At 67.7% G+C, this 57,671-nt stretch carries 46 protein-coding genes (1 of these 46 running past the window's edge); 20 read left to right on the forward strand and 26 right to left on the reverse strand.

Going from position 1 to position 57,671, the window contains the following annotated elements; translation table 11 throughout:
• Positions 1–996: 996 nt before the first annotated feature.
• Complete coding sequence (locus tag V2S85_RS10680) at positions 997–2,868, reverse strand: hypothetical protein (protein ID WP_330702845.1); 1,872 nt, start codon at positions 2,866–2,868, stop codon at positions 997–999.
• 286 nt (positions 2,869–3,154) lie between these two features.
• Between V2S85_RS10680 and V2S85_RS10685 the strand changes: the two genes are divergently transcribed.
• Complete coding sequence (locus V2S85_RS10685) at positions 3,155–5,413, forward strand: TonB-dependent receptor (protein WP_330702846.1); 2,259 nt, start codon at positions 3,155–3,157, stop codon at positions 5,411–5,413.
• A 140-nt stretch (positions 5,414–5,553) separates the two neighbouring features.
• Here the strand turns inward: V2S85_RS10685 and V2S85_RS10690 are convergent, their stop codons facing one another.
• Together V2S85_RS10690 and V2S85_RS10695 are read right to left on the reverse strand one after the other, a co-directional pair.
• Positions 5,554–5,922, reverse strand: a complete 369-nt coding sequence (locus V2S85_RS10690) for a glutathione S-transferase N-terminal domain-containing protein (RefSeq protein ID WP_330702847.1) — start codon at positions 5,920–5,922, stop codon at positions 5,554–5,556.
• Positions 5,923–5,939: 17 nt separating this feature from the next.
• Positions 5,940–7,058, reverse strand: a complete 1,119-nt coding sequence (locus tag V2S85_RS10695; RefSeq protein ID WP_330702848.1) for a lactonase family protein — start codon at positions 7,056–7,058, stop codon at positions 5,940–5,942.
• 157 nt (positions 7,059–7,215) lie between these two features.
• On the opposite strand from V2S85_RS10695, the gene V2S85_RS10700 reads away from it, so the two are divergent.
• Positions 7,216–8,511 carry an MFS transporter gene (locus V2S85_RS10700; RefSeq protein ID WP_330702849.1) on the forward strand — a complete coding sequence of 432 codons (1,296 nt, stop codon included), beginning with the start codon at positions 7,216–7,218 and terminating at the stop codon, positions 8,509–8,511.
• Positions 8,512–8,518: 7 nt separating this feature from the next.
• On the opposite strand, the gene V2S85_RS10705 is transcribed toward V2S85_RS10700, so the two are convergent.
• Both V2S85_RS10705 and V2S85_RS10710 read right to left on the reverse strand, forming a co-directional pair.
• Positions 8,519–9,076, reverse strand: a complete 558-nt coding sequence (locus V2S85_RS10705; protein ID WP_330702850.1) for a heme-binding protein — start codon at positions 9,074–9,076, stop codon at positions 8,519–8,521.
• Complete coding sequence (locus V2S85_RS10710; protein WP_330702851.1) at positions 9,076–11,922, reverse strand: TonB-dependent receptor domain-containing protein; 2,847 nt, start codon at positions 11,920–11,922, stop codon at positions 9,076–9,078. The genes V2S85_RS10705 and V2S85_RS10710 overlap by 1 nt, the downstream gene beginning before the upstream one ends.
• A 394-nt stretch (positions 11,923–12,316) precedes the next feature.
• Here V2S85_RS10710 and V2S85_RS10715 point away from each other — a divergent pair, with 394 nt between their 5' ends.
• A complete protein-coding gene (locus V2S85_RS10715) occupies positions 12,317–12,739 on the forward strand; it encodes a cupin domain-containing protein (protein ID WP_330702852.1) in 423 nt (140 codons plus the stop codon).
• A 115-nt stretch (positions 12,740–12,854) separates the two neighbouring features.
• Here V2S85_RS10715 and V2S85_RS10720 read toward each other — a convergent pair whose 3' ends face one another.
• The gene (locus V2S85_RS10720; RefSeq protein ID WP_330702972.1) at positions 12,855–13,736 is read right to left on the reverse strand and encodes a LysR family transcriptional regulator; all 882 of its coding nucleotides are present in this window, start codon (positions 13,734–13,736) and stop codon (positions 12,855–12,857) included.
• A 271-nt stretch (positions 13,737–14,007) separates the two neighbouring features.
• Between V2S85_RS10720 and V2S85_RS10725 the strand changes: the two genes are divergently transcribed.
• The 8 genes from V2S85_RS10725 to V2S85_RS10760 all read left to right on the forward strand — a co-directional run bounded on the left by V2S85_RS10725 (position 14,008) and on the right by V2S85_RS10760 (position 22,005).
• Positions 14,008–15,375, forward strand: a complete 1,368-nt coding sequence (locus tag V2S85_RS10725) for an aminomethyl transferase family protein (protein WP_330702853.1) — start codon at positions 14,008–14,010, stop codon at positions 15,373–15,375.
• A gap of 193 nt (positions 15,376–15,568) precedes the next feature.
• Complete coding sequence (locus tag V2S85_RS10730) at positions 15,569–16,447, forward strand: methylenetetrahydrofolate reductase (protein WP_330702973.1); 879 nt, start codon at positions 15,569–15,571, stop codon at positions 16,445–16,447.
• Between the two features lie 118 nt (positions 16,448–16,565).
• The gene (gene purU / locus V2S85_RS10735; RefSeq protein ID WP_330702854.1) at positions 16,566–17,423 is read left to right on the forward strand and encodes a formyltetrahydrofolate deformylase; all 858 of its coding nucleotides are present in this window, start codon (positions 16,566–16,568) and stop codon (positions 17,421–17,423) included.
• Positions 17,407–18,309 (forward strand): bifunctional methylenetetrahydrofolate dehydrogenase/methenyltetrahydrofolate cyclohydrolase FolD, encoded by a 903-nt coding sequence (locus V2S85_RS10740; RefSeq protein ID WP_330702855.1) that lies wholly within the window; start codon positions 17,407–17,409, stop codon positions 18,307–18,309. Before purU ends, V2S85_RS10740 begins: the two co-directional genes overlap by 17 nt.
• Entirely contained in the window at positions 18,306–18,701 is a 396-nt protein-coding gene (locus V2S85_RS10745; protein WP_330702856.1) for a dihydroneopterin aldolase, read from the forward strand. The genes V2S85_RS10740 and V2S85_RS10745 overlap by 4 nt, the downstream gene beginning before the upstream one ends.
• On the forward strand, positions 18,698–19,930 hold the full coding sequence (gene pabB / locus V2S85_RS10750; RefSeq protein WP_330702857.1) for an aminodeoxychorismate synthase component I: 1,233 nt from the start codon (positions 18,698–18,700) through the stop codon (positions 19,928–19,930). The genes V2S85_RS10745 and pabB overlap by 4 nt, the downstream gene beginning before the upstream one ends.
• Positions 19,931–20,093: 163 nt before the next feature.
• Positions 20,094–21,191: an iron ABC transporter permease gene (locus tag V2S85_RS10755; protein ID WP_330702858.1), complete on the forward strand. Its 1,098-nt coding sequence runs from the start codon at positions 20,094–20,096 to the stop codon at positions 21,189–21,191.
• A 10-nt stretch (positions 21,192–21,201) separates the two neighbouring features.
• Positions 21,202–22,005, forward strand: coding sequence for an ABC transporter ATP-binding protein (locus V2S85_RS10760; protein WP_330702859.1), 804 nt, complete (start codon positions 21,202–21,204; stop codon positions 22,003–22,005).
• Positions 22,006–22,063: 58 nt separating this feature from the next.
• On the opposite strand, the gene V2S85_RS10765 is transcribed toward V2S85_RS10760, so the two are convergent.
• Positions 22,064–23,518, reverse strand: a complete 1,455-nt coding sequence (locus V2S85_RS10765; protein ID WP_330702860.1) for a YncE family protein — start codon at positions 23,516–23,518, stop codon at positions 22,064–22,066.
• 71 nt (positions 23,519–23,589) lie between these two features.
• Positions 23,590–24,771 (reverse strand): ABC transporter substrate-binding protein, encoded by a 1,182-nt coding sequence (locus V2S85_RS10770; RefSeq protein WP_330702861.1) that lies wholly within the window; start codon positions 24,769–24,771, stop codon positions 23,590–23,592.
• 140 nt (positions 24,772–24,911) lie between these two features.
• Here V2S85_RS10770 and V2S85_RS10775 point away from each other — a divergent pair, with 140 nt between their 5' ends.
• Positions 24,912–25,715 (forward strand): alpha/beta hydrolase, encoded by an 804-nt coding sequence (locus V2S85_RS10775; protein WP_330702862.1) that lies wholly within the window; start codon positions 24,912–24,914, stop codon positions 25,713–25,715.
• Here V2S85_RS10775 and V2S85_RS10780 read toward each other — a convergent pair.
• From V2S85_RS10780 to ligK, 6 genes are all read right to left on the reverse strand, one after another.
• Entirely contained in the window at positions 25,712–26,629 is a 918-nt protein-coding gene (locus tag V2S85_RS10780) for a LysR family transcriptional regulator (RefSeq protein ID WP_330702863.1), read from the reverse strand. The genes V2S85_RS10775 and V2S85_RS10780 overlap by 4 nt on opposite strands.
• A gap of 129 nt (positions 26,630–26,758) precedes the next feature.
• Entirely contained in the window at positions 26,759–27,715 is a 957-nt protein-coding gene (gene pip, locus V2S85_RS10785) for a prolyl aminopeptidase (RefSeq protein ID WP_330702864.1), read from the reverse strand.
• 44 nt (positions 27,716–27,759) lie between these two features.
• Positions 27,760–28,179, reverse strand: coding sequence for a thioesterase family protein (locus V2S85_RS10790; RefSeq protein ID WP_330702865.1), 420 nt, complete (start codon positions 28,177–28,179; stop codon positions 27,760–27,762).
• An 81-nt stretch (positions 28,180–28,260) separates the two neighbouring features.
• Entirely contained in the window at positions 28,261–29,136 is an 876-nt protein-coding gene (locus tag V2S85_RS10795; RefSeq protein ID WP_419198189.1) for an amidohydrolase family protein, read from the reverse strand.
• Complete coding sequence (locus V2S85_RS10800) at positions 29,129–30,190, reverse strand: 4-oxalomesaconate tautomerase (protein ID WP_330702867.1); 1,062 nt, start codon at positions 30,188–30,190, stop codon at positions 29,129–29,131. Before V2S85_RS10800 ends, V2S85_RS10795 begins: the two co-directional genes overlap by 8 nt.
• Complete coding sequence (ligK, locus tag V2S85_RS10805; protein WP_330702868.1) at positions 30,183–30,857, reverse strand: 4-carboxy-4-hydroxy-2-oxoadipate aldolase/oxaloacetate decarboxylase; 675 nt, start codon at positions 30,855–30,857, stop codon at positions 30,183–30,185. Before ligK ends, V2S85_RS10800 begins: the two co-directional genes overlap by 8 nt.
• A 98-nt stretch (positions 30,858–30,955) precedes the next feature.
• On the opposite strand from ligK, the gene V2S85_RS10810 reads away from it, so the two are divergent.
• The 6 genes from V2S85_RS10810 to V2S85_RS10835 all read left to right on the forward strand — a co-directional run bounded on the left by V2S85_RS10810 (position 30,956) and on the right by V2S85_RS10835 (position 36,436).
• Complete coding sequence (locus V2S85_RS10810; protein ID WP_330702869.1) at positions 30,956–32,119, forward strand: LysR substrate-binding domain-containing protein; 1,164 nt, start codon at positions 30,956–30,958, stop codon at positions 32,117–32,119.
• A 67-nt stretch (positions 32,120–32,186) separates the two neighbouring features.
• Positions 32,187–33,062 (forward strand): NAD(P)-dependent oxidoreductase, encoded by an 876-nt coding sequence (locus V2S85_RS10815; RefSeq protein ID WP_330702870.1) that lies wholly within the window; start codon positions 32,187–32,189, stop codon positions 33,060–33,062.
• A 3-nt stretch (positions 33,063–33,065) separates the two neighbouring features.
• On the forward strand, positions 33,066–34,091 hold the full coding sequence (locus V2S85_RS10820; RefSeq protein WP_330702871.1) for an amidohydrolase family protein: 1,026 nt from the start codon (positions 33,066–33,068) through the stop codon (positions 34,089–34,091).
• Positions 34,088–34,498, forward strand: coding sequence for a protocatechuate 4,5-dioxygenase subunit alpha (ligA, locus tag V2S85_RS10825; RefSeq protein WP_330702872.1), 411 nt, complete (start codon positions 34,088–34,090; stop codon positions 34,496–34,498). The genes V2S85_RS10820 and ligA overlap by 4 nt, the downstream gene beginning before the upstream one ends.
• A gap of 1 nt (position 34,499) precedes the next feature.
• On the forward strand, positions 34,500–35,405 hold the full coding sequence (locus tag V2S85_RS10830; RefSeq protein ID WP_330702873.1) for a class III extradiol dioxygenase subunit beta: 906 nt from the start codon (positions 34,500–34,502) through the stop codon (positions 35,403–35,405).
• A 74-nt stretch (positions 35,406–35,479) separates the two neighbouring features.
• Positions 35,480–36,436, forward strand: coding sequence for a Gfo/Idh/MocA family oxidoreductase (locus V2S85_RS10835; protein WP_330702874.1), 957 nt, complete (start codon positions 35,480–35,482; stop codon positions 36,434–36,436).
• Between the two features lie 49 nt (positions 36,437–36,485).
• Here V2S85_RS10835 and V2S85_RS10840 read toward each other — a convergent pair whose 3' ends face one another.
• The 5 genes from V2S85_RS10840 to V2S85_RS10860 form a co-directional block, all read right to left on the reverse strand.
• Complete coding sequence (locus V2S85_RS10840; protein WP_330702875.1) at positions 36,486–37,604, reverse strand: pectinesterase family protein; 1,119 nt, start codon at positions 37,602–37,604, stop codon at positions 36,486–36,488.
• Positions 37,601–38,584, reverse strand: coding sequence for an alpha/beta hydrolase (locus V2S85_RS10845; protein WP_330702876.1), 984 nt, complete (start codon positions 38,582–38,584; stop codon positions 37,601–37,603). The genes V2S85_RS10840 and V2S85_RS10845 overlap by 4 nt, the downstream gene beginning before the upstream one ends.
• A 70-nt stretch (positions 38,585–38,654) precedes the next feature.
• Positions 38,655–41,687, reverse strand: a complete 3,033-nt coding sequence (locus V2S85_RS10850) for a TonB-dependent receptor (protein ID WP_330702877.1) — start codon at positions 41,685–41,687, stop codon at positions 38,655–38,657.
• Positions 41,688–41,798: 111 nt separating this feature from the next.
• The gene (locus tag V2S85_RS10855) at positions 41,799–42,758 is read right to left on the reverse strand and encodes a FecR family protein (protein WP_330702878.1); all 960 of its coding nucleotides are present in this window, start codon (positions 42,756–42,758) and stop codon (positions 41,799–41,801) included.
• Positions 42,752–43,411 (reverse strand): sigma-70 family RNA polymerase sigma factor, encoded by a 660-nt coding sequence (locus V2S85_RS10860; RefSeq protein ID WP_330702879.1) that lies wholly within the window; start codon positions 43,409–43,411, stop codon positions 42,752–42,754. Before V2S85_RS10860 ends, V2S85_RS10855 begins: the two co-directional genes overlap by 7 nt.
• A gap of 218 nt (positions 43,412–43,629) precedes the next feature.
• On the opposite strand from V2S85_RS10860, the gene V2S85_RS10865 reads away from it, so the two are divergent.
• Positions 43,630–47,484 carry a LamG-like jellyroll fold domain-containing protein gene (locus V2S85_RS10865; protein ID WP_330702880.1) on the forward strand — a complete coding sequence of 1,285 codons (3,855 nt, stop codon included), beginning with the start codon at positions 43,630–43,632 and terminating at the stop codon, positions 47,482–47,484.
• Complete coding sequence (locus V2S85_RS10870) at positions 47,481–48,155, forward strand: LamG domain-containing protein (protein WP_330702881.1); 675 nt, start codon at positions 47,481–47,483, stop codon at positions 48,153–48,155. Before V2S85_RS10865 ends, V2S85_RS10870 begins: the two co-directional genes overlap by 4 nt.
• A 103-nt stretch (positions 48,156–48,258) precedes the next feature.
• On the opposite strand, the gene cobA is transcribed toward V2S85_RS10870, so the two are convergent.
• From cobA to V2S85_RS10905, 7 genes are all read right to left on the reverse strand, one after another.
• A complete protein-coding gene (cobA, locus tag V2S85_RS10875) occupies positions 48,259–49,056 on the reverse strand; it encodes a uroporphyrinogen-III C-methyltransferase (protein WP_330702882.1) in 798 nt (265 codons plus the stop codon).
• The gene (locus V2S85_RS10880; protein ID WP_330702883.1) at positions 49,043–51,652 is read right to left on the reverse strand and encodes a molybdopterin-dependent oxidoreductase; all 2,610 of its coding nucleotides are present in this window, start codon (positions 51,650–51,652) and stop codon (positions 49,043–49,045) included. Before V2S85_RS10880 ends, cobA begins: the two co-directional genes overlap by 14 nt.
• Positions 51,652–52,002, reverse strand: a complete 351-nt coding sequence (nirD, locus tag V2S85_RS10885) for a nitrite reductase small subunit NirD (protein ID WP_330702884.1) — start codon at positions 52,000–52,002, stop codon at positions 51,652–51,654. Before nirD ends, V2S85_RS10880 begins: the two co-directional genes overlap by 1 nt.
• Positions 52,003–52,007: 5 nt before the next feature.
• The gene (nirB, locus tag V2S85_RS10890) at positions 52,008–54,533 is read right to left on the reverse strand and encodes a nitrite reductase large subunit NirB (protein ID WP_330702885.1); all 2,526 of its coding nucleotides are present in this window, start codon (positions 54,531–54,533) and stop codon (positions 52,008–52,010) included.
• 228 nt (positions 54,534–54,761) lie between these two features.
• Positions 54,762–55,982, reverse strand: coding sequence for a hypothetical protein (locus V2S85_RS10895; RefSeq protein ID WP_330702886.1), 1,221 nt, complete (start codon positions 55,980–55,982; stop codon positions 54,762–54,764).
• A 73-nt stretch (positions 55,983–56,055) separates the two neighbouring features.
• A complete protein-coding gene (locus V2S85_RS10900; protein WP_330702887.1) occupies positions 56,056–57,312 on the reverse strand; it encodes a nitrate/nitrite transporter in 1,257 nt (418 codons plus the stop codon).
• A 254-nt stretch (positions 57,313–57,566) separates the two neighbouring features.
• Positions 57,567–57,671: the end of an ABC transporter substrate-binding protein gene (locus tag V2S85_RS10905; protein WP_330702888.1), read on the reverse strand. 1,104 nt of this gene lie beyond the right edge of the window; 105 of the gene's 1,209 nt are visible here — the last part of the coding sequence; the start codon falls outside the window, past its right edge; the stop codon is at positions 57,567–57,569.

Raw genomic sequence — 57,671 nt, forward strand, 5'->3', positions numbered from 1 at the left:
AGCGCGCAGGCCATCCCGCCCATGCCGCCGCCCACGATCAGAACATTGCGATTTTCCTGCATTCTCGCCCACATCCAACTGTCTGGCCGCACTGCCGGCCGGTTGGATCGAGGAGTATCAAGCGGGTCGTTTTCGGGCAGTCCCGGGGATCGTATATCAGCCTTGCCCCGGCTTGCGGCGAAGGCCCTTTCGCCAGCGTGGCTGCTCCGAACTACGCCTTCGCGAGCACCAACCGTCAGCAGATGGGTTCCCGCCTTCGCGGGAATGACTAAAAGGGATGGATTGCGGACCTGTCCCCAGGGCGCTTCGTCATCCTGAACTTGTTTCAGGATCCATCAGGCAGTTGGTGCCGGAGGTCATGTCGCAAACTGCCATCTCGGTTTGCGGATCAAGAATCTGAGCTATCGGCTTGATGGACCCTGAAACAAGTTCAGGGTGACGGCGGATTTGGGTGGTTAGTTGCCGTTGGCGGTCCAGATCGCCATTCCGTAAGTGCGGCCCTATTATCGTATTAGTCCCCTGTCTCGCATCCACTTTGAGACCGAACTGACACCAGCGACAATTCCGAATACCCCTGTCCAAGCCGTGATCTTAACAAATACGGTCTCGTCGCTCACATGATCGAACAGTAAGGGGCCGATAATCAGCAAACCGATAGATACGCTTAGAAGAACCACTCCTATCAGGGCCCTTGCTTTCGTCGATATCTGCACATTCCAAGCCCAACGCAACAAGCGCATCCCAAAAGCCTCCGACGTGCTGCCGCATGAGCATTAGGCCGCGCGGACTATCCTGTCGATGTCCCCCTTGGGGCACAAGCCGCCCTTGCCTGCTTGCCGCGTTTTAACCCACCCCGCTCAGGCTGAGCTTGTCGAAGCCCGCCCGCCACCTCGGATCATCCGCTTATCGCGCCCCGCCGCCGGGGGCTTCGACAAGCTCAGCCTGAGCGGGGTTGAAAGGACAGTTCCTAAAACCCGGACACTGCCCCTCCCCGGATCAGAGCAGCGCCTTGTCGATATAGAGCGGCATCGAATCCTCCCACTTGCTGTCGGTCAGCAGGCGCTTGTTGCCGCCATCGGCGTCCATCACGTAGATCTGCCCATATTGCTGGAAGGTGTTGTCGTACAGCGCCGCCTCGTCGCGGAAGCCGTGCTCGGAGCCCGACCACATGATCCGCCCGTCCGGCGCCCACACCGCATGGCCGTCGCTCTGCTTGCCCGTGGTCAGTTCCCGGTAATCGGAACCATCCGGCCGGATCGTGGCGATCTGGAAGGTGGTGCCGTCGACCTTGCGGGTGAAGACGATGCGCTGGCCGTCGGGAGACCAGCCGGGCAGGTTGTCCATCTCCTCGGTCAGCACGCGCACTTCCTTCGTCTCGAGGTTCAGGATGCGCAGGCCGCGTTCGCCGCTCTGGCCCCAGACGCGGAAGACCAGTTCCCTGCCGTCGGCCGAGAAGCTGGGGAAGCCCGAATGGACGGTGCCGTCGGTCAGCGTCTCCAGCCCGGTGCCGTCCTTGCGCACGCGCACGACCACCGCCTTGGCGTAACTGCGCTCGGCGAACCAGGTGCCGACGCCGAAGGCGAGCCACTCGCCATCGGGCGACCAGCAGGGCTGGAACGCGCCGGCGAGGCCCTTCTTCACCATCTCCGGGTTGAGGCCCGATTTGGTATTGTCGAACACCACGCGCCGCTCGGACCCGTTCGGGCGGCAGGTGACGATCGAGGACATGCCGGTCTGCTTCTCGGTGAAGGCCATCATGCCCTGCCGCGAAAGGATCGGGAACACGTCCATGAAGCGGTAGTCGTAGTCCGCGTCCCAGCTGTAGAGCGGTTTGTCGAGCTTGCGCACCGGGCGGAAGGCCTGCACCTCGTAGATCACGGACTTGCCGTCCGCCGTCCAGAACGGCGCGCGAAGGCCCTGCCGCTTGAAGCCGGGACGGCCGGAGGTATAGCCGACGCCTTCGTCCGGGCCGCCCTTGATAACGTAGCCGATCTCCTCCGCGCTGATCCAGTGCGGGGAAACCTTGAGCCCGGCCGACGCGGTATGCTCGATCCGCGCGCCGGTCTCGACGTCGACCGAGACGATCTGCGAATCCACGCGGCCGATCCATTCGGGGCGGCGCGCGCCCCAGGTGGACTCGGTGGTGAGTTCGTAGAAGGCGATGCGCTTGCCGTCGGGCGACCACGTCGGCGAGCCCTGGCACCAGTTCTTGCGTGAGCAGACCTTGGCGAAGCCGGTGCCGTCGGGGCGAATTTTGTAGATCGCCAGTTCCTGCGTATGCTCCCAGCCGTGGCCTTCGTCGTGGCCGCGCCAGCTGGTGTTCTGGTCCGAGGAGAACGCGATCCACTGCCCGTCGGGCGACCATGCCGGGCGGAAGTAGGTGTCGGGACTGTCGGCCGCGCCCTTGACCTCGCCGATGCCGGTCAGCTGCTTCATCTTGCCGCTGGCGAGGTTCATCACCCAGATGTTGGCCTTGTAGCCGTTGCGGGTGGAAACGAAGGCGAGCCACTTGCCGTCGGGCGAAAGCGCGGCGGCATCGTCCACGTTCGGCCCACCGGCCACCGCCTTGACGCCGGTGCCGTCGCCCTTCGCGCTGAACAGGCTGGAATTGCCGTCGCCCAGCCGTTCGGAGGTGAACACCATGCGCGCGCCGTCCGCCGAGAGCGCGACGTTGTAGTCATAGGCGCTTTCGGCCAGCACCTTGCGCTCGCCGCTGCCGTCGATCGCGGCGACGTGCAGTTCCGATACCGAAGGGGCGATGCGGTTCATCATCATCACGCCCTTTTTGGTCGGCACCGGCTTGGCGATGCCGACCTGGCTCAGCAGCACGGATGCCGGCACCACCGCGAGAAAATCCCTGCGTTTCACGTTGTTCTCTCCCTGCAAGTTCGAAAGGCCGAACGGCCCGTTTTCCCGTGCTGAAACCGTGATACGAGAGTGCCTCCCGGTTTGCACCAGCGGTCGTCACGGAAGTTATCGGCCCCATTCGAGTGCCTATATCCGCCCCGCCGCCGTCCCGGACTACATCGATGCCATGCCGCCGCCGGCAACCGCGATCGAGGGATACGACGCGAGCGACGCCCAAAGGGCAGGCAGGCAGGCGGTAGCCAAAGCATTCACCGGCTCGCAAAAGGCCGGAACTGGGAGGACGATCGTGAAGCACACTTCGATATTCGCACCCGTGCGCCATGCACTGCTGGCAGGCGGCGCCATCGCGGCGCTGGTGCCGCAGCTTGCCGCGGCGCAGGACAGCGCCGGCAGCGGCGTCGAGGAGATCATCGTCACCGCGCAGAAGCGCACCGAATCCGCGCAGGACGTGCCGATCGCCATCACCGCGCTCGGCACCGACCAGCTCGCCAGCGCGGGCGTCACCAGCACGCTCGACCTCAAGGCGGCGGTGCCCGCGCTCAACATCACCACCGGCACCGGCGGCATCGGCCTGCCGCGCATCCGCGGCATCGGCGCCACCGGACAGGGCCCGGGGATCGAGAACCCGGTCGCGGTCTATGTCGACGGGGTCTACTACGGCGCCTCGTTCGGCATCCTGCAGAACTTCTTCGATACCGACCAGGTCGCCGTGCTCAAGGGGCCGCAGGGCACCCTGTTCGGCCGCAACGCCACCGGCGGCCTGATCCAGATGTCGACGCTGGGGCCGGACTTCGACTGGAACGGCAAGGCGGAGATCGGCTACGGCAACTACGATACCGTCCATTCCGCCGCCTACGTCTCGGGCGGGCTGACCGACACCGTCGCGATCAGCCTTTCGGGCCAGTACGACAACCAGCAGGACGGCTTCGGCAAGAACCTGTTCACCGGCAACGACATCCAGACCAGCAAGTCGTGGGCAGGCCGCGCCAAGCTGCTGTGGAAGCCGAGCGAGCTTACCAAGGTCACCCTCTCAGGCGATTTCAACGGCCGCGACGCCGCCGCGCCCGCCTTCCGCAACTTCAGCACCAATGCGCTGGGGCAGGACGTGGTGCAGCAGATCATCGCCGCCGGGGGCAACCCGGAGCGCGACATCATGGCCGACGTCGACCCGGTCATGCACACCCGCGCCTGGGGCACCAGCCTGACCGTGGAGCAGGATCTCGGCGGCGTCTCGCTCAAGAGCATCACCGCCTACCGCCACTCCACCTTCGACTACAACTTCGACCCCGACGGCACCACCGCGCGCCGGATCGTGGTGGACAACCACCTCTACGACAAGCAGTTCACGCAGGAAGTGAACCTCGTCTCTGAGGCGGGCGGGCCGTTCAAGTGGGTGCTCGGCGGGTTCTACATGCACGGCAACGCGGGCAACGACGGCTCGCGCACCACCGGCTTGTTCACGTACGGCAACAACGGCTACGTGGACGACTACAATTCGATCAAGCTCGACAGCTTCGCGGGCTTCGCCGAGGGCACCTACGCGCTGGGCGACAGCACCCATGTGATCGCCGGCATACGCTACACCAGCGACAAGCGCAGCCTTTCGGCCTACGACGTATCCTTCAACGGCAATGTCCCGCCCAGCGGGTTGCTGACCGTCAGCGACACCATCAACGAGGGCAAGACGTTCAAGAAGGTGACGTGGCGCCTGTCGATCGACCACCGCTTCTCGCCGGAACTGCTCGCCTATGCCAGCTACAACCGGGGCTTCCGCTCGGGCACCTTCATCACCCAGTCGGACCCGATCGTGCTGCTGCAGCCGGAACTGGTGGACGCCTACGAAGTGGGCATCAAGTCCGACCTGTTCGGCCGCAAGGTGCGCTTCAACCTCGCCGGCTACTACTACGACGAGAAGAACATCCAGGTCATGCAGGTGATCTCGGGCGCGCAGACCGTCTACAACGCCGACGGCGCGCATATCTACGGCATCGACGCCGACCTCACCTGGCGCGTGACCAGCGACCTGCGCCTGTTCGGCGGCCTCAACTGGACGCATGCGCGCTATACCGACTTCGACACCGCGATCATCTCGACGCCCTACCCGCTGCCGGCGGGCTTCACGATCCCGACCGGGCAGACCTGCCTCGGCACCAACGGCAGCCCTTATACGCAGCTCGGCGGCAACTGCCTGCTGATCGGCGACGCATCGGGCAACAAGCTGCAGAACACGCCGACGTTCACCGCCTCGGTCGGCGGTTCGTACGACCTGCATACCGGGATCGGCAAGTTCACCCTCGCGGGCAACTACTACTACAACTCCGGCTTCGTGGGATCGCCGGACGAGCGGGTGAAGCAGAAGGCCTACAACACCCTCGACGGCTCGCTGACCTGGCGGTCCAGCAACGAGAACCTGTTCGTGCGGTTCTGGGGCAAGAACATCACCAACGAGTTCTACCGCACCCAGATCGGCGCCACCAACAGCGGCGACAACGGCACTTACGCCGCGCCGCGCACTTATGGCGTGACCGCAGGGTTCGATTTCTGAACCTCATTCCTCCCCGAGCTTGCTCGGGGAGGGGAACCGTCCGCGAAGCGGGTGGTGGAGGGGGGCGAGCCTCTCAATTCCCCCCTCCGTCACCGCCTTCGGCGGCGCCACCTCCCCGAGACAAGCTCGGGGAGGACTTGTCACGCGCTGCGCTTCAACGCGGCAAGCTCGCGCCGCACTTCCATGTACTTCGGCAGGACGCCGTGCGCGTAGGCAACGAACGTCGGCAGGCCCTGCGGATCGATCCCGGCTTCCTGTGCATAATGCGCGATGATGGCGTCAGAGTCCTTCATGTACGCCCCCGGCGCATGCTGCACGGTCGGGAAGGTCACCTTGTCGAAGTGCGAGGCCAGTTCCGCGCGGATCGCGGCTTCGTTCGCATCGCCTTCGGAGAAGATCCGCTGCTCGAACCCGTCCAGCAGGCCCGCTTCCAGCAGGAATAGGCGCAGCTTCAGACAATGCGGGCACGTCGCCTTGAGATAGAGGACGGGGCGAAAATCCTTAGTCATCGGGGGCTATGTCCTGTTCAGGGGCCGACGAACGCGACCGAAGTAGGCTTTGCGATGTCGAGATGCGCGGGCCTGAGGTCAAGACGCCCGCTCTTCGGATCGACCGCGAAGACCGCCAGGTTGCCCGATCCCTGATTGGCCACCACCAGCCACTTGCCGCTACCGTCCAGCGCGAAGCCCCATGGCACCTGCCCGCCGCAGTCCACGCCCTGCACCATCGTCAGCACGCCTCCCGCGCCGATCGCATAGACCTGAATGCGGTTCCCCGCGCGGTTTCCGGCGTAGAGGAACCGTCCATCGCGCGCGACCGCCAGTTCCGACCCGCTCGGCGCGCCTGCGAAATCCGGCCCATCGAGCGCGAGATGCGACAACTCGGTCAGCCGCCCGTGCGCCGCATCCCACGCGAAGCTGAAGATCGTGCCCGCCATCTCGGTCATCAGGAAGGCATGGCGCCCGTCCGGCGCGAAGACGATATGGCGCGGGCCGGACCCCGGCGGGAGCGCCGCGAAGGTCGCCGCGCCGCCGGCCACGGCATGAATATAGACCCGGTCCGTCCCCAGGTCGGGCGACAGCACCCAGCGGCCCGAGGGATCGACGGTCACGCCGTGCGCATGCGGCCCCTTCTGCCGCCGGTGCGGCCCGGAACCTTCGTGCGCCGCCACCCAGCCGGGCGACAGCGAACCGTCCGCCGCGACCGGGATCGCGGCGACCTGCCCGCTTCCGTAATTGGCGACGAAGACCTGCCGGCCCGCAGCGCCGAGCGCCAGATGCGTCGGCCCGCCGCCACCCGACGCCGCACGCCCCTCGGCGGTCAGCGCGCCGCTTGCGGGATCATATCCGAAGGCGAGCACCGCGCCTTGCGAGGCGCCGTCGTTGCCCACCTCGCTGACCGCGAACAGCCGCCGGTGGGCGGGGTCCGCCAGCACCCATGTCGGCCGCTCCACCGTCGCCGCCGTGCCGAGCGAGGTCAGCGCCCCGGTCCTGCGGTCGAGCCTGACGGCGACGATGCCCTGCCCCGCGCCGGCCCCTTGCGTCCCGACAAAGGCCAGGGCTCCGGCCGTAGCGCCCGGCACGGTCTGGCATCCCGTCACCATCAGCGCCGAAGCGCCCAGCAGCAGCCGCGCAAGGTTCTTCATCATATCTCTCCCAGGTTCGCCCCGAAATGCCCGACAATCACCCGGCCCGCACCCCGCCGCGATGGAATAGTTATAGCCTTCCCATCGGCTTGAATGACCGCCATGGGGCATTGTCCCATAGGGACACCGTTTCGGCAGCATCGAAAAGGAACGCCCCATGCCCATCCTCTCCGGCGCCGGCCCCTTCGCCTACCGCGACTTCCGGCTGTTCTGGATCGCCCGGATGGGCTCGATGCTCTCGCAGAGCAGCCTGGTCATCGCGCTGGGCTGGCTGGTCTACGACCGCGCGCGCGAGACGATGGACGTGCAGGCCGCCTCGTTCCAGCTCGGGATGATCGGGCTGGTCCAGTTCGTGCCGATGTTCGTGCTGACCCCGCTGACCGGCTGGATGGCCGACCGCTACGACCGGCGGCACATGTCGGGCTGGTCCTGCCTGCTGCAGCTGGCGGGCGCCCTGCTGCTGGCGTGGATGGTCCACGAAGGGCGCGGCAGCCTGCTCGTCTACTTCCTCGTCGCCGCGCTGACCGGGGTGACGCGCGCGGTGTTCCGCCCGGCGATCAACGCGCTGGCCCCGAACACCGTCCCGCGCGCGGTGCTGCCGCAGGCGGTCGCCTCGAACGCGGTGGCGGGACGGATCGGCGCGATCCTGGGGCCGGTGGTGGGCGGCTATGCCTATGCCATCGCGCCGTGGATGGCCTTCGGGCTGAGCGCGGCGCTGCTGGCGGTGTCTTCCGCCGCGCTGTTCGCGATCAGCGCGATCGAGCGCCAGATGCTCGACCGCAAGCGCCATCCGCTGCGCCAGATGGCCGACGGGCTGAGCTACGTGCTGCAGCACAAGCTGGTGCTCGGCGCCATCAGCCTGGACCTCGTCGCAGTGCTGCTGGGCGGCGCGACCGCGCTGCTGCCGGTCTATGCCCGCGACGTGCTCCACGTCGGTCCGGCCGGGCTCGGCAACTTGCGCGCGGCCCCGGCGGTGGGCGCGCTGGGTACCGGGCTGTGGCTGTCGTGGCGGCCGCTCGGCGGGCGCGTGGGCGTCAAGATGCTGGCCGCCGTCGTCATCTTCGGTGCGGCGACGATCGGCTTCGGCCTGTCGCGCTCGCTGGCGATCTCGCTGCCCTGCCTGGCGGTGCTGGGCGCCGCCGACATGGTTTCGGTCTACGTCCGCCAGTCGCTGGTGCAGATCGCCACGCCCGATGCCATGCGCGGCCGCGTCGGGGCGATCTCCTCGCTGTTCGTCTCCGCCTCGAACGAACTGGGCGAGGCCGAGAGCGGGTTCGTCGCCGCGCTCGTCGGCCCGGTCGCGGCGGTCGTGCTGGGCGGCGTCGGCAGCATCGCCGCGGCCGTGCTCTGGGCGCGCTGGTTCCCTTCGCTGCGCAACGCCGACAGCTTCGAGCACGTCGCCGGGGAACCCGCGGCTGCGGCCCCCGGCGAGCGCGGCACCCGCCTGCCCTGAAGCCCGGCTACTTTCCGGGCGCCTCCAGGTCCGCGACGGCGACGCGCGCGCAAGTCTCGTCGAGGGTGAGATCGCCCGTCAGCCCTCCGCCGGAGACCGCGACGATGCCGATCATCGCCGCGCCCCGGCGGACCGGCAGGCCGCCGCCGCGCAGCAGGCCGATGCCCGGATCGGCGGCAGCCTGCGCGACCAGAGCGGGATCGCTCTGCGCGCGGCTGGCGACGAGGCCGGACGCCTCATGAAAGCGCGCGACGATGTTCGCCTTGGTCTGCGCGATCAGTTGCGAGCGGACCCCGGCCCCCTCGCCCGAAAGCAGCACGACCGGCTTGCCCACCACATCGGCGACGAGCACGCTGACCTTGCTGCCCCGCGCCGCGCAGGCCGCCACCGCCTTGCGGGCGGCGGCGATGGCGGCATCGAGCGGCGGCCCTTCGGCACGCGGCAGGTTCTTGGGCATCTGCGCGATCGTCGTCGCAAGCGAGGGCACGCCGTCGTCGGCTAGCGCCTGGCCGGCCGGCAACAGCGAGAGTGGAAGCATCAGGCCCAGCATCGTTTTTCCGCGCATCAGAATTTCGCCCTTACGCCAGCGGTGAAGAACCTGCCCAGTGGACTATCGCTGACCGGATAGCCATCCCGAAAGCCCGCGCGCGTACCGTTTCCGGTAAATCCGCCGGTCGGCGGCTTAGCGTCGAACAGGTTCTGGACGTTCAGGTAGAACTCGGCGTTATACGTGCTTTCCGGCTTGAAGGTGACCGTGACGTTGGTGGTCGCGAAGGCCTTGAGGTGATCGTCCACCCAGATCTCGGAATCGTAGCCGGACAGCGTCATCGCATTGCGCCACCGTTCCAGGATATCGATCGAGACGTGATCGCTCGGCTCGAAGTGGACGATACCGGTCAGGCGCACCGTCGGCGCCGCCGCCGCGCCCAGCGGACCGAAGGCGGCCCCGGCCTGGTCCCGTGTCTCCACGCCCGGCTGCTTGTAGTAGATGTGCGGCTGGTAGGCGCCGAGCAGGCGCAGGCTGAACGGTCGGTCGAGCAGGCTGCTGCGGAAGTTCGCCTCCACGTCGACGCCCTCGGTGGACACCTCCGAAAGGTTGATGGACCGGCTGACCCAGGACGTGACCGAATTGGTGCTGGATGGATCGGTATAGCCGTTCGGTCTGACCTGCAGATCACAGTACGCCGACGTGCCGCCGCTGGCATAGCACAAGTCCTGGATCTGCGGGTCGTTGCCCTGCAGCTGGGTGATCGCGTTGGTGACCTTGATCTTGTAGTAATCGACCGCGATGCTGAAGGCGGGTGCCGGATTCCAGACGAGGCCCACCGTCAATGTATTGCCGACTTCCGCCTTCAGGTCCGGATTCGACTGGTTGTAGACCGAAACCTGCGGCGCCGTGCCGGTGAGACGGTCGGTGCTCCTGACCACGCTCACGTAAGTCGGCGCGAACAGGTCGTTGAGTGTAGGCGCCCGGATATCGCGCGATCGGGTGCCGCGAAAGCGCAGGGCGTCGTTGACGTGCCAGTCGAAGCCGACCTTCCACGTCCAGTATCGCCCGCTGGTCTGGTAGCTGGTGTAGCGCGCCGCGCCGCTGAGGTCGAAGCTCTGCGCGAAGGGCAGGTCCGCCAGCAGCGGCACGCTGGCTTCGACCGCGCCTTCCCACACGGTGTTGCTGATCCGGGGCGATGCGGCGAAAGTGTTCTGCCACAGCAGCGTCGTCGCCGTGCAGTTGTAGGTGATGCCGGCGCAGTCGGCATAGTCTTCCGGCCCCGCGTCGCTGCTGGAGCGGAAGCTGAGCTTGCGCCACTCGCCCGAGAGCGCGACGTTCACCGGACCGGCCCAGGTATCGAACAGCCGCCCGCTGATGCTCGCGGTCGCATCGTCGAGCACCGTCTTGGCACGGTAGTGCGTATCCTGCTGGACATAGGCCAGCGATTCCGCGCTGGCGGCGCCCTCGCCGAACGGGTTCAGCGGCGCACACGCGCTGCCGGGATCGGTCAATGCAACGCGGCAGACCACGTTGCCCGCACCATCGCTCACCGCATCCAGCGCCTCGGCAAGATGCTGGCGGTTGACGTTGTTGAGCTGGGTGTTCTTCAGGATCGACTGGCCGTGGACATAGTCCGCCGTCCAGCGGAAATCGCCCAGCTTCCCGTTCAGTCCGGCCGACATGTTGACCTGCTCGGTCCTGGTCGTCGCGCCGAGGCGCGGGCCGCCCTGCATGATCTCGCTCAGCTTGAACGTCGATTCCCCGGCGCCGGCCAACTGGTCGCGGTACTGCTGCGACAAGTAGGGATTGTCCGAGCGGATCGTGAAGTTCTGCATCGTCAGGTTGTCGCCATAGGCGGTATTGGTCTTGAAGTTGCCGCCGACCTGGACGTAGGCATGGACATCGTCGCTGACGTCGTAGTCGAAGCGGCCGAAGAACTGGTTGAATTCCAGCGGCGCCATCAGCGTGGAATCGTAGTAGGCGCCGTCACCCCCGACTTCGACCCCCGACGTGCCCGTCGCGGTGCCGTGCTGGAAATCGCGCAGGCTGCCGTCGGCGTTGAAGGTCTGCCCCGCGAGCACGCCGCTGGTGATGAGGCCGCCCGCCGAATAGCCGGACTGGCGCAGATCCTTCTGGTTGACGTAAGGATTGGCCTCGGTGCCCGAACCGGTGACGCCCGCCTGGCGCATCCAGGAACGGTCGGAACGGCGGTCGATGCCGCTTTCCTTCTGGTATTCGTAGCTGATCTCGAAATGGCCGCGGCCGCCGAACAGGTCGGTGCCCCAGGCCGCGCCGAGGCGGTACTTGGCCGCATCGCCCCGCTGCGAGATGCCCGTCTCGCCCTCGACCTTGAGCCCCTGGAGGTCGTGGTCGATGATATAGTTGACGACGCCCGCCACCGCGTCCGACCCGTAGACCGCCGAGGCGCCGCCGGTGACGACGTCGACGCGCTTGACCATCATCTGCGGGATCGAATCGACGTCGACGATACCGCTGTTGAGCGTCGGCGGAATGCGCTTGCCGTCCATCAGCACCAGCGTCTTCTCGGGCCCGATGTTGCGCAAGTTGAGCTGGTTGGCCGAGCCGTTGCCGCCGCCGACGCTGCCGGTGGAGGACGGGTTGCTCCCCGAACCGCGCGAACCGGAAAAGACCGGAAGTATCTGCAGCGAATCCGCGAGCGTCCCGGGCTGCACCTTCTGCGCCTGCTCGGTCGAGACGACGGTGACCGGGGTGGGGCTGTTGTTGCCGTTGCTGATGACGCGCGAGCCGGTGACGATGATGTCCTGCGCCGAGGCCTCGGCCGCCTGCGGAGGCGCGGGGCGGGTGGCGGGAGCGGCATCCTGCGCGGTGTTCTGCGCATGAGCGGTGCCGGTCCATAGCAGCGCGGCGATACTGGCGTGCGAAAGCAATGTCGATTTCACGATGTCGTGTTCCTCTCCTGATGGCTTCACATTCGACGGAAGCCTTCCTGGCAATCAGGTCGGGCGGTACGCCGCGCAGTCGCGCTCGGAACGTCGCCCTCCACCATTGCACTAACTCGCCGGACGATCCGGGGGGATATCAATGCCGCCCCTGACGCGATCAATTTCGCGAATATAGAATATAAAATTTATATATAACGCCAGAAATTAATCCAAACCCCACCCATTTATCACGAGTAAGTGAGGATATATTCAGAATCATTCTCATGATAACACCGATTTATAAAAGCAGTATTATTCCGAGTGATTTAAATGTTTTGATATTCCGATTTCACACCGAGAAAATTTTTCATATTTCATTCGCCAAGTTGCGCAAAATTCTTAGAATAATATCATGATTCACGACCATCTCGATCTGAAGCAGATCATCGAAACCCTCGCCATGGAGCGTCATCCCACGGCGGGCTGGTACGCCCCGCATTACAGCGACAGCGAGATCTGGGGCCGGCCGAAGTTCTCCTCGATCTACTACCTGCTGGCGGGCGACGAGCCGATGCCGTCGCACAAGACCGACGGGATCGAGGTCTGGCACTTCCACATGGGCGCGCCGGCGCAGTTCACCGTGACCAACGGCAGCCACATGCAGATGACCAGCACGCTGGGCACCGACCTCGCGCTCGGCCAGCGGCCGCAGATCGCGGTGCCCGCCTATCTGTGGCAGTCGTGCCGCAGCCTCGGCGCGTGGACGCTGCTGGGCTGTACCGCCGCGCCCGGCTTCTCGCCACGCGCCAGCACGGTGATCGACGCCGAGGACTGAGCGACCGTTCGGAAGTGCGCGAAACAGCGCCGTCCGCGGCGGCACCGGCGCGCTCCCCCACCCGACCGGTGCCGCCGAATGGGCGAATGCCCATCCCGGAACGCTCTCCGAACGGTCAAAGGCCATGGCGGCCGAACCAGTCATGGACGAAATCGAGCATCAGGCGGACTTTCACCGGGATGCCCCCGCCCGGCGCCACCGCGACGTAAAGCGTCTGGCCCATCGGCGTCCAGTCGCCCAGCGCGGTCACCAGCCGTCCCTCGGCAAGATCCTCGCGCACCAGCGGTTCGGGTACGAGGGCCAGCCCCAACCCCTCCAGCGCCGCGTCCCTGAGCGCGAAGAAGGTGTTCGCCGAAAGCGTCGCCACCGGCTGGAACCGCTCCTCGCGGCCCTCCTTCTCGAACTGCCAGGTATGGTAGTTGTACTGGACCAGGGTGGCATGGGCCGGAAGGTCGGAGGGATGCGCCAGCGCCGGCGCGCCCTCGAGATAGGCCGGCGAGGCGCACAGGCTATAGGATATCTCCGCGATCCGCCGCGCGACGATGCGGCTGTCGGGGATCTGGCGCGTGTGCAGCGCGATCTCGCAGCCTTGCTCCAGGAAGCCGTAGGCGGTCTGCGCCATGCCGCCCAGGATCAGGCGAGGACGGATTTCCGGATGCGCCTTGGCGAAGGCGACGAGCAGGCTGGTCGCGGCGCCCTGCATCCACTTGGGTGCCAGCACGGTCAGTTCGCCGCGCGCCTCGGCGGCCTGCGCGGAGACCTGCCGGTCCATCTCGCCCACGCGGGTGAGCACTTCGTCGCAGAAGTGGAAGTAGCGTTGCCCCGCGTCGGTCAGCGACAACGAGCGCGTCGTGCGGTTCAGCAGCCGCACGCCCAGTTCGGCCTCGAGCGACTGGATATTGCGGCTGACGATCGTGCGCGAGATGCCGAGCCGCTGCGCGGCCGCGCCAAGGCCGCCCCGCTTCACAGACTCCACGAACGATTCCATCGCCTTCATGCGATCCAACAGGCCTCTCCCGCCTTTGCTTCATCGCCAAGACTAGGGCCCGCCGCCGCCGAGGGCAAACGCTGAGGCGCCTCGATTTGCGTACCTTTCGCAAGGTTAGAGTGCGCAAAATGCGCCTTATCCCTCGCCGCCGGATTGGTACATGAAGCGCAGGACGACGCCGCATGCGGCTCTTGGCCCGACCTCGAAGTCCCCGCCATCCGTCCATCACCATCACGAGAGAGCGGACAAGCTGTCCCGCTACCAAGGAAAGGATCTGCCCATGAATGCACCCCTGGCCGAAAGCCTGGAAATGGCCATCCGCCGCGCCGGCAGCGCGGTTGACCTGCTGCGCGACAGCCAGCGCCGTGCCTTTTCGCACGGCACCGTCTCGGGCCAGTTCACCAACTGGCAGAGCGAGGTCAATTCCTGGCTCACCTCGGTCGGCTTCATGGACCAGTCGCACCACATGGTGGACCACTATGTGAAGGGGCCCGATGCCTTCAAGCTGCTGCGCCACCTGGCGGTGAACAGCTTCGAGAACTTCCGCCCCGGCATGGCCAAGCAGTTCGTCGCGACGACGCCCGAGGGGTACTACCTCGGCGACTGCGTGCTGTTCTACCTGGAGGAGAACCTGTTCAACCTCGTCGGCCGCCCGACCGCGCTCGACTGGGTGCAGTACCATGTCGAGACCGGCGACTGGAACGTCACCACCGAGCGCGACCCCCAGTCGATGGATCGCGGCGGCCGGCCGCCGGTGGTCTATCGCTACGAAGTGCAGGGTCCGCTGGCCGGGGCGCTGATGGAGAAGGTCACCGGCAAGCCGCTGCCCGAGATCCGGTTCTTCGGCATGACCGACTTCCAGATCGCCGGCCACCGCGTCGCTGCGTTGCGGCACGGCATGGCGGGCGCCATCGGCTTCGAGATATTCGGCCCCTGGTCGCAAGGCGAGGCGGTGCGCGATGCGATCCTGGCGGCGGGCGAGGAATTCGGGCTCGTGAAGGTCGGCTCGATCGCCTACTCCACCGCCAATCTCGAATCCGGCTGGGTGCCCGGCCCGATGCCCGCGATCTTCAGCGCCGAGAGCCTGAAGGCCTACCGCGAGTGGCTGCCCGCCAAGGCCGCCGGCAGCCTTGCCGGCAGCTTCAACTCCGCGAACATCGAGGACTACTACGTCACGCCGTTTGACCTGGGCTATGACCGCATCGTCAAGTTCGACCACGACTTCGTCGGTTCCGACGCGCTGCAGGAACGCATCAAGAGCAACCGCCGCAAGAAGGTGACGCTGGTTTGGGATGCCGACGACATGGCCCGCGTGGTCTCCTCGGCATGGCGCGACGGCCCGAAGTACAAGCACTTCAACATGCCCAAGGCGCGCTATGGCCTCTACCAGATGGACGAAGTGCTGATCGGCGGACAGCGCGCCGGCATCTCGCTCGACTGCGGCTACCTCGCCAATGAACGCAAGATCGTCTCGCTGGCGGTGATCGACGAGGCGTTCGCCGCGACCGGAACCGAAGTCTCCGTGCTGTGGGGCGAGAACCCGGTGTCGAAGAAGCCGCAAGTGGAACCGCACGAACAGACGGCGATCAAGGCCACCGTGGCGCCCGCGCCTTACGGCGCGCACGCCCGCACCACCTACCGCAAGTAGGCCCTGCCCGAACCCAAGGTCCGGCCCGGCCGAGCTGTCCTCCCAGGGCCTCGGCCACCGACCCGCCGTTCCTCCCGGAAGCCGTGCTTTTTCCGGGAGCGGACGATGGTGCCTGACGCCGCCGCGTGCAGTCGACGTATCCCTGCCGGCGCACGCGGCGGTGTCCTTCCAGAAGGCGAACCGACCGATGACCATGCCCCAGATGCTGCCGACGCTGCCGACGCCGCCGACATGGCAGCACGCCCCCGCGGCCCTTACCGAAGGCTTCTCGCTGGAGATGACCGCAAGGGACATCGACGCGCTGCGCGCCGCCGCCGCACACATCCCGGCCGGAACCAGCATCGCGATCACCTTCCTCCCCGGCGAGGACGCCGAAGACCGCATCGCCGCCGCCCGCGCCGTGCGCGAGCTGGGGTTCGAGCCGATGCCGCATTTCTCCGCAAGGCGCCTGGCGTCCGTCGCGGAATTCGAAGGCACCCTCGCGCGGATGGTGAACGAGGCGGATGTGCGCCGCTGCTTCGTCGTCGCCGGAGACGCGGCCGAGGCGGGGCCGTTCGCCGATACCTCGGCACTGATCGCCACGGGCGCGTTCGAGCGGAACGGCACCGAGATCATCGGTCTTGCCGGCCATCCCGAAGGCCACCCGCACATGAGCGAGCAGCAGTGCTGGGACGTCCTTGCCGACAAATGCGCGATGGTCGCCGCGCGCGGGATGCGGCCGCTGATCGTCACCCAGTTCGGCTTCGATGCCCGGCCGTTCGTGACCTGGATCACCGACCTGCGCCGCCGGGGCATCGATGCGCCGGTACGCATCGGCGTGCCGGGCCCCGCCGGCATCCGCACCCTGATGCGCTTTGCGGCGCGCTGCGGGGTCGGCGCCTCGGCCTCGGTCATGGCCAAGTACGGGATTTCGCTCGGCCGGCTGATGGGCAGCGCCGGTCCCGACCGGCTGGTGGAGGAACTCGCCGCGATGCTGGGGCCGGAGCTGGGCGATGTCCGGCTGCATTTCTACCCCTTCGGCGGCCTGGGCAAGACCGTCGAATGGATCGCCGGCTTCAACCGGCAAGCCTGAGAGCCCGTCCGGGAAATGCCCGCCGGGGCATTTTCATTGCGGCACCGGCCGCGCAATTCGCCTGCGGCGAATTTCCAGACGACTTCTGAAAACAACGGAACGAGAGAGTGTGCCTGACGTGACCGAGACCTGCACCCTGACCCTCCAGTGCGACGATCGCCCCGGCCTCGTCGCCGCCGTCGCCGGCTGCCTTGCCGCGCATGGCGGCAACATCGTCGATGCCGCGCAGTTCAACGACCGCGACGACCACCGCTTCTTCATGCGCGTCGAGTTCGACATGCCGGACGAGCGCAAGTTGCTGGAACTGTGCGACGCCTTCGGGACCGTGGCGCGTCCGGCGGCGATGCAGTGGAAGATCCGCCGCAATGCCCGCCCGCCCAAGGTGCTGCTGCTGGTGAGCAAGTTCGACCACTGCCTCGGCGACCTGCTCTACCGCAGCCGGATCGGTGAACTCGACATGGAGATCGTCGGCATCGCGGGCAATCACCCGCAGGACGCGCTGTCGATCTCGGTGCCGCCGCAAGTGCCTTATCACCACTTCCCCATCACCCGCGACACCAAGCCGCAGCAGGAAGCGCAGATCAAGCAGCTGGTGACCGAGAGCGGCGCGGAACTGGTGGTGCTCGCCCGCTACATGCAGATCCTCTCGGACGATCTGGCCGCCTTCCTTTCGGGGCGGTGCATCAACATCCACCACTCGTTCCTGCCCGGCTTCAAGGGCGCCAAGCCCTATCACCAGGCCCATGCCCGCGGGGTGAAGATGATCGGGGCCACCGCGCACTACGTCACCACCGACCTCGACGAGGGACCGATCATCCACCAGGATGTCGAGCCCGTCAGCCACGCCGATTCCCCCGACGAGATGGTCCGCAAGGGGCGTGACATCGAACGGCGCGTCCTGTCCGAGGCGGTGCGCCTGCACCTGCAGGACCGCGTCCTGCTCAATGGCGAGAAAACCGTTGTCTTCCGCAGTTGAGGCGCCTGCCGCCGTCCTGATCCCCGGCAAGCGGATCGCCGCGCGGCTGAGCGCGCAAGTGGCCGCCGAGGCGCAGGCGTTCCTGCACGCGCACGGCCACCCCCCGGCCCTCGCCGTCGTCCTCGCCGGCGACGATCCGGCCAGCGGGATATACGTGCGCCGCAAGGTCGCCGAGTGCGGCAAGGCCGGCATCCGCTCGATCGGGCATCGCCTGCCCGCCACCGTCGCCGAGGCCGACCTGCTCGCGCTGATCGACGACCTCAACCGCGACCCGGCGATCCACGGCATCCTCGTGCAACTGCCGCTCCCCCCGCACATCGATGCCTCGCGGGTGCTGGACGCGATCGATCCCCGCAAGGACGTGGACGGCTTTCATCCCGTCAACGTCGGGCGCCTCTCGACCGGCACCGACGGACTCGTTCCCTGCACGCCGCTGGGCTGCATGATGCTGCTCGACACCGTGATTGACGACTTCAGGGGCAGGCATGCGGTCGTCATCGGCAAGTCGAACATCGTCGGCAAGCCGATCGCGATGCTGCTGCTGGAACGCGAATGCACCGTGACCGTCACGCACATCGCCACGCAGGGCCTGCGCGAGATCGTGCGCGGGGCCGATATCGTCGTCGCCGCCGCCGGAGCGCCGCTGCTGGTGCGCGGCGACTGGATCAGGCCGGGCGCGGTCGTCATCGACGTGGGCATCACCCGCGTGGTCGATCCCGGAAGCGGGGACCGCACCCGCATCGTCGGCGACTGCGCGAGCGCGGAAATGGCGCATGCCGCCGCCGTCACCCCGGTGCCCGGCGGGGTCGGCCCGATGACCATCGCCTGCCTGCTCGCCAATACCCTGCGCGCGGCCAGGGCGCAAACCAGGAGAACCGCATCATGAACGGCATCGCCGAAATACTCCGACCGCCCGGATTGCCCGTTGCCAGCGCCGTCGAATGCCAGGTGCTGCTCGACGAGATCGAGGTCATGGCCGACATCGGCGCCTTCAGCGCGGAACACGGCGTGCCGCAGCCGCTGCGCATCCATGTCGCGCTTTCGATCGTCCCGCCGGTGGACGACGACCTGTCGCAGACCTTCGACTATAGCCGGATCCATGCGCATGCCCTCGAACTGGCAAGCCAGCGCATCGCGCTGATCGAGACTTTCGCGCAGCGCCTCGCGCGGATGTGCCTCGCCTGCGACCTGGTGACCGAGGCGGCGGTGCGCATCGACAAGCCGCGCGCGGTGCCCGGCTGCCTTGCCGGAACGCGCATAAGAATCCGGCGGGAATGACCGGAGCGGAAACGACTGGCGCTCCGGCCGGCTGGGCCGATCTCTGGGCCGACCTCTGGGGGGATGCGCCGGCGACGGCAGGCGCGCCGTCGATCGGCGAAGGCGACCCCTTCGTGCTGCTGGACGATGCCCGCGCCGCGGGCAACTGGCGGCTGTTCAAAGACCCTCGGGAGATCGTCGTCGCCCATGCCCCCGGCGAGGTCGGGGCCGCGCTCGAACGCCTGCGCGCGGGGGTGCAGTCGGGCTTCCATGCCGCCGGCTATCTCGCCTACGAGGCCGGCCTGGCGCTGGAACCACGGCTGGCGGAGCTGCAGGGCGGTGCGGGCGAGACGCCGCTGGTCTGGTTCGGCCTGTTCGACGCGCCGCAGGACGTGCCCCCTCCCCCCGGCGAACCCGCCCCGCGCGCGCAGCTTTCACGCGCGCTCGACGAGGCGCAGTATACCGGCCACATCCGCGATATCCTCGGGCTGATCGAAGCGGGCGATTGCTACCAGGTCAACTTCACGCTGGAGACCATGGTGCGCAGCGGCGCGGCGCCGTCCGCGCTGTTCGGGCACTTGCGCAAGGCCCAGCGCGCGGGGTGGGGCGGCATGCTCTCGACCGGGACCGGCGGCCTGCTCTCCTGCTCGCCCGAACTGTTCTTCGCGATGCGCGGCGGCGAGATCTGGACCCGCCCGATGAAGGGCACCGCGCCCCGCGCCGCCTGCCCCGCCGCGGACGAGGCACGCCGCGAAGCGCTGCGCGTCGATCCCAAGGAGCGGGCCGAGAACCTGATGATCGTCGACCTGCTGCGCAACGATCTCTCCCGCGTGTCGCGGCCGGGAAGCGTGCGGGTCGACGAACTCTTCGCGATCGAGAGCTATCCGACCGTCCACCAGATGACGAGCACGGTGCGCGCACGCCTGGAGCCCGGACTGGATGCGGTGGACGTCATCGCGCACTTGTTCCCCTGCGGCTCGGTCACCGGCGCGCCGAAGATCCGCGCGATGGAGATCATCGCCGCGACCGAACGGCGCGTGCGCGGCGCCTATACCGGATCGATGGGGGTGATCGCCCCGGACGGACGCGCGGCGTTCAACGTGCTGATCCGGACGCTGGAATTCGAAAGACCGGGCGGCGCCTACCGGCTCGGCGTCGGCTCGGGCATCGTCCACGATTCCGACCCCTTGCGCGAATGGCGCGAATGCGGCGCGAAGATCCGCTTCGTCGATCCCGTGCCGGCCTGGTAGGTCGCGCAAGGCCTCGAACATTTGCGCATATTCGATATTCGTATTTGACACTTCGAAACGCATCGCCAAGGCTCTAGGCGATGCAACTGCGGCGCAATCGCAAAGATCCTGAAGGGCATGCTCGCGATGTCCGGCGCCGGGACGCCGATCGGAACACTGGACATTGCGCAAGACCTCGCACGGGAACCAAGCCCCGGACGCCGCCGCCCCCCACTCGCCCGGGCGCGCCGCGATCCTCGCCGACTATCGCCGCCTGCTGGTGCGGCGCACGGCGATCCTCGCCGCGATCGGGCTGCTGTGCCTGGTCGCCTTCCTGCTCGACATCTCCACCGGCCCCTCGGGACTGCCGCTCGGCCATGTCTGGGCCGGCCTGTTCGATCCGGGCAGCCTGAGCGCGCCGGAAGTCACCATCATCCGGCAGGTCCGCCTGCCTTATGCGCTGATGGCGATCCTGGTCGGCGCGGCGCTCTCGCTGTCGGGGGCGGAGATGCAGACGATCCTCAACAACCCGCTGGCGAGCCCTTTCACGCTGGGGGTATCCTCCGCCGCCTCGTTCGGGGCGGCGCTGGCGATCGTGCTGGGGCTGAGCCTGCCGTTCGTGCCCGCCGACTGGATGGTGCCGCTCAACGCATTCTTCTGCGCCTTCGCCTCGGTGCTGCTGCTCGAAGGCCTCGCCCGCAGCCGTGCCGCCGGGGTGGAAGGGGTGGTGCTGTTCGGCATCGCGCTGGTCTTCACCTTCAACGCCCTCGTCGCGCTGGTGCAGTTCGTCGCCTCGCAGGAAGCGCTGTCGCAGCTGGTGTTCTGGAGCATGGGCTCGCTTGCCCGGGCGACCTGGGTGAACCTGGCGGTGCTGCTGGCGGTGATCGTGCTCGTGCTGCCCTTCTCGCTGGGGGCGGCCCATGCGATGACCGCGCTGCGGCTGGGCGAGGACCGCGCGCGCAGCTTTGGCATCGACGTGCAGCGCCTGCGACTCGCCTCGCTGCTGCGGATCAGCGCGCTGGCGGCGACCTCGGTGGCGTTCGTCGGCACGATCGGCTTCATCGGCCTCGTCGGCCCGCACATCGCGCGGCTGCTGCTGGGCGAGGACCACCGGTTCCTGCTGCCCGCCTCGATGCTGACGGGCGCGCTGGTCATGTCGCTGGCCTCGGTCGCCAGCAAGCTGCTGGTCCCCGGCGTGCTGCTGCCGGTCGGCATCGTCACCTCGATGATCGGGGTGCCGGTGTTCCTGACGCTGATCCTGCGCAAGCCGCAGCGCGTCTGAGGAGGCCGGCATGACGATGGACACCCACACCGAAGCCCTCGCGATCAGCGGCCTCTCCACCGGCTACGGCGGCCGCGCGGTGATCGACGGCCTCTCGCTGGCGGAGATCGCGCCGGGCCAGGTCGTCTCGCTGGTCGGCCCCAACGCCGCCGGCAAGACCACGCTGCTGCGCGCCCTCGCGGGGCTGCACCGGGCCGGCGGATCGGTCCGCCTGGGCACGCGCGAACTGCTGGAGATGCCGCTGGCGGATCACGCCCGGCTGGTCACCTACATGCCGCAGACGCTGCCCCAGCGGGTCGCGCTCAGCGTGCTGGAGACGGTCGTTGGCGCCCTGCGCGCCTCCCCCGTCGACGGCGCCGCGCTGAGCGACCGGGCGGTCCTAGAACGGGCGATGGACGTCATCGAGCGGGTCGGCATCGACACGCTGGCGATGCGCGGGCTGGATCACCTTTCGGGCGGGCAGCGCCAGCTCGCCTCGCTGGCGCAGGCGCTGGCACGCGGCCCGCGCGTGCTTCTGCTGGACGAGCCGATCAGCGCGCTCGACCTGCATTACCAGCTGCGGGTGATGAAGCTGGTGCGCGATCTCGCCCGCGAGCGGGGGATGATCGTGGTCATGGTGCTGCACGACCTGGAGATCGCCGCGCGCTGGTCTGACCGGACGGTGATAGTCTCGCAAGGCCGCATCGCCGCCGACGGCCCGCCCGCCCGGGCCATCACCGCCGACGTCCTGGCCGAAGTCTACCGCGTCCGCGCCGCCGTCGGTATCGAGCGGGGACGGCTGCGCATCGACATCGCCGACATCATCGCGCCATGAAAAAGGGCCGGGCGTGCCCCCACGCCCGGCCCTTCCCCCCCGGTTGCCCGCCGCGCTGTTACCTGGGACGGATACGCAGCACGGTGTCGCTGTCCGCGTCCAGCGCACCGGCCGACTTGTCGACCGCGTAGACGACACCGCCCTTGCCCAGCGCGACATGGTTGGCCATCGGCGCCGGGCCGAGGTTCGCCACCAGCTTGCCGTCGGCATCGGCCACCGCGATGGTGCCGGCACCGCGGTTGGAGACATAGGCGCGGCGCTTGACCGGATCGAACACGACGTTGAGCGCGCCCGCGCCGATCGGCGTATCCGCGATCACCGCGCCGCTGGCGCCGTCGAGCACCACGAGGTTGTCGCTGCCCTGGCCGACGACGAAGATACGCCCCGTCAGGGGATCGTGCGAGACGCCGATCGCGCTGCGGATGCCGGGCACCGCGAACACCTTCTCGACGGCGTCGGTCCGCGTGTCGATGACCGCGACCTCGCCGGTCGACAGGCCCACCACGTAGAGCTTGTGCGCCGCCTGGTCGAGCGAGAGGCTGGCGCCGGAGAATTCCTTGCCGCGCCCCGCCGACTTGACCGGGATGGCCTTGTTCGCGGTGAGACCCGCCGTATCGAAGACGTAGACCTCGGGCGCGCCCACCGCCGTCACGTAGGCCTTGCCCAGCGGCGCATCGACGGCGACGTCACGGGGGTGGCCGACGGCACCGGGCTCGAACTGCTTGACCAGGCCGAGGTCCGACTGGCGATAGACGGCGACGGTGTTCTGGCGGGTATTGGTGACCCAGACGTTGCCCCGGGCATCGTCGACCGCGACGCCGTAGACCGCATAGACCCCCGGCCCCTGCGGCGCGGCGGCGGCCGCTGCGTTGGCAGGACGCGCCGCTGCGGGGCGCGGCGCACCGCCGGCGCGCTCAGGTGCCTGTCCGGGCGTGGCGCGGGCGAGCACCTTCATCGAATCCGCGTCCAGCTTCACCAGTTCCGACTGGTGCACCGGCGGACGGCCGATCGCCGAAGTCAGGAACACGGCATTGGTCTTCGCGCTGTAGGCGGACTGGTAGAGACCGCGCACCGGGTGCGCCTGCCTGACCTCGTAGCCGGTCTGGCCCGAGAGCGGGATCGTCGGCGATACCTTCAGTTCCGCGACGGTCGCATAGTAGGGCGCCTGCGCGACGACGAGGATCGGGTGCGTGCCGGAAACCGCGTTGGCGGGAACCGCGATCCTGCCGGCGATCTTGCCCTCGGCATCGGCGGTGAAGCTGCCGCCCGGAAGCTGCGCCGCGCCGTAGAGCAGCGCGACCTGCTGGTTGGGGCGGAAGTTCTCGCCCGATACCGCGACTTCGCTACCCGCCAGCACCGGCTTGCCGCGTTCGGGCGAGGAGAATTCGACCTCGGCCTTCGCGGTGCGGTCCAGCGTCGTGAAGGCGGTCTGGGCGGCGGCCGGCATGGCGACGGCGGCCGAACCGGCAAGCAACAGGCCCAGTGTAGCGGCCCCGAAACGCAGAGAAGTCATCAACGTAGCTCCCATCGTGAAGGAAGGTTGTGCGGGCCATGCGCCGCCCGCGAGGCGTATTTTGCGTGGCGCTACTTCAGGCTGACCCAGTAGCTGCCGCGATAGGGCACCGCGAGGAACCGGCGGTTCACCTCCTCCAGCGTCCGGGCCGGGTCCACGTCGCGGAAGGCCTCGGGATGGACCCAGGTGGCGAACGTCTCGATGGCGACGATATCGAGCGGCGAATTGATGAGCTGGTGCGAGAAGCCGTGCACCCGCCCGGCCTGCACCGCGCGCAGGCCCGCGATGCCCTGCCGCGCGGCGACTTTCGCCAGCGAGGCGCGGGCCTGTTCGGTGCTGAACCCGGCCCCCAGCACCAGCCCGCCGGCCTTGGCCAGATGCGGCCCGCCAGTGGCGATGTAGACGTCGGGATCGCGTGAGATCACGTATTCGAGATTGAGCTTGCCGAACGACTTGTCGATCGCATCGGCGCCGATGTTGTGACCGCCGACGAAGGCGATGTAATCGCCGATGTTGCCCTTGCCCGGCGCATTGCAGCATTCGGGGCTCATCCCGGCGTGGGCTTCGAGGAACACCTTGGGCCGGTCGGTCTTCGCCAGCCGGGCGACGCCGTCGGCGATGCGCTTCATATGTTCGGCGCGGAAGGCGATGAACGCCTCGGCCTGCCGCTCCCGCCCCGTCAGCTTGCCCAGCAGGCGCAGGCTCGGCTCCAGATTGTCGAACGGCTTCTGGAAGAAGTCCAGCACCACCACCTTGATGCCGGCGCCTTCGAGCTGCGCGATCTGCGCATCGGTCACGCCGCTTTCGAGCGAGAGCACGGCGACGTCGGGATGCGCGGCCAGCAGGGCCTCGGCCTCGAACGCACCGGCCGAACTGGCGATCCTGGGCAGGCCCGCCAGCCCCGGAGACCGGGCGAGGAACTGCTTGTAGGTCTCCGGCCCCAGCCGGTTGACGTCCTGCGGCCAGGCCACCAGCAACGATACCGGATCGGGATGGATCAGGCCGAGCGCGACGAGATAGCGGCTGTCGTCGATGGCGATGCGCCTTGCCGGGCCCGGCAGTTCGATGCTGCGCCCGCGCAAGTCGGTGAGCGGCGCCCCGTCCGCGCGGGCGGACGGCGCGGTGGGCGAACGGTCGGACCATGCCGCGAACGCGACGATCGCGATCAGGATCGCCAGAACCCCCACGATCCAGAGCCTGGGCCAGGGCCAGCGGCCCGCTCCGCGCCGTGCCGAAGCGCCATTATCCTGCATGCCAGAAGCCCCCGGGAAGCGATGTCTACAAGGCCGAGCCTCTCCGCAATCTGCTAATGATTGTAAAGTGCAACATGCATCCACCTGGCGTATAAACGTTATCCATTTCCTCCACGCACACAGGCTCTACCGGCATCCCCATGGACACATTCGACCTCGGCGCGCGAACCTTCCTCCTGCATGGCGAGGGCGGCGACTACCGCCTGCATCTGGCCGTGCCCGACGGCGCGGCTCCGGCCGGGGGCTGGCCGGCGCTCTATCTGCTCGACGCCTACGGCTGCTTCGCCACCGCCGTGGAAGCGATGCGGCGCATGAGCCGCCGGCCCGACGCCACCGGGGCCGGCCCTGCGCTGGTCGCCGGCATCACCTCGGCGAGCGGCCACGACGTCGGCCGCCGGGAACTCGATTTCACCTCTCGCAGCGCAGGCGCGCCAGAGCGGGGCGGCGGCGCCGATCGCTTCCTTGCGCTGCTGGAACGCCAGGTCATCCCGCTGGTCGAGAAACAGGCGCCCGCCGATCGGCACCGCCGCACGCTGCTGGGACATTCGCTGGGCGGCTATTTCGCGCTCTGGGCGCTGTGCCGGGGCAGCCCGGCCTTCCAGCGCTATTGCGCGGTCAGTCCGTCGATCTGGTGGGACGAAGCCCTGCTGCACGCCGCCGCGCCGGGTCTGGCGGGCAGCGACCGCCACGTCGAACTGCTGATGGGGGAATGGGAAGACCGGCTGCCGCCATGGCAGGCGGCCCGGTCCGACGCCGGGACCGTGCGCGCCCGGCGCGCCGCGCGGGACATGACCGGTTCGGCCCGCGCCTTCGCCGCGCTGCTGGCCGGGGTGCTCGGCCCGGACCGCGCCCGCTTTTCCGTGCTCGCGGAGGAGGACCACGCCTCGATCGTCTCGGCCGCGGTGCCGCGCGCCTTGCGACTGGCCTCGCGCCTCACGCGCTAGGGCGTGGACAGATTCAGAGCGGGATTGCAGACGGCCGCGATCAGGTCGACGAACCATTCGGTGGACGGGTCGCGGCGGATGCGTTCGTGCCACAGCAGCCAATAGGCATAAGGCGGGATCTCTGCCGGGGCGGGGCGCGCCGTCCAGCGCGGATCCGCGACCATCGCCGCCGCCACCCGGCCCGGCACGGTGGCGATCGCATCGGTCGCCTCCAGCAGGGCATGGGCCGCATGGAAATAAGGCACGCTGGCGATGACCCGCCGCGCGGCGGCATGCTTGCCGAGAAGATGCGCGATCGGGTCTGCCGCGCCGTCGCCGACGGTCAGGGCGACATGCGGATAGTCCAGGTAACGATCCAGCGGGATCGCGCCGGCGGCGCCGCCCAGCGGATGCCCCGCTCGCATGACGCAAACCGATGTCTCCGCCGCCAACCTGCGGCTGTAGGTCATGCTGTCGTCGGGACGGTAGCCCGATATCACGAAATCGCTGCGCCCGCTCGCGAGCGCCGAGGCTTCCAGTTCGCAGTAGTGCTGGACGACGATGGACACCCCCGGCGCCTCGTCCCGGATACGCGCGAAGGCGGGGGCGAGAACCGCCGTGAAGCCGGAGTCGGTCGCGGCGATACGGAACTGCCGCTCCAGCAGCGACGGATCGAACCGCCGGGGCAGGAACAGCAGGTCCGCCTTGCCCAGCCATTCGCCCAGCGGCTCCATCAGGTCTTCGGCCCGCTGGGTCAGTTGCAGGCCCTTGTTGGTGCGGATGAACAGCGGATCGTCGAACGCCTCGCGCAGCCGCGCCAGGCTGCGGCTGACGGTAGGCTGGCTGACCCCCAGCCGCCGCGCGACGAGGCTGACGCTGCCCACCTGAAGCAGGTGATGGAGGATGACCAGGAGGTTGAGATCGACCGGGGGCAAGGCTTCAGCGACTATTGCAAATCAATCGCAACACCATGCCACAGAGGCAGGCAGCCGTCCAGACACGGCACCGGCGCTCCGTGCCGCGAAAGTGCGACCGACTGCCGCGTGGGGGTCGCTCGGGTACGTCTAGGTGCCGTTGGGTGCCGCGTAGGAATCCGTCGCGCGGACCAGTCGGTCGAGAATACCCGGCTCCGAAAAGGCGTGGCCGGCGCCCTCGATCAGGTGGAAATCGGCCTCGGGCCACGCCTTGTGCAGCGCCCAAGCATAGCGCACCGGGCAAGGCATGTCGTAGCGGCCATGGACGATGGTGGCGGGAATTTCCCGCAACTTGCCGGCATCGCGCAGCAACTGGCCGGGCTCCAGCCAGCAGTCGTTGACGAAATAATGCGTCTCCAGCCGCGCGAAAGCCAGGGCATAGGCGCCCTCGTCGTGCTGCGCGGACATCGCGGGATCGGGCAGCAGCGTGATCGTCTCGCCCTCGAACACGCTCCACGCCCGCGCCGCCGCGATCCGCTCCTCCTCCGGGCCCGTGGTCAGGCGGCGGTGGTAGGCGCGTAGCAGGTCGCCGCGCTCCGCCTCGGGGATCGGCGCGAGGAAGCGCTCGTACTTGTCCGGGAACAGTTCGGAGACGCCGAACTGGTAGAACCAGTCCAGTTCCGGCCGCGTGCACATGTAGATGCCGCGCAGCACCATCTCGCTGACCCGCCCCGGGTGCGTCTGGGCATAGGCCAGCGCCAGGGTCGATCCCCAGGAACCGCCGAACATCAGCCACTTCTCCGCGCCGACGAGCGCCCGCAGGCGCTCGATATCGGCCACCAGATGCCAGGTCGTGTTCGCCTCGAGGGCGGCATGCGGCGTCGAGCGCCCGCAGCCGCGCTGGTCGAACAGCAGGACATCGTAGCGTTCGGGATCGAACAACCCGCGATGCGCCGGAGAAATCCCGCCGCCCGGCCCGCCATGCAGGAACACCGCCGGCTTCGCGCCCGGCGTGCCGCAGCGCTCGTAATAGACGTGATGGCCGTCACCGACATCGAGCATGCCGGTTTCATAGGGTTCGATCGAAGGATAGAGGGTGCGCAGCATGTCCCTCTTCTAGCCGGTTTCGCGGGGTCCGGGAAAGCCCCCGATCAGCCTTCCTCGTCCTTGCGCTCGGCAGGGAAGAAACGCTGGATCACGTCGCGGGCGAGGCGCGCCGGACGCTTGGTATCCGCATCGATACAGCACCAGCTGGAGCGCACTTCGGCGAGCACTTCCTCGCCGCGCCGGATCACCGTCTCGTAGAAGGCCCGCGCGCCCTGCACCTTTTCGAGGAGCACCGTGGCGATGACGTCGTCTTCGAGAAAGGCGGGCTTGCGGTAAGTGATCTCGTGCTTGATCGCGACCCACAAGTGCGAGGCCGCCGCCTCTGCCGGGGCCAGCGCGCGCCAGTGGTCCAGCACCGCCGCCTGCACCCATTTCAGGTAGCTGGCATTGTTGACGTGCCCCATGAAGTCGATGTCTTCGGGGTCTATGCCGATCGGGAAACGGTGGGGAATCGCCTGGTTCACGTATACGTCAATAGCACCAAGGCGAGGCGGGAGATAGCCGCTTCGAAGCGATTGGCCGCGATCTCCCGCCGATACCCGGCCTTACAGCTCCTCGGGCCAGTAGAGCCGCGTCGGGTTGGTCACCAGCAGCTTGTGCTGCAGCTCCGCCGTCGGCGCGATGCGCGGGATCATGTCGACGAGGTGGCCGTCGTCGGGGATCGCGTCCTGCATGTTGGGGTGCGGCCAGTCGGTGCCCCACAGCACGCGGTCCTGGTAGTCCGCCACCAGCGGCGCGACGGCATCGGCGAAGGCGTTCCACGGATCGTCGGTGGGATCGAGGCGGTCCGGGCAGGTGGCCTTGAACCAGATGTCCTCGCGGCTGTCGAGGAAGGCGCGGAAGGCCTTCATGTCGGCCCCGTCCGGCCCCTGCGTCACGTCGGGACGGCCCATGTGGTCGATCACCAGCGGCACGGGAATCGCGTCCATGAACGGACGCAGTTCCTCGAGGATATCGGCCTCGAAGTAGATCACGACATGCCAGCCGGCGGGCAGGCGCCTCGCCACGTCGAGGAACTTGTCCTTGGGCGCATCATCGACGAGGCGCTTGAGGAAATTGAAGCGGATACCGCGCATCCCGCCTTCGTGAAGCGCCGCCAGATCGGCCTCGGAAATCGCCGGATCGACCACCGCGACACCCCGCGCCCTGCCTTGCGACTTCGCGATGGCATCAAGCGTCGCGGCGTTGTCGGTCCCGTGGCAGCTCGCCTGCACGATCACGTTGCGCGCGAAGCCCAGGTGGTCGCGCAGCGCGAAGAGCTGGTCCGGGCCGGCATCCTCCGGCAGGTACTTGGCCTTGGCGCTGAACGGGAACCGCGCCATCGGCCCGAAGACGTGGCAATGCGCGTCGATGGCGCCTTCGGGCGGGGTGTAGAGCGGCTTCGAGGGCGCACCGTGCCAGGAAACGATACGGTCAGACATAGACAATTCCATCCATCAGCTTGCGCGCGGTGCGCAGCAGGGCCGCGCTGGTCACCGCACCGAGATCATCGGTTTCGAGCACGCAGGTCATCTCGCCGGTCGGATGCTCGACCGAGAGCGTCTTGCGAGGCCCTGCGGGGATATCGGCCACTTCGGCGGCGGGAGAGCCTTCGAGCAGGCATGCGGTCGCCACCGACACCGCGCCGAGCACGCCGATCGTGGCATGCGCGCGGTGCGGGATGAAGCTGCGCACGGTCACCGCGCCGCCGCTGCGGGGCGGAGCGACGAGCATCATCTTGGGCACTGATTTCTCGCGCACGTCGCCCAGGTTCATCCGCTCGCCCACGGCAAGGCGGATCGCCTCGATACGGGCCTTGAGTTGCGTGTCGGCATCGAGCGTCTCGCGGTCCTCGTAGCCGGTGACGCCCACGTCCTCGGCCTTGAACACCACGCAGGGCATGCCGTTGTCGATCAGGGTGACGCGCACGCCGTTCACCTCGTCCACCGCGTTGCCGGTGGGCAGCAGCGCCCCGCACGAAGAACCGGCGGTATCGCGGAACTCCAGCGGCACGGGCGCGTGAGTGCCCGGCACGCCGTCGATCGCGGCGCCGCCCTTGTACGTGACGACACCGCCCGGCGTCTGCACGGTGGCAACGGCGACCTGCCCGGTGTTCTCCATGAAGATCGCCACGCGCGTCTCGTCGCCGGTCGGCGCGACCAGCCCGCGCTCGATCGCGAAGGGCCCGATGCCGGCAAGGATGTTGCCGCAGTTCTGCGCGTCGGTGACGATCGCCTGGTCGACGAAGACCTGCAGGAACAGGTAATCGACGTCGATCCCCTCCCGCGCCGACTTGCCGACGACGGCGACCTTGCTGGTCAGCGGATCGGCCCCGCCCATGCCGTCGATCTGGTTGGGATCGGGCGAGCCCATCACGCCGAGCAGGAAGGCATCGCGCGCGGCCGTTTCGGCGGGCAGGTCGTCCTTCAGGAAGTAGCCGCCCTTGGACGTCCCGCCGCGCATCCACATGCACCTGGCGGAAACGTCCTCAGACATACTTCAGCCCTTCCTTCTCCAGGCGCTCGCGCATCTTGTACATGTCGAGACCCAGGATGCCATTGGCCAGCTTCTCGCGCTTTTCGCCCTCGTTGGCTTCGCGGGCCTGCGCGGCGGCCAGCACTTCGGCGGCCCTGGCGCGCGGGACCACCACCACGCCGTCGTCGTCGGCGACGATCACGTCGCCCGGCTGCACCGCCGCATTGGCGCAGACCACCGGCACGTTGACCGAACCCAGCGTGTTCTTGACCGTGCCCTGCGCATAGACCGCCTTGGACCAGACCGGGAAGTTCATCTCGGTCAGGTCGCGCACGTCGCGCACGCCCGCGTCGATGATGAGGCCGCGGCACCCGCGCGCCTGCGCGCTGGTGGCGAGCAGGTCGCCGAAGTAGCCGTCCTCGCACGGGCTGGTGGGGGCGAGGAGCAGCACGTCGCCGTCCTGCAATTGTTCGATGGCGACGTGGACCATCCAGTTGTCCCCCGGCGCCGCGCTGATCGTCACCGCCGAACCGGCGATGCGCGCGCCGCTGTAGATCGGGCGCATGTAGCTGGCGAGCAGGCCGGTGCGGCCCTGCGCCTCGTGGACGGTGGCGACGCCGCACCGGGCGAGGCCGTCGATCACGTCCTTGTCGGCGCGTTCGATGTTCTGGACGACGATACCACTCATGTCAGGCACTCCTTCTTTTGCGCCGAGATGGGCCCGGCCGCGCGCGGGGGGAAAGAGAACTTTGGCAAGTGCGATTGGATTTGGCTAAGAGTGCCGGCATGGATATCTGGAGCCTGAACCTGCGCCACCTGCATGCGGTGGAGCGAATTGCCCGACTCGGCACCGTCAACGCGGGGGCCAGTGCCGTCAATCTCAGCCAGCCCGCGATAACACAGGCGCTCGGAAGACTGGAAGCCTCGCTCGGCCTGCCGCTGTTCGAACGGCGTCATGACGGGATGATCCCGACGCATGCGGGAGAGATCCTGGCCGCGCGCATCGCCGCCGCGCTCGCGCATGTGCGCAGCCCGCATGTAACGATGTCGCGGATGCGCGCCATGCTTTCGGTGGCGGAGACGGGCAGCTATGCCGGGGCCAGCCAGTCGACCGGGCTGTCGGTGCCGTCCATCCACCGCGCCGTCGCCGACCTTTCGCTGGCCCTGCGGCGTTCGCTGGTGACACGGCGCGGCAAGATCGCGATCACCACCGAGGCGGGCAACCTGCTGGCGCGCGATTTCCGGCTGGCGCAAGTCGAACTGGAAGCCGGCCTGTCCGAGATCGAGGCACTGCGCGGCCACGAGACGCGGCGCATCGCGATCGGCGCCATGCCGCTGTCGCGCGCGCGCATCCTGCCCGCCGCCGTCGCCCGCTTCCTCGCGCGCCGCCCGCAGGTGCGTCTGACGATCGTGGAAGGATCGCGCGCCGAACTGGTCGAACCGCTGCGCGGCGGCGCGCTGGACGTGATGGTCGGCGCCTTGCGCGATCCGCTGATCGAGCCCGATCTCGTGCAGCACCCCCTGTTCGACGACGTGCCGGCGTTCTACGCAAGGCATGGGCATCCGCTGGCGGGCACCGCGCCCGCGCCGTCCGACATGGCGCGCTTCCCCTTCACCCTCGCCCCCAAAGGCACCCCCCTGCGCGAGAGTTTCGAGCGGTATTTCACCGATCTCGGCCTCGAACTTCCTGACGTGCCGGTCGAATCGGGCTCGGTCATGATGATCCGGCAAGTGCTGATGGGGACCGACTTCATCGCCGTGCTCTCACCCGACCAGGTCTCGGTCGAGATCGAGGCGGGCTGGCTGCGGCCGATCGCCCGGCTGCCCGATCGCTTCGCCCGTACAATCGGCATGACGACCCGCGCTTCCCTGCTCCCCACCGAGGTCCAGACGGAATTCTTCGACGATCTCGCCGCCGCGGCAAGGGAGTGCGGTGAGGGCCAGAATTAGCATGGTATTATAGTTCGGCGGCAGTTCCGATTTGCGGCGCGGGCCACATCCCGGCAGGCAACCGGCCATGAGAGGAACCATCGCCCTGATCGGCTTCGGCGAAGCCGGATCGACTTTCGCGCATGCCGGACAATGGGCATCGCGCGCCAGCGCCTTCGACGCCGCCCCCGCCCGCCGGGCCGCCATCGAGGAACTCGGCGTCGTGCCTTGCGAGAGCGCGGCGCAGGCGCTTTCCGGCGCCTCGCTGGTCCTCTCGCTCGTCACCGCCGACCAGGCACTCGCCGTCGCCCGCGAATGCGCCGGACTTATCGCGCCCGAGACGCTGTTCTGCGACATGAACTCAGTCGCCCCCGGCACCAAGCGCGAGGCCGCCCGCGCCTTCGCCGAGGCCGGCAGGCGCTATGTCGATGTCGCCGTAATGGCCCCGGTCAATCCCGCGCGCATGGCGGTGCCGCTCAACATTTCGGGCCCCGACGCCGCCGAGGCCGAAGCCCTGCTGCGCGAAGCTGGCTTCGCCAGAACGCGCGTGGTCGGCGATGCGATCGGCCGGGCCTCGGCGATCAAGCTGGTGCGCTCGGTCATGGTCAAGGGGCTGGAGGCGCTCACCGCCGAGATGATCCTCGCCGCCGATGCCGAAGGCGTCACCGAAGACGTGCTCGCCTCGCTCGACGCCAGCGAGAAGACGGCCGGATGGACCGAGCGCGCCGACTACAACCTCGACCGCATGCTGGTCCACGGCCGCCGCCGCTCGGCCGAGATGGCCGAAGCCGCGCAGATGCTGCGCGACCTCGGCATCGCCCCGATGATGACCGACAACACCGTCGCCTGGCAGCAGGCGCTGGGTGAAATCGGCGCAAATCCGCCCCCCGAAGGCTTGCCGGCCAAGCTGGCAGCCATCGCCGCCGCCAAGGCGTTCAACGAACCTCACACCGGAGAGAACTGAGCCATGTCGCTCGTCATCGACTGCCACGGTCACTACACCGTCCTGCCCAAGGCGCACGACGCCTGGCGCGAAGCCCAGATCGCCGCCTTCAAGGCCGGCGAGCCGATTCCCGCCTATCCCGAGATCTCCGACGCCGAAATCCGCGAGACGATCGAGCAGAACCAGCTCAAGCTCATCCAGGAACGCGGCGCCGACCTGACGATCTTCTCCCCCCGCGCCTCGGCCATGGCGCACCACGTCGGTGACCAGGCGATCTCGCAGGAGTGGGCATACCACTGCAACAACCTGATCGCCCGCGTGGTCGGGCTGTTCCCCGAGACGTTCGTGGGCGTCTGCATGCTCCCCCAGTCGCCCAAGGCGGACCTCACCGCGTCGATCAGGGAACTGCGCCGCTGCGTCGAGGAACTCGGCTTCATCGGCTGCAACCTCAACCCCGATCCGGGCGGCGGCCACTTCGAGCACCCGCCGCTGACCGACGAATACTGGTTCCCGATCTACGAGGTCATGTCGGAACTGGACGTGCCGGCGATGATCCACGTCTCAGGTTCGTGCAACCCGGCAATGCATGCCACCGGCGGCTTCTACCTCGCGGCCGATACCGTGGCGTTCATGCAGCTGATGCAGGGCGACCTCTTCGCCAAGTTCCCGAATCTGCGCTTCATCATCCCGCACGGCGGCGGCGCGGTGCCGTACCACTGGGGCCGCTACCGGGGCCTTGCCGACATGCTCAAGAAGCCCAGCCTCGACGAGTACATCATGAAGAACGTGTTCTTCGACACCTGCGTCTACCACCAGCCGGGCATCAACCTGCTGGCCGACGTGATCGAGAACAAGAACATCCTGTTCGGCTCCGAGATGGTCGGCGCGGTGCGCGGGATCGACCCGCAGACCGGGCATTACTTCGACGACACCAAGCGCTATATCGATGCGCTGGACATCCCGGACGCGGAGCGCCACGCGATCTTCGAGGGCAACACCCGCAAGGTCTTCCCGCGCCTCGACGCCCAGCTGAAGGAGCGCGGGCTGTGAGCACGCCTAAGGACATCCACGAGTACCTTGCCGAGTTCGACGACATTCCCGGCACGCGCGTCTACACCGCCGCGCGGGCACGCAAGGGCTACCACCTCAACCAGTTCGCGATGAGCCTGATGAAGGCCGAGAACCGCGAGCGCTGGAAGGCGGACGAGCGCGCCTATATCGACGAATGGCCGATCACCGAGGACCAGAGGCAGGCGGTGCTCGACCGCGACTACAATCGCCTGCTCGACCTCGGCGGCAACATCTACTTCCTCGCCAAGGTCTTCTCGACCGACGGCCTGAGCTTCCTTCAGGCCGTCTCGACGATGACCGGCATGTCGGTGGAGGACTATCAGGCGATGATGATCGCCGGGGGCCGCTCGCCGGAAGGCCAGCGCTCGATCAAGGAGCACCGCTAAGATGGCGCGCATTACCCATGGCATCGCCTGCAGCCACATTCCCGCGCTCGGCGTCGCATCGGACTTCGACAAGTGGGAAGACCCGTACTGGAAGCCGATCGAGGAAGGCTTCGCCCCCACGCAGCAGTGGGAAGCGGAGAACATGCCCGACGTCGTGATCCTAGTCTACAACGACCACGCCTCGGCATTCGACATGAAGATCATCCCGACGTTCGCGATCGGCTGCGGCGAAAGCTACAAGCCCGCCGACGAAGGCTGGGGTCCGCGCGCCGTACCTGACGTCGAGGGCCACCCGGACCTCGCCTGGCACATCGCCCAGAGCCTGATCCTCGACGAATTCGACATGACCATCATCAACGAGATGGACGTCGACCACGGGCTGACCGTCCCGCTCTCGATGATGTTCGGCAAGCCCGACAAGTGGCCGTGCAGGATCATCCCGCTGGCCGTCAACGTCGTCACTTATCCGCCGCCCTCGGGCAACCGCTGCTGGCTGCTGGGCGAGGCGATCGCGCGCGCGGTGGCCTCCTATGGCGAGGATCTCAACGTGCAGGTCTGGGGCACCGGCGGCATGAGCCACCAGCTTCAGGGACCGCGCGCCGGCCTCATCAATGCCGAGTGGGACAACGGCTTCATGGACAGGCTCTCGGGCACGACCCAGGAGCTGCGCCGCGTGCCGCACATCGAATACCTGCGCGAGACCGGCTCGGAAGGCATCGAGATGGTCATGTGGCTCATCATGCGCGGTGCGCTGGGCCGCGAGACGAAGGAGCTGCGCCGCTTCTACCACGTCCCCGCCAGCAACACGGCGGTGGGCCACATCATCCTCGAGCCGGTAGACGGCACGGTGCCCCCCAGCCCCACGCTGGAAGGCGCCAACCCCGCCGCCCAGGCTCTGATCGACTGAAGCATTTTCAAGTCAGGTGGCATCACCTGGCGGCTCGGAAAATGCGATAAACTGAAGACTCCAAGGAGAATTCCATGCGTATTGCCCTCGTGGGCGCGGGTGCTTTCGGTGAAAAGCACCTCGACGGCCTCAAGAACATCGACGGTGTCGAGATCGCCTCGGTCATCAGCCGTTCGGCCGAGCAGGCCGCCGAAGTCGCCGCCAAATACGGCGCGCCGCATTCCGGCACCGAATTGTCCGAAGCGCTGGCCCTGCCCGACGTCGATGCGGTGATCCTGTGCACCCCCACCCAGATGCACGCCGAGCAGGCCATCGCCTGCATGGACGCGGGCAAGCACGTCCAGGTGGAGATCCCGCTGTCGGACAGCTGGGCCGATGCCGAGGCGGTCGTCGCCAAGCAGCAGGAAACCGGACTCGTCTGCATGGTCGGCCACACCCGCCGCTTCAATCCCTCGCACCAGTACGTCCATGACAAGATCGTCGCGGGCGAACTGGCGCTGCAGCAACTGGACGTGCAGACCTACTTCTTCCGCCGCAAGAACATCAATGCCAAGGGCCAGCCGCGTTCCTGGACCGACCATCTGCTGTGGCACCACGCCGCGCACACGATCGACCTGTTCGCCTACCAGTCGGGCAAGATCGTCGCCGCCAACGTGCTGCAGGGGCCCAAGCACCCGGAACTGGGCATCGCCATGGACATGTCGATCCAGCTCAAGGCGGAAACCGGCGCGATCTGCACGCTTTCGCTGTCGTTCAACAACGATGGGCCGCTCGGCACCTTCTTCCGCTACATCGGCGACAACGGCACTTACATCGCCCGCTACGACGACCTCGTGAACGGCAAGGAAGAGCCGATCGACCTCACCGGCGTCACCGTCTCCAACAACGGCATCGAACTGCAGGACCGCGAATTCGTCGCCGCGATCCGCGAAGGGCGCGAGCCGAACTCCTCGATCGGCAAGGTGCTCGACTGCTACCGCGTGATCGGCGAACTGGCCGCCAGCCTCGAAGCGCAGGACGGCTGGTCCTGAGCTGAAGCCTCTCCATCTGCGGGGCCTCCTACCGACCCGCAGATGGGTGTTACTCGGCAGATCGCCAGCCGGCCATGAACGCCCGGCGCACGCTGACGATATCGATCTCCTGCCCGCGCGGCATGCCGATGTCCCGCGCGGCGGCGCCCGGGCCGTGCGATCGCACTTCCGAAAAGCGCGAATCCTGCGGGCGGAACACGTCCGTCACCGTCCCGTCGCGCGCGGTTCCGTTCATCGTCGTCCAGTGCTCGGGATGGATGTGGCGGTCCATGAAGCAGTCGATGAACGCCACCTGCCCCACCGCCGCCGGATCGGCATAGCGCCCGTCGGCGAACTTCGTGGTCGGATGCCAGGGCCGCGCCAGCGCTACCGCACCGTCAGGCACCCCCTCCTCGCGCGTCAGGCGCGATCGGTAGAACACGATCCCGTAAGGCTGCGACAGCGGCGTCGAGGGCGCGGCGACGAAGGACTGGAACTCACCCGCCGCATAAGGCGCGGCGCGGCGGCGAGAGCGGATCTCGCTGTTCTCGATCAACAGCTGGCCATTGCCGAAAATGAAATCCACGTTCCCCGAAATCAGGCTGGAGCGCACGATCGCACGGCCGCCGTTGGCGAACACCGTGTCCTGGTAGCCGAGCAGCCGGGTCTGGTCGAGCAGCACCCGGTCGCTGTGAATGTCGAGCAGCAGCGCCGCAGCCTGCGGATTGCCGATCTTGGCCGGATCGCCATCGGCCAGCCGGTCGTTGGCGAGATAGTCGAAGGTGTTCTCAACGGTCAGCCCGGTGACGGTCACGTCGGTGGCATCGATGGTGAGCGTCGCCGACCCCGGCGTCCCCCAGCCGGCGCGGTGATAGGCCTTGGCGGTCTGCGCCACGGCGCCGAAGCGGATGCGCGTGCGCGCCGCGCCGCCGCCGATCAGGCGCACGCGGCTGCGCGTGACGGTAGGCTTCTCGAAGTAGTCCCCCGGCGCGATGCGGATGGTGATCCAGCGATCGGACGTGTCACGCGCCGCCGCCTCCAGCGCGCGCGATACGGATGTGAAGCAAGGCGCCGCGCCTTGCCCGCAGGAGGCGCCGACAGCATATTCGACCGGCGCCTGGGCCGCGACCGCAGCAGGCGAAAGAAGAGCGGCGGCAAGCGTCAGGCCGCCGGGAAGATACCGGTTCATTTCGGAGAATCCTTGCTGGCAGGCAGGCTGCTCAGGAACGTGTCGATCTGCTCCGCGACTTGCGGCAGCCATGGCTCGAACAGCCAGAAGTCGTGCGGCGCATTGGTGAAGGCGAACGTGCGATGGGGCACGCCATGGCGTTCCAGCGCCGCGACGACCTTGTCCCGGCCCTCGGTGAAGCGCGCGATGCCGCTGCTGACGATGAGCGTCGGCGGCATCCCTGCCCCGACATGGCTGGCCGCGCTCGCCTCGCGCCACCGCGCGGCGGCATGCTCGTAGGAGCCGCCCAGCCAGGTGCCTGCGGGAGAGGCGTCACCGGCGGCATTCTCGAACGCGAGCGCCTGCGCAGTGGTGAAGTCCAGCACCCCGTCGAGATCGACCAGCGCATTCGCGCGCCGCTCCCGCCCGGCGCCGAACAGGCCCGAGGGACCGGCATAGGCCAGCAGCGACGCCATCTGCCCGCCGGACGATGCCCCGCCCACCGCGATACGCCCGGGATCGAGGCCGAACTCCGCCGCATGCGCGCGCGCCCAGGCGAGAGCGTCGCCGATGTCGATCATCCCGGCCGGATAGCGCGCCTCGGGCGAGAGGCGGAATTCGGGGAGGAACACGGTGTAGCCGCGCTGCGCCAGCAGGTTCGCCAGGGCATAGAAATGGGACTTGTTCCCCGCCCGCCACGCCCCGCCATGGACGAGCACCACGCCCTGCCGCTTCGCCCCGCCCGCGACACCCGGCGCCGGGCGGAACACGTCGAGGTGCAGGTCGCGGCTGCCGGTGTTCTTGTAAGGACGGTCGAACAGCACCGACTGCCCCCCGGACCATGTGACGGCGGGCCAGGCGATGCCTTGGTACCTGTCGCGATACCCTTCGAAACGCTGGCCGATCGTATAGCTGTCATCGACCTCGCGCGCGGGCGATGAGACGGGGACGATTGCTGCGGCCGCCGCCAGCAGCCATGCCGTCATGCTCGGTCTGGGCAATCCGCTCGACTCCCTGATGCGAAAAAAGAAGGCCGCCGCCGGAGGGGTTGGCGGCGGCCCCGTAAGGTTATCAGAACTGGTAGCGGGCTCCCAGGAACCACTGCGCACCGGTCTTCGAGTATTCGCGCACGAGGTACTGCGTGCCGTCGCCGGTACCGTAGATGCGCTCCTTCTCGTTGGTGATGTTGATGCCCTGGATGTTGATGCTGATCCGCTTGGTGATGTTGTAGTAGGCGGACAGGTCCACCTGTGTCGGGCCGTATTTGCGCTCCTGGACGTGGCCATTGCCGCCCGGTTCGCTCAGCAGATAATCGTCGCGCTTGTTGATCGACAGGCGCAGGCCAAGGTCACCGGTGTCATAATAGGCCGTGAAATTGTACGAATTGGGCGACAGTCCCGTGGAATCGCGCGCCGAGACATGCGTATAGTTGGACGCGATGCCGAAGTACGAAAGCGCGCCGGGCAGGAACGTGAAGGGCACGTTCAGCGTCGCTTCCAGGCCCTTCACGCTGTTGCCGTTGGACGAGTTGACGGTGCTGTAGAACGTGTACTGCGTCGTCGCCGGATCGGCCTGGTACGAGGCGTCGTAGCGCGGGTCGGCGTAGATCGCCGCCCAGTATTCCTGCGGCACCGACTGCTGCACCACCGAGGTCGTCAGCGAGCTGATGATGTTCTTCTTGAACACGCCCACCGCGAACAGGCCGCCCTTGCTGAAGTACCACTCGAAACCGAGGTCGAAGTCGTTCGAGAGGTAGGGCTTGAGCGCCGGATTGCCGAGGTTGCTGACGGTGCGCGTCGTGTATTCGAACACCGGCGCCGCGATGTTGAGCGAGGCGAGGCCCGGCCGCGTCATCGAACGGGCATAGGCGAAGCGCGCGACGAGGTCGGGCGTGATGTTGAGCGCGGCGTTGAACGAAGGCAGGAAGTTGTCGTAATGACGTTTTACTTCGACCGGCGACCCGGAGATCACCGCGCGCGATTCCACGTCGGTGCGCACCCAGCGCGCGCCGCCGTCGAGCCGCAGCGTCATCGCGCCGATGTCGATCTCGCCCGAGACTTCGCCGTAGCCGCCGGTGGTCTTCTCGACCACTTCCCAGCCTGCCGCGACGTTGGTGGTGTAGTTCGAGGAGATCAGGCCCGAATTGGCGATCGCGTCGAAATCGATGACCGCGAACGTCGGCAACCCGCCCGAAACCACGCCGCTGCCGAAGTGGCTGTACGGGAAGCTGGTCAGGTAATCCTGCGGCGCGAAGCTGGGCAGGTCGCCCTGCGCTTCGGAATAGCCGACGAGGCGGCGGTTGTAGGCGAAGCCCGCCTGCGCGGTGAAACGGCCCTTGGTGAAGGTGGCGTTGGTCTTGGCCGTGAAGTTGTCCTTCACGACGTTGTTCAGCCGGTTCGCGGGCGTGGTGGCGCTGATGAAGTTTGCGGGATCGTTCGGATCGTAGTCACCGTAATCGACGGTGGCGACGTCCTTGCTGCCCGAATAGTCGTAGGCATAGTAATGCGGCACCGAACGGGCATAGAAGCGCAGTTCCGTGCGATCCGCAGTATCGCGCGCCTTGCCGATCATGCCGTCGATCTTGAGATCGTTCGACACTTCGTAATCGCCAGAGAATACGAACTGGCGGAACTTCGAGGTCGAGGTCTGGTGGCGGCTTTCGTACCACGAGGTCACGTCGTCGAACGCGGCGGCGACGAGCTGCTTGCCGTCGGGCGCGACGGTGAACGACAGCGGCGTCTGGCCGACGAAGTTGCCCGCATCGCCATGCGTCAGCAGCCACTCCATCGAGTTGTAGCTGTAGCGGTCGTTGTCGAGCTGCGAATAGAGCGCGTCGAAGCTGAGCGTCAGCCCGTCGATTGGCCGGGCCTGGATCGAGCCGGTCAGGCCGAGGCGCTTCTGGTCGTTGCCGAAGAAGTCGGCGCGCGGCAGGCGCGGTGCCCACAGGCAGTCCAGGCTGTCGGCGGCGCCGCAGTTCTCGGGCGTGCCGGTGACGGTCGGATCGGTGTCGGCCCAGCTGTCACCGTTGACGTAAGGCGAGGTCCAGCGCACGCTGGAGAAGCCTTCCTGATAGACCGTCCGCTTGGAATATGCGGCCGAGAGCAGGAAGCCGATGCGATCGTCGGCAAACGTGTCCGAGATCATGAAGGTGGCGCGCGGATCGACCTTGCGGGTCATCGTGTTGTAGCCGCCCTGCGCCGATCCGACGACGTGGAAGCCCTTGAAATCGAAAGGCTTGGCCGAATAGAGATCGACGGTGCCGGCGATGCCGCCCTCCTCGATCGAGGCGCGCTGGGTCTTCTGCACGTCGATGCGGTTGAACAGTTCGGACGCGAAGACGTGGAAGTCGAAGGCGCGGCCCGCGTTGATGGTGAAGCCGCCGGAATCGAGGCCGTCGCTGCTGGCGGGCACTTCCATGCCGTTCAGCGTGGTGCGGGTGAAATCGGGCGAGAAGCCGCGCAGGGTGATGTTGCGCCCTTCGCCCCCTTCGCGCGAGATGGCGACGCCGGGCAGGCGCTGGATCGATTCCGACAGGTTGAGATCGGGCATCTTGGCCATGTCCTCGGCCATGATGCTTTCGGTGAGGTTGATCGCGCGGCGCTTCACGTCCTGCGCCTTGGCAAGGCTGCCGCGAAAGCCGGTGACGAGGATCTCGGAGCCGGCCTCCGGCTCGTCGGGCGTGGCGACCTCGGCATCGGCGGCGGCCGATGCCGCCTGCGCCGCCGCGACACCCTGCACGGCCGGCGACGCGGTGAGGCTGGTCAGCGTCATGGTGCGGGCCGGCGCCGCAGACCTGGCGACGACGGCGTAGGAACCCGCGCCGGTGCGCTTGGCGACGAGGCCGGTGCCGGCCAGCAGCCGCGCCAGCGCCTCATCCACGCTCATTTCCCCGCGCACGGCGTTCGTGCGCACCGCATGCGTCAGGCGCCGGGCGGCGATGATCTGGATGTCGCCCTGTCGGCCAAGCTGGCTGATGGCGGTTTCGGCCATCTGCGGCTCTATTGCGAACTGCCGCGTCTGCGCCGCCGCCTGTACCGGCGATGCGATCATGCAAACCAATGCCGAAGACGTGAACAACGCGCCCCGCAGAGTGGAAATATTCATTGTCCCTCCCATTTTCCCGATCCTTCAGACTATTTTTATGTCTGTATTTTCCAAGAGACCCGCCCCCGGGAATTCCTTCCAAATTTTTTCGCTAACCTTGCATTTTTATGTCTAGTGCAGGCGGATGATGGCCGGATTGCTGGTATCCAGCGCTACGCCCAGGCTTGTTTTCACCGCTTCCGCGAAACCTTCCGGATCGTTGACGCGGAACAGGCCGTCGAACTCCTCACGCGCGATGCGCGGGTCGGCGATGATGATCTGCCGCTGGTTGTAGCGGTTGAACTCGTCCGCCGCGTCGTAGAGCGTGCGTCCGTTGAGGTCGATCATGCCGCCCCGCCATGCCAGCGCGCGATCGACCGAGGAGGACATGCCGGTCTCGTAATCGATCACCGCATGGGCACTGAGCATCGCGCGGTCGCCCGCTTCCAGCCGCATGCGCAGGCCCGCGTCGCCGTCGGCCCAGGTTTCCACCACGCCTTCGGTGACGAGCACTTCCACGCCCGTCTCGCGCCGCCGCACCGAGAACGCGGTACCGACCGCGCGGACCCGCACCTTGCCCGCCGCGACGACGAAGGGGCGCTTCGCGTCCTTGGCTACCTCGAACCAAGCCTCGCCCTGGGTCAGTTCGACCTCACGCGCCTGATCGGCCATCGAAACGGTCAGTTCACTGCCCGAATTCATCGTCATCACCGACCCGTCCGAGAGCGGCAGGCGGCGGATCTCGCCCAATCTGGTGGCATAGGCCGAGGCGTTCCGGTTCCAGCGCACGCCCACGAAGGCCAGCGCGGCCGACGCGGCGATCCCGGCGAGAACCCCGCGCCGCCCCCAGCCGGAAGACGCCGCCGTTTCGACCTGCTCCTCCGCCTCGACCGGCGGCTGCACCTCTGCGGCAGCGGGCGTCAGCGCGAGCCACTGCGCCTGCATCTGCAACAGCAGGCCCTGGCGCAGCGGGTCTTCGTCCAGCCAGGACTGGAGCGCGGCTTCGTCCGCCGCGCTCCAGTCCTCCGCATCCATCCGGGCGACGAACCGGGCAGCGGCATCGCGCACGGGATCGGCCGACACGCTCACCATGAGCGGGCCTCCTTGCGTTCGGTGCCGAGCATGCGGTGCTCGCTGAGCGCCTCCGCCTGCGTCCACGCCTCGCGGATCGCGCGCACGCCGGTCCAGACCTGCTTTTCCACCGCCTTCTCGGTCATGCCCAGATGCGCGGCGATCTCCTTCTGGGACCAGCCCTCGATCTTGCGCAGTTCGACGACGCGGCGGCATCGTTCCGGCAGGCGGCCGATGATCTCGAGCACCCGCTCGTAGCTCATGCGGCTGGCCGTCTGGTCCTCCGGCGAGGGGGTGTCCTCGTCTCGCCAGGTCTCGATTTCGCTCACCGCTTCCAGCACCACCACCTGCTGACGCTTCAGCCGGCGCAGCAACAGGTTGCGCGCGGTCGAGAACATGTAGGCGAGCGGCCGGTCGATGTGATCGACCGAGGGCAGCATGGCGATCCGGCAGTAGGCTTCCTGCATCACCTCGTCGATATCCTCAGGCGAGAGGCGCGAACGGGCCAGCCAGCGACGGACCCGCGCCTCATGGGGCACGATCTCACGCGCGACCCAGACCGCGATCCGGCGCCGCCGCGCAAGCTGGTTGCTTGCCTCCCCTGCTCCTGCCTCTCCTGGCGTGACGCCCTCCATCGCCGAGATTGAATTCCCGTTCTCCTGCCCATGAGACACGGGGCCGGATTTTCCTTCCGGCAAACGACAATTTTTTCCGGGGCTCCGCCCCCGCGTTTCCAGCCCCCGCTAACTCACGCCGTAGACGAATCTCGTCGCATGGCGTTTCAATGGGTTGAAACAGTTATGATACCGGTGTCATAAGGCAAGCACGAATTATGGCAGAGGACATGCGGCAGGCGGGATTGCGTCGCCGCCGCAAGGGAGAGAAAATCCAGGTGTCGCACTCTTTCCGGCGTTTCATCACTCATCGAACCTGCTCGCGCCTCGCGCTGGCGCTGGCCTGTCTCACCCCCGTCACCGCGCAGGCGCAAGGCGAGGACGGGCTGCTCTTCCATGCTCCGCTGGACGAAGGCTTCGACGCGACCGTCTCCGGCGGCGCGGCGGTGCCCAACTTCAAGAGCGACGTCGACCTCGTGCCCGACGGCGCCGCTGGCAAGGCCGGGCGCTGGGCCGACGGCGGTTACGTGGCGTGGGAAGCGCCCGGCAATATCTACGCCCAGCGCGGCACCCTCTCGTTCTTCTGGCGCAGCCATACGCCGGTGGGCGAAGCGCCTTTCGTCATCTTCCGCGCCAGCGCCGGCGATCATTCGAGCTGGGACATGGCGTTCCTGCGGATCGACTGGAACGGCCACGGCTTCGACGCCTTCGTGACCGACGCCAACCTCTTGCGCGTGCGGGTCAGCTGGACAATCCCGACCCCGCCGCGCCCCGAAGACTGGCACCATATCGCCTTCGCCTGGGACGAGACGCAGGGCGTGCGCCTGTTCTGGGACGGCCGGCAGGTCGCCGCCAAAGTGCAGGCGGCGGACCTCGACATGGCGCTCGACCAGTTCGGGCTGGCCGGGCGCGTGATCGCCCCGCATCAGGTCCAGAGCCGCTACAACTTCATGCGCGGCTCCGATCTCGACGATATCCGCGTCTACGACCACATGCTCGGCGAGGCGCAAGTCTCGGGGCTCGCGGCGCGCCAGCAGGGTGTCAGCGCGACACCGGCTCCGGCGCCGGCAGACTTGCGCAAGGCCTGGCTGCACCGTTTCGGCTGGGACACGCAGAGCCCGCCCGCGCTCGATGCCCCGGTCACGGTGGTGAAGAAAGTCGAGTTCGCCGACGCCAGGGATCTGAAGGAATGGATGTGGAAAGGCATCGACGGCATCGCCGAGACGACCTGGCCCGGCGTCTACAACCGATCGCGCCTGCCGGGGCGTGACGACTATTTCGAACTGCCCGACTGGAACGTCTACGTCGAGGGCGGCAAGACCTACACCCTGACGCTGCCGCAGGACGCATCGTTCAACCGCGTGGAAATCCGCGGCGCCGCCTACGGTGCCCTCGAATGGTCGCCGGACGGCACCTCGTCGTGGCGCAAGCTGGCGGCGCGGCCGCAGGGCGTGGTGCGCTCGCTCACCGACACGCCGACGCGGACCGGCGGCACCTTGCGCTTCACCAATGTCATGCAGGAACAGCCGATCCAGGAGATCTGGGCCTACGACATCCACGCCGGCGACGTGCCCAGGGGCACGTTCCAGCTCAGCTATACCGTGCGCGCCGACGCCGCGCCGGACCTTGGCGCGCTGGAAAGGCTCAACGCCCTGATCGCCGGCCGCTACCCCGCCGACGAGCGCGCCACCGTGGTCGCCCTGCCGACCAGCGGGGTCAAGGCGGCGGTCGGCGCCGGCAGCGCGGGCACCTCGGCGAGCGGCGCCCAGCGCCGTGCCGGCGACCTGCCGCTGGTCCACGTCCTGATCCCCTCGAACTTCGGCGATGCCCCGGCCGGACGACCGCTGGCGCGCGCCTGGAACTACGGCTGGGAGAACGTCCACGACGGGCTCGACGGTCTGGCGATCGATCTGCCCGCGATCGACGCGAAGCCCGATGCCAGGGGGCTGATCCCGCTCGATATCCGGGTCAAGGATCCGATCTGGCCCGATCGCGACATGATCGACGTGCAGGTCTCGGTCCGTCCCGACCAGCCGCGCACGCTGTGGCTGGACTTGCGCGACCGCATCCTGACCGCCGACAGCCTCTACCTCACGGTCGCCTCGGCTGCCCCCGATTTCGGCGCGAAGTCGCTGGACGGGATGACCGTGCGCCTGGTCTTCAAGGACCGCGATCAGGCCAGGGTGGAGCATGTCGCCGACCGCTTCAACCAGGTGAAGGACAACTGGGCCTTTCTGGTCGAGGAACACACCGCGTCCAAGCGCGCGGGGCTCTACCGCCGCCTCTACGCCGACATCACCGATCTGCTGCACGTCGATCCGGACAATCTGGAAGCCCGCCGCTACTGGGCCGACATCGGCTATTCGCAGGACCAGCTGCCGCCCTTCGTCCAGCCCGAGGCGCCTGCGGGCGTGCCGCTCTGGGCGTTCCGGCAGCTGGAGGATCTCAAGCTCACCCGCCAGTTCGTCAACTGGTGGATCGATCACCGGCAAGTGCCCTACGGCGATTTCGGCGGCGGCATTTCCGACGATACCGACCTGACGCAGCAATGGCCGGGCCTTGCGCTGATGGGCGTCGATCCGGACAAGATCAACGCCTCGCTGCGTGCGCTGTCCGACGCGGTCTATAAAAACGGCATGATCGTCAATGGTTTGAGCTACATCAGCACCGACGAGCTGCATGTCTACGAGGAAGGCATCAATTCCGACGCCGAGCGGCTCTACCTCAACTGGGGCGAGCCCAAGGCGATCGAGCGGATGATGGCCACCGTCAAGGCACTGGGCCAGGTGATCCGCGTCAATCCCGCCGGGCACATGCATATTTCGTCAAGCTGGTACGGCGCCCGCAAGATCTACCGCGACGAGCCCTGGGCATGGCAGAAACCCTATGGTTTCGTCATCATGCACACGCCCGTCCTGCTGGGCGTCTACAACGCCGACCCGACCGCGCGCGGCCTCGTCACCGGGCTGATCGACGGGCTGCTGGCCCACGGAAAGCAGGGCGCCGACGGGCTCTGGAGCTTCCCCAACGACATCGGTTTCGACCACGACACCGAGCGCGCAGGCGACGGCGGCGGGGCCTCCCTGCCCATGCAATCGGCCTGGGCGGCATGGCGATTTACCGGCGATGACAAATACTTGCGCCCGATCCTGGGGCGCACCGGAAAAGCCAATTTCGGCGCGCTCACCGAGATCAACGAAAACGCCATCACCGTGCTGGGCAAGCGCGACGCATGGCGCGAGGCGATCCTGAAAAGCGCCGAAGCCGGCAACGATTTCGCCCGTTTCGAAGCCTGGAACACAACGGCACACAAAGGGTACCTGGAAGCACTCAACGCCGCCGGCATCGCCGACAAGGCGCAGCACATGTACATGTACACCGAGGGCCACTGGTGGAGCGACCGGGTCGACGCGCCCAACGAGTTCCTCCAGCGCGAACGCCTCGGCGGCATCGCCCTCAAGCGCAACCAGACCTATCCCGGCAACGCGGTGAGCTGGACCTTCGCCGACCCCGAGGCGGCGGTGAAAGTGGCGATCCTGGTGCGCGACGCGACGCCCGAGCAGTTCACCGTGATCGCCTGCAACACCAGCCCCGCCGAGCAGCGCGCCGACATGGGCACCTGGAACGTGACCGCCGGGACATGGGAGATGACGCAAGGCATCGCTGCCGACGGCGGCGGGGAGGCGAGCGGTCCCGTCGCCCGCCGCACCGTGGAACTGGAGCGCGGGGGTTCGCTGCCGGTGGCTTTCGCGCCGGGCACGACCAGCGTGATGACCTTCCGCCTTGCGCAAAAGGCGGCGAGCCAGCCCGAGCATCGCCCCGACCTCGGCATCGGCGCCGACGACGTGGTGCGCAAGGGCGGCAGGCTTGCGGTCACCGTCCATAGCCTCGGCTCGGTCGCGGCGCCGGGCGGCACCGTGACGCTGGAGACCGCCGAGGGCAAGGTGCTGGCCTCCGCCGCCGTGCCGCCGCTCGCCGCTCCGACCGACCTCTCGCCCAAGATCGCGGCGGTCACGCTCGCGCTGCCCGGCGGCGGCAGCCCGACGGCGCTGCGCGTGCGCGTGCGCATGGCGGGCGGCGCGCCGGAAGTGACCCAGCGCAACAACGTGGTCGTGCTGGGCGAAGGACAGTGAAGGCGCTCCCGCTCCTCGCCGCCCTCGCCCTGCTTCCCGGCATGGCGCAGGCCCGGCAGATCGTCTGGACCTTCGACAACCTCGATCGCATCGGCACGCTGCGCCCGCAGGTTCTGGGCCATCCCAGGGTCGAGCAGACGCCGGTGGGCAAGGCCACGGTGTTCGACGGGGTGGACGATGCCGTCTACCTCGGCCGGCACCCCCTCGCCGGCGCGCGCGCCTTCACCATCGAGGCGCTGCTGCGGCCCGACGGCGGCGCCTTCGAACAGCGCTGGATGCACCTCGCCTCCGACGACCAGCCCGGCCAGCCGGCAGGACAGACACGCATGCTGTTCGAGATCCGGGTGGTCGGCGACGCGTGGTATCTCGACAGCTTCATCAAGGGCCCAGGCTATTCGCAAGTGCTGATCGATCCGGCCAGGCTGCACCCGATCGGCCGCTGGTATCACGTCGCCCAGACCTTCGACGGCACCACGTATCGCAGCTACGTCGACGGCGTGCTGGAAGGCGAGGCCAAAGTGACGGGCTTCACCCCGCAGGGTGCGGGCAACACGTCCATCGGCGTGCGCTACAACCGGGTGAACTTCTTCCACGGCGCGGTGCGCATGGCCCGCTTCACCGACCGCGCGCTCACGCCCGCACGCTTCCGGCTGCCGCGCGCGAAGCGGTAACCCCCACCTCGTCATTGCGCGCGAAGCGAAGCAACCCAGGGCAGCGTGGAACCGCCCTGGGTTGCTTCGCTTCGCTCGCAATGATGAAGGGTGGAAGCGATTTTCAGGCGCCGACGTGATTGCGCAGATAGCGGCCTGCAACGTCATGCTGACGCGCGCCCACCGCCTCGCCGATCAGCAGCAGGGTGGGATCGCCGTCGCTCACTGCCGCGACGAGGAACGGCAGCGCGCTGAGGCGCCCCCGGATCAGCCGCTCGCCCGGCAGCGAGACGTCGACCGCCACCATCACCGGCGTATCGGGATCGCGCCCCGCCGCGATCAGCCCGCGCGCGATCTCTCCCGCCGCCGCCCGGCCCATGTAGACGCCCAGCGTCCCGCCCGCCCGCGACAGGGCATCCCAGTCGAGATCGAGCGCCTCGCCCGCACGGAAATGCGCGGTCACCAGGGTAATCGATCGCGTCACCCCGCGCAGGGTCAGCGAGGCATTGGCGCTCGCCGCCGCCGCGCTGGCGGTGGTGACGCCGGGACACATTCGCACCGGCACGCCCGCCGCGGCAAGGTGGTCCATCTCCTCCGCCGAACGGCCGAACACCGAAGGATCGCCGCCCTTCAGGCGCACCACCCGCTTCCCCGCCAGTGCCGCCGCCAGCAGCAGGTCGTTGATCGAGCCTTGCGCCTTGCTGTGGCGGCCCGAACGCTTGCCGACCCCGACCAGCTCGGTCCAGGCCGGGATCAGGTCCAGCACGCCGGGCCCGACAAGCGCGTCGTAGAACACCACGTTGGCCGCCTGCAGCAGCCTTTCGGCCTTGCGCGTCAGCAGGTCCGGGTCGCCCGGCCCGGCACCGACCAGCCAGACTTCACCGGGAGCGATCAGTTCAGGCGTGCGATCATTCTGCGGCATCGAGAGCCTCCTCGTGAGTCCGGGTGAGTATCTGGGCGAGCGCGGGGCGGCACGACCCGCAATTGGTGCCCGCGCCCAGCGCCTTGCCGATGGCGGGCACGTCCACCAGCGCCTGTTCGCGGATGGCGGCGACGATCTGGTTGAGGCCGATGTCGAAGCAGACGCAGACGGTGGCGCCCTTGTCCGGCTGGCTGCCGGGGCCGCGCGCGGCGAGCACGGTGGCGCCCACGTCGCCCGCCGCGAGCTGCCCGATCAGCCAGTCGCGCGAGGGCAGCAGGCCGGTGCGGGTGACGAACAGCACGCCTGCCAGCCTGCCCTCGACGATCACGGCGATGCGGCGCGAGCCTCGGGTATGGTCGATGGCCTCGATGCGCTCGCCCTTGGGCAGGCAGGCTTCGATGCGCGCGGCATCGCCATTGCCCGCGATCTCGTAGAGCGCGCCGCCGGGCACCGCCACGCGCGTCGCCCACAGGCAGGGCACGCGGGCGGGTTCGTCACCGCGCAGGATGAGGAAGCCCTTCCATTCGGTCTCGACTTTGGCGAGCGCGGCGGGGGTGGACTTGAAACCGGGCTGGCCGGAGTGCGGATCGACCAGCGGGCGCGGCAGCAGGCCGGTGCGGCCGCCGGTGGAAATCTGGTCGGTCCAGTGGATCGGCGTGAAGATCTCGCCCGGACGCTGGCCGTCGCTGAGTTGCACGCGGAAGGTGCTGTTGCCCTGCGGGGTCGAGACGCGGGCGAGATCGCCGTCCTTCAGGTCCAGCGCGAGGGCGTCGGCAGGATGGACCTCGACCAGCGGCTCCTCGCGGTGGCGCGCCAGCTTGGGGGCGAGGCCGGTGCCCGTCATCGTGTGCCACTGGTCGCGGTAGCGCCCGGTGTTGAGCGTCAGCGGCCAGTCGGCGAGCGGGGCCTGCAGGTCCATCTGCCCCACCTTGACCATCCGCGCGCGTCCGCTCGGCGTCGGGAAGCGGCCATCTGCGAAGGGCGTGCCACCCCAGCGGAACGGCTCCATCGCGTCATAGGCAAGGTTGCCGATCGCGGCGTGGGCGGCGAGGTTCAGGACGCGCGCGCCATCATTCTGATAGGCGGTGAGGCGCGCATGTTCGCGCCAGATGTCGGCGGGCGTGTCATAGGCGAAGGCGCTCCCCCAGCCCATCCGGCGGCCCACTTCCTTGACGATCCACCAGTCCGGCTTGGCCTCTCCGGGCAGGTCCATGAACGGACGCTGGCGGCTGACGGTGCGCTCCGAATTGGTGACGGTGCCGTCCTTCTCGCCCCATGCGGCGGCGGGGAGGCGAACGTCGGCATAAGCGGTGGTGTCGGTGTTCGCGATGACGTCGGAGACGACGACGAAGGGGCATTTCTCCAGCGCCGCGCGCACGTTGCCCGCGTCGGGCAGCGAGACGGAGGGGTTGGTCGCCATGACCCACAGCGCCTTGATGCGCCCCTCGCCGATGGCGCGAAACAGGTCCACCGCCTTGAGACCCGGCTTCGTCGCCATCGTCGGTGCGGCCCAGAAGCGGCCGACGCGCGCGACGTTCTCGGCCGCGAAGTCCATGTGCGCGGCCAGCGTCGAGGCAAGCCCGCCGACCTCGCGCCCGCCCATCGCATTGGGCTGCCCGGTGATCGAGAACGGCGCCGCGCCCGGCTGGCCGATCCGCCCCGTCGCCAGATGAACGTTGATGATCGCGTTGACCTGATCGGTGCCGCGGATCGACTGGTTGATCCCCTGGCTGAACATCGTGACCGTGCGCGGGTTGGCGGCGAACATCTCGTAGAACCGCAGCAGCAGCGCGGGGTCGAGGTCGCAAGCCTTTGCCGTGCTCCACATGTCATGGCCGCTCGCAAGGTGCTCCCAGAAGCCTTCGGGCACTTCGACATGGGCAGCCATGAACGCCTTGTCGACCATGCCCCGCTCGGCCAGCCATGCCAGCAGCCCGTTCATCAGCGCCACGTCGCTGCCGGGGCGCAGCGGCAGGTGGAGGTCGGCGCCTTCGCAGGTTTCGGTGCGGCGCGGGTCGATGACGATCAGCTTCGTGCCCCGCTCTGCACGCGCCGCCTGGATGCGCTGGTAGACAATCGGATGGCACCATGCCGTGTTCGAGCCGACCAGCACGACAAGGTCGGCCTTGTCGAGATCCTCGTAGCCGGCGGGTACCACGTCCTCGCCGAAAGCGCGGGTATGGCCGGCCACCGCGCTCGACATGCACAGGCGCGAATTGGTGTCGATGTTGGCTGAACCGATGAAGCCCTTCATCAGCTTGTTGGCGACGTAGTAGTCCTCGGTCAGCAGCTGGCCGGAGACATAGAACGCCACACTGTCCGGGCCATGACGTGCGATGGTGTCGCGAAAGCGCTTGGCGACGAGGTCCAGCGCCTTGTCCCAGCGTACGCGCTTGTCGCCGATCATCGGGTGGAGCAGGCGGCCGGTCAGCCCGACCGTCTCGCCCAGATGCGTACCCTTGGAGCAGAGGCGCCCCGCATTCGCCGGGTGTGCCTCGTCCCCCCGGATCGTCACCTCGCGCGCACCCGTGGGGGTGGCCGAGATGCCGCAGCCGACGCCGCAATAGGCACAGGCCGTGCGGACCGCCTCGCGCATCAGGCCGCGTCCCTCATCACTTCGGGGCTCTGGGCTTCGGGTCGGGCCAGCAGGATGCGACCGTTCTCCTCACGCACGGCAATGGTCGGGGTGCAGCCGCTGTCCGCCCCTTGCGCCTCGCCGCTCGCCAGCGCGATGTTCCAGTTGTGCAGCGGACAGGCGACCGAATGGCCATGTACGATGCCCTGGCTGAGCGGCCCCTTCTTGTGCGGGCATTCGTTGACGAGCGCGAAGACCTTGTCGTCGCCGGTGCGGAAGACGGCGATCTCCGGCTCCCCCTCGAACCGCACGGTGCGCGCGCCGCGCTGGGGGATGTCGCTCAGGGTTCCGATATCGATCCAGTCGGTCATGGGTGTCACTCCGCCGCTTCGAGGGCTTGGGGTTCGAGGTGCTGGTGCAGGTCGGCGCGATCGCCCGAGGCGCGTTCGGCCCACGGATCGTCCTGGCTGAAGCTCTGCGAATAGAGGAACCGCGCGGCGAGCGCCTTGCGGCCCGCCTCGTCCTCGACCACGCGGGACTTTACGTAGTCGACGCCGACGCGCTCGATCCACGGTGCGGTGCGTTCCAGATAGCGCGCTTCCTCGCGGTAGACCTGGATGAAGGCGGCGCAATATTCGAGCGCTTCCTCTTCGGTCGCGACCTTGCACAGGAAGTCGGTGGCGCGCACCTTGATGCCGCCGTTGCCGCCCACGCTCAGTTCGTAGCCGGAATCCACGCAGACGATCCCGAAGTCCTTGATCGTCGCCTCGGCACAGTTGCGCGGGCAGCCGGAAACCGCGATCTTGAACTTGTGCGGCATCCAGCTGCCCCAGGTCATCCGCTCGGTCTTGACGCCGAGGCCGGTCGAATCCTGCGTGCCGAAGCGGCACCATTCCGAACCCACGCAGGTCTTCACCGTGCGCAAGCTCTTGCCGTAGGCATGGCCCGAGACCATCCCGGCGGCATTGAGGTCGGCCCAGACGGCGGGCAAGTCTTCCTTCTTGATGCCGAAGATGTCGAGGCGCTGGCCGCCGGTCACCTTCACCATCGGCGCATCGTACTTCTCGACCACGTCGGCGATGGCCCGCAGCTCGCGCGGATTGGTGAGGCCGCCCCACATGCGCGGGACCACCGAATAGGTGCCGTCCTTCTGGATGTTGGCGTGCATACGCTCGTTGACGAAGCGGCTCTGCTGGTCGTCCACGTATTCGCCGGGCAGCGCGCAGAGCAGGTAGTAGTTGAGCGCCGGGCGGCAGGACGAACAGCCATCCGGCGTCGCCCAGTGCAGCTTCTGCATCACCTCGGGGATCGAGCGCATGTCCTGCGCCACGATCTCGCGGCGCACGTCGTCGTGCGTGAAGCTGGTGCACTTGCACAAGGTCTTCGGCCCCGCCTCGACCTCTTCGCCCAGCGTCAGCGCCAGCAGGCTCTCGACAAGACCGGTGCACTGCCCGCAACTGGCCGAAGCCTTGCAGGTGGCGCGCACGGCATCGAGGCTGCAGGCACCTGCCTCGATGCAACCGACGACCTGACCCTTGGAGACGCCGTTGCAGCCGCAGATCTCGGCATCGTCCGAGAGCGCCGCAACGGCCGCCTTAGGGTCCAGCGCGCCTCCTCCCGAGGCGAAGGCCTGGCCGAAGATCAGCAGGTCGCGGACTTCGGAGACGTCCTCGCCCTTCTTCAGCAGGTCGAAGTACCAGCCGCCGTCCGCCGTGTCGCCGTAAAGCACGGCGCCGACGATGCGGTCTTCCTTCACCACGACGCGCTTGTAGACGCCGCGCGCGGCATCGCGCAGCACGATGTCCTCGCAGCCCTCGCCGCCGGAGAAGTCGCCGGCCGAGAACACGTCGAGCCCGGCGACCTTCAGCTTGGTCGAGGTGACCGAGCCGCGATAGCCGGTGTGGCGGTCGGTCAGCCCGTCGGCGAGGCTGCGGCACATGTCCCACAGCGGCGCGACGAGGCCGTAGACGTTGCCGTCATGCTCCACGCATTCGCCGACCGCGAGCACCGAGGGGTCGCTGGTGACCATGTGGTCGTCGACCTTGATGCCGCGCCCGACGTCCAGCCCCGCCTCGCGCGCCAGCGCGGTGGCGGGACGGATGCCCACGGCCATGACCACAAGGCTGGCCGGAATCTCGCGCCCGTCCTTGAGGCGCACGCCCTCGACCTTGCCCTCGCCGTAGATCTCGGCGGTGTCGGCGCCCGTCAGGATGGTCTGGCCGCGACCTTCCAGCGCGGACTTGAGCAGCCAGCCCGCGGCCTCGTCCAGTTGGCGCTCCATCAGCGTGGACATGAGGTGGATGACGGTGACCGTCATGCCGCGCAAGGTCAGGCCATGCGCCGCCTCCAGCCCCAGCAGGCCGCCGCCGATGACCACGGCGGAGCCGCCACCTTGCGCTTTTCCGGCCTCGGCAGCCGCCAGCATCGTATCGACGTCGTTCATGTCGCGGAACGAGATCACGCCGGGCAAATCCTTGCCGGGCACTGGAATGATGAACGGATCGGAGCCGGTCGCGATCAGCAGGCGGTCGTAATGCACCGTGCGGCCCGAGCGGGAGGTCACGGTTTTCGCCGCGCGGTCGATCGCGGTGACGGGGTCGGCGGTGATGAGGTCGATGCCGTTCTCGTCATACCACTCGCGGGTATTGATGACGATCTGCTCGAAGGTCTTCTCACCCGCCAGCACGGGCGAGAGCATGATGCGGTTGTAGTTCACGTGCGGCTCGGCGCCGAAGATCGTCACGCGGTAGCGGTCCGCATCGCGTGCCAGCAGTTCCTCGACCGCACGGCAGCCCGCCATGCCGTTGCCGACGACGACCAGATGCTCGCGCACATCGTCGGAGGGCACGATCAGCGCATCGTCATAGTCGGAATTGGGTTCGATCCCGTCCTGAAAGTCCATGTTCGAAACTCCGGCAATGTCATGGGAAAGGGAGTTGAAAACGAGAAAAGGCCGCCATCCAGACCCCCGGTTCGAAACCGGAAGTCAGGATGGCGGCCTTGCCATCATTCGGTGCCTACGTGCCCCGTCAGTGGGACATTTCGGCGATGTTGAAAGGACAACGCTGCCCTTTGCACTGCAACATAAATGGAATCGCCCGAAGGCTCAAGCGATTCCGTAATGAACCTGTCAAATCGCCCAGTCGAACTGGACCCAGACCTTGTCGGTGTCGGTCGCGAAGGCCTTCGCGTCATAGTGGGCATAGCGCAGCGCGATCGTCGTCTTGCGCAGCTTTGCGGAGGCCAGGAGATTGATTTCGTTGCCGTAGTGCTGGTCCAGCCGGTCGCTGTCAAAGCGGTGCCAGGTCGCCTGCAGGGTGACGGCGGACAATGCGCCGATCTGCTTCGTGCCATACCCGCCGCCGACATAGAGATCGCGCACGCCGTTCGCGGGGGTGGTCAGGAACTTGTCCGCCCAGCCCTGGAACTTGAAGTTGGTGCCCAGCGGCGTCTGGAAGCTGGTCAGCGCCGCGCCCTTGTCGGAGCCAAGCACTTCGTAACCGGCATTGATCTTCCAACCCTTCACGTCGAGCGTCGCGTCGGCCTGCCAGTATTCGGCGCTGTAGTCGCTGGGATTGCGGTGCCAGTCCGACTGGCGCGCGTAACTCGCCTGATAGGCCAGTTTCACCGCCTTGCCGAACGCATGAGTCCCCGCGAAACGGGCACCATATGTCTGGCTGGAGAGGCGAAACGCCTGCACCGCCACCTCATCCTGATCGACGAGGTAGGCGAACCCGGTCAGCACCCCAAGCGGCGTCTCCCACGACAGGTTGGCGAGCACATTGTCCCCGCTCACCGCCTGCTGGCGCGCAGCATTACCGTCGATGCCCCAGATCGTGCGCACGCTCCAGGCGTAGGAAACGTCCAGTTTCAGGCCCTTGGCCGGGGTTACCTCGGCCCTCACCGCGTCGAAGGTCTGCGCATTGTCGCGGAAGGCGACGTTGCCGACGAAGCGCTCGTCGTCCAGCGCGATCTTCTGGCGGCCGGCGGTCAGCGTCACGCCTTTCGCCTTGTACTGCAACTGCGCGATATAGAGCGCGATGTTCTGCGGATCGGCCACAAGCGGCCGCGTGGCCGCGCCGTTCACGCCATCGTAGTAGTGATCGACCACGGCGAGGTTGCCCTGCGCGACCACGGTGGCGCTCAGCGCCCCGCTGGTGGCCTGCGCGCCGCCGCGTACCCGCACGGTCAGCGCATCGACCTTGGCGGCGATGCCGTCCTGATCGACATGCTCGTAGCGCACTCGCGCCTCGGCGACCGGCTTGACGGTGATGTCCTGGGCCTGCGCCGATCCGGCGCAAGCGACCCCGCCGACGACCAGCACGGCCGCCGCTTTTCTTATGTTTTTCATGGTGAAAGCGTCCCCCTCAGGACGAAAGGAAGTGGGGCGGCGGCGCTGGGGTGCCGCCGCCCCGGTTGTCGGCTCAGATGCGCGCGCCGGTTTTCCAGGTCGCGCGCCAGCGGCCCTTGACGCTCGCCACCGAGGCGAGGGCCACGACCGCAAGGCCGGCAAAGATCAGGAAGCCCGGCGCGAAGCTGCCGGTGAACTGCTTGGCAAGGCCGAGCGAGCTGGCGAGGTAGAACCCGCCGACACCGCCCGCCATGCCGACGAGGCCGGTCATCACGCCGATCTCGGTCTGGAAGCGCTGCGGGACCAGCTGGAACACCGAACCGTTGCCGGTGCCGAGCGCCAGCATCGCCACCACGAACAGCCCGAGCGCCGCGATCAGGCTAGGCGCCTGAGACACGCCGACAAGCGCGATGGCCGCGACCGCATAGACCATCATCAGCGCTTTCACGCCGCCGATCTTGTCGGCCAGCGCGCCGCCCATCGGACGGACCAGCGATCCGGCGAAGACGCAGCCCGCCGTGCAATATCCGGCGACGACGGTGCTGAGACCGAACTGGTCGGTGAAGTAGATCGGCAGCGATGCGGCAAGCCCCACGAAACCGCCGAAAGTCACCGCGTAGAAGGCCATCAGCCACCACGCGTCCGCCTGCTTGAGCAGCGCCGCATAGTCCACCAGCTTGCGCGGCGCAGGCTGGTTCGGTGCGTCCTTGGCCATGACGAGATAGACCACCAGCACCACGGTCAGCGGGATGCAGGCAAGGCCCAGCACCGCATTCCAGCCGAACATCTTCGCCAATGTCGGCGCGAAGAGTGCGGCGAAGACGGTGCCCGAATTACCCATGCCCGCAAGGCCCATCGCCTTGCCCTGATGCTCGGCCGGATACCAGCGGCTGGCGAGCGGCAGCGCGATCGCGAAGCTCGCCCCCGCAAAGCCCAGGATCACGCCCAGCGCCAGCGTCCCGCCGAAGCTGGTGACGCCCATCGACCAGGCGAAGAACAGGCCCGTGATGACGATGACCTGATTGATCGCGCCCGAGCGCTTCGGCCCGATGCGATCGACCAGCAGCCCGTTGACGACGCGCAGGAGAGCGCCCGCCAGCGTGGGAAGCGCCACCATCAGGCCCTTCTGCGCGGGCGTGAGCCCGAGAGTCTTCGAAATCTCCGGCGCCAGTGGGCCGAGCAGGACCCAGACCATGAAGGCGAGGTCGAAATAGAGGAAAGCTGCGATCAACGTCGGCGTGTGGCCGGCCTTCCAGAAGCCGACGGCGGGCTTTTGCGCGGGCGCAAGCACGTCATTGTCTTCGTCAGGTCGGAAGAATGCGGTTGCCATGGTACGTCCCCCATAAATCATGAAAGCGGACACGAAAAAAGCCGCAGGCCGGACGTCACCCTTGCGGTGAGCCCGGTCAGCGGCTTTGCTGCGAATTTCGGTGAGGATGGCGTCCCGCCTTTGGGACAGCCTATCCGGTGTGGTCGCGCTTCATCGCGAGACGCCTATATAGTCACGCGATTCCGCAAATCTGGCAAGACGTAAAATTGCGCGCGTTTTCAGCGCCATCGCATTTTCAATGCTGCCCAAAAATCCTAACGGGCAAAACCCGCCAGATAGTCCTCGATCCGTTCAGGATCGAACACGCGGCCGTCGAAGAACCGGTCAGGCCCCAGCAGCAGGTCGCCCTTGCGCGAACC

Origin of the sequence: Novosphingobium resinovorum (assembly GCF_036352595.1) — a bacterium.
In the GTDB taxonomy this organism is placed as follows: domain Bacteria; phylum Pseudomonadota; class Alphaproteobacteria; order Sphingomonadales; family Sphingomonadaceae; genus Novosphingobium; species Novosphingobium resinovorum_B.

Coding starts and splice junctions, on each gene's coding strand:
- V2S85_RS10795 (WP_419198189.1), bottom strand. CDS start 29,136: ATGTCTGACCGTATCGTTTCCTGGCACGGTGCGCCCTCGAAGCCGCTC.
- nirB (WP_330702885.1), bottom strand. CDS start 54,533: ATGGACTTTCAGGACGGGATCGAACCCAATTCCGACTATGACGATGCG.
- V2S85_RS10730 (WP_330702973.1), top strand. CDS start 15,569: ATGCCCCAGATGCTGCCGACGCTGCCGACGCCGCCGACATGGCAGCAC.
- V2S85_RS10725 (WP_330702853.1), top strand. CDS start 14,008: ATGAATGCACCCCTGGCCGAAAGCCTGGAAATGGCCATCCGCCGCGCC.
- V2S85_RS10775 (WP_330702862.1), top strand. CDS start 24,912: ATGGACACATTCGACCTCGGCGCGCGAACCTTCCTCCTGCATGGCGAG.
- V2S85_RS10850 (WP_330702877.1), bottom strand. CDS start 41,687: ATGAATATTTCCACTCTGCGGGGCGCGTTGTTCACGTCTTCGGCATTG.
- V2S85_RS10895 (WP_330702886.1), bottom strand. CDS start 55,982: ATGAAAAACATAAGAAAAGCGGCGGCCGTGCTGGTCGTCGGCGGGGTC.
- nirD (WP_330702884.1), bottom strand. CDS start 52,002: ATGACCGACTGGATCGATATCGGAACCCTGAGCGACATCCCCCAGCGC.
- V2S85_RS10800 (WP_330702867.1), bottom strand. CDS start 30,190: ATGTCTGAGGACGTTTCCGCCAGGTGCATGTGGATGCGCGGCGGGACG.
- V2S85_RS10745 (WP_330702856.1), top strand. CDS start 18,306: ATGAACGGCATCGCCGAAATACTCCGACCGCCCGGATTGCCCGTTGCC.
- V2S85_RS10900 (WP_330702887.1), bottom strand. CDS start 57,312: ATGGCAACCGCATTCTTCCGACCTGACGAAGACAATGACGTGCTTGCG.
- V2S85_RS10700 (WP_330702849.1), top strand. CDS start 7,216: ATGCCCATCCTCTCCGGCGCCGGCCCCTTCGCCTACCGCGACTTCCGG.
- V2S85_RS10830 (WP_330702873.1), top strand. CDS start 34,500: ATGGCGCGCATTACCCATGGCATCGCCTGCAGCCACATTCCCGCGCTC.
- V2S85_RS10880 (WP_330702883.1), bottom strand. CDS start 51,652: ATGCGCGAGGCGGTCCGCACGGCCTGTGCCTATTGCGGCGTCGGCTGC.
- V2S85_RS10855 (WP_330702878.1), bottom strand. CDS start 42,758: ATGGTGAGCGTGTCGGCCGATCCCGTGCGCGATGCCGCTGCCCGGTTC.
- V2S85_RS10715 (WP_330702852.1), top strand. CDS start 12,317: ATGATTCACGACCATCTCGATCTGAAGCAGATCATCGAAACCCTCGCC.
- V2S85_RS10810 (WP_330702869.1), top strand. CDS start 30,956: ATGGATATCTGGAGCCTGAACCTGCGCCACCTGCATGCGGTGGAGCGA.
- V2S85_RS10690 (WP_330702847.1), bottom strand. CDS start 5,922: ATGACTAAGGATTTTCGCCCCGTCCTCTATCTCAAGGCGACGTGCCCG.
- V2S85_RS10695 (WP_330702848.1), bottom strand. CDS start 7,058: ATGAAGAACCTTGCGCGGCTGCTGCTGGGCGCTTCGGCGCTGATGGTG.
- V2S85_RS10840 (WP_330702875.1), bottom strand. CDS start 37,604: ATGAACCGGTATCTTCCCGGCGGCCTGACGCTTGCCGCCGCTCTTCTT.
- V2S85_RS10835 (WP_330702874.1), top strand. CDS start 35,480: ATGCGTATTGCCCTCGTGGGCGCGGGTGCTTTCGGTGAAAAGCACCTC.
- V2S85_RS10765 (WP_330702860.1), bottom strand. CDS start 23,518: ATGACTTCTCTGCGTTTCGGGGCCGCTACACTGGGCCTGTTGCTTGCC.
- V2S85_RS10760 (WP_330702859.1), top strand. CDS start 21,202: ATGACGATGGACACCCACACCGAAGCCCTCGCGATCAGCGGCCTCTCC.
- ligK (WP_330702868.1), bottom strand. CDS start 30,857: ATGAGTGGTATCGTCGTCCAGAACATCGAACGCGCCGACAAGGACGTG.
- cobA (WP_330702882.1), bottom strand. CDS start 49,056: ATGCCGCAGAATGATCGCACGCCTGAACTGATCGCTCCCGGTGAAGTC.
- pip (WP_330702864.1), bottom strand. CDS start 27,715: ATGCTGCGCACCCTCTATCCTTCGATCGAACCCTATGAAACCGGCATG.
- V2S85_RS10820 (WP_330702871.1), top strand. CDS start 33,066: ATGTCGCTCGTCATCGACTGCCACGGTCACTACACCGTCCTGCCCAAG.
- pabB (WP_330702857.1), top strand. CDS start 18,698: ATGACCGGAGCGGAAACGACTGGCGCTCCGGCCGGCTGGGCCGATCTC.
- V2S85_RS10720 (WP_330702972.1), bottom strand. CDS start 13,736: ATGAAGGCGATGGAATCGTTCGTGGAGTCTGTGAAGCGGGGCGGCCTT.
- V2S85_RS10705 (WP_330702850.1), bottom strand. CDS start 9,076: ATGCGCGGAAAAACGATGCTGGGCCTGATGCTTCCACTCTCGCTGTTG.
- V2S85_RS10815 (WP_330702870.1), top strand. CDS start 32,187: ATGAGAGGAACCATCGCCCTGATCGGCTTCGGCGAAGCCGGATCGACT.
- V2S85_RS10770 (WP_330702861.1), bottom strand. CDS start 24,771: ATGCAGGATAATGGCGCTTCGGCACGGCGCGGAGCGGGCCGCTGGCCC.